Below are 55445 nucleotides of genomic sequence, written 5' to 3'. Positions count from 1 at the left end.
CGGCTGATTTGCCACTTGTCCGCGATCATCTCCGCCGAGAAACCCTGCGGTACAATCTGAAATCGCTTGGTGAGCGCCGTCGAGAACTTGCCGAGATCCGTGCCCATCGGCACCCGGCTCATGCTTTCCACGCCGCACGCAATGACCACGTCCATGTCACCGGCCAAAATGGCCTGCGCCGCGTTATGGATGGCCTGCTGACTCGAACCGCACATGCGGTTGAGCGAAAAGGAGGGAACCTCCACGGGAAGCCCGGCCGCCAGCACGGCCATCCGGCCGATGTTGCCGCCCTGCTCGCCCGTCATCGTCACACAGCCCGTCACCACGTCCTCAATCTCCATCGGATCAAGCTGATTTCGCTCCACCAGCGCCTTCAGCAAAGGCGCCAACAGATCCACCGGATGAACGGAAGACAGGCTCCCGTTCTTCCGGCCAATCGGCGTGCGAATCGCGTCGACAATCACCACCTCGCGCTGCACGAGCACACCTCCTTTAGTTTTGGTCATCTGACCGCTCTCGTCATCTGGTCAGAACGTGAACAGGTCGATCCCGCCGCACACCGGCAGCCCCACGCCCGTGATGTAACGCGCCTTGTCGGAACACAGGAACACAATGGCGTTCGCCACATCTTCGGGCTCGCCAGGGCGACGGAAGGCGGTTCGCTGAATCATGCGCTCGTTCATCTGCTTGTTTCCCATGCGGAACGCCTCGGTGTTGATGATGCCTGGCACGATGGCGTTCACCGTGATGCCGTACCGCGCCCCCTCGAGCGCCATGCTCTTGGTGAAGCTCAGGATGCCGCCCTTGGTCGTTGCGTAGCTCGCCTGCCCGAAGCCGCCCTGGATGCCGACGATGGAGGACATGTTGATGATCCGGCCAAAGCCCTGCTCCTTCATGTAGGGCCACACGGCCTTCGTGCAGTTGTACGTGCCCGTGAGGTTCACGCGCAGGTCGCGCTCCCAAAGGTCGTCTCGCTGATTCTCGATCTGCGAGACGTGATCCAGCGTGCCCGCATTGTTGATGAGGATGTCGATCCGGCCGAGCTCTTCCTTGACGCGGGCAAACACCTCGCGGACCTGATCCCGATCCGTCACGTCCATCTTAATGGCGAACGACCGGCGGCCCATCTGGCGGATCTCCTCGGCGGTTTTCTCCGCGTACACCACCTTCGTGCTCTGCATCACTTGTGCCAGCGGGCCGTACTGCTTGGCCGCCTGCGCGCTCGATTCGTCACTTTCAAGGAGAATATCGGTAATGACCACGTCCGCACCGGCCTCGGCCAGCGCGAGCGCGTCCGCGCGCCCGAGCCCACGCGAGGCACCGGTTACAACAGCGACCTTGCCCTTTAAGAGCTGATCCCACGACGACATGTTCCATCCCCCCGTGTTTCATGCTTTGGCCGCAGCGTCTTTAAGAAACTTCGCCGGGCGCTTCTGCAAGAAGGCCGCGATGCCTTCGAGCGGTTCGCCCGTGGTGAAGGTGCGCTCGAAGTTCTCCGCCTCGACGGCGAGGCCGTGATCGAGCGGAACGGCGGCGTCCATCGCCTGCTTGGCGAGGCCCATCGCAAATACCGCGCGCTCGCTCAGGCTCTCGGCGAACGCGATGACCTCCTCGCGCAGCCGCTCCGGCTCGACGGCCTTCGTGATGAGGCCGACGGCTTCCGCCTCCTCCTTCGACAGCCGCTTGGCGAAGAAGATGAGCTCCGTGGCCTTCGCGCGGCCGAGGAGCAGGGTCATGCGCTGCGTGCCGCCCGCGCCCGGGATGAGCCCGAGCGACACCTCGGTGAGCCCGATGGTCCCGCCGCTCATGAAGCGGAAGTCGCAGGCGAGCGCCAGCTCACAGCCCCCGCCGAGGGCGTGCCCGTGAATGGCCGCAATCACCGGGCGGGGAAACTTCGCGATGCGATCGAAGACGCGCTGCATCCGGCTCGCGGCGTCCCGGATGGCTCCTCCCTGTCCGGCGTACTTGCTCGCGTTTTGCGTCATCATCTTGAGATCCGCGCCTGCCACGAAGTTCTTCGGGTGATTCGAGCCGATGACCAGCACGCGCGCGGATCGGTCCGCCTCGAGCTCCGTGAGGAGCTGGTCGAGATCGTCCACAAGCGCGTCGGAAATGGCGTTGGCCGGCGGATTGTCAATCGAGGCCCAGACCACACCCTTGTCGAGGCGCTCGAGTTGCAGCGTGGCATACGACATGGATCCACCTCCTTACAGCCGCAGGCCGTGCGGCTCGTACAGCCGCCGGGCCACAATGAGGTGTTGAATCTGGTTGGTCCCCTCGAAGATGTCGAACACCTTGACGTCTCGATACAGCTTCTCCACCAGGTGCCCATCGAGGCCAATGGGCCCCATAATCTCCAGGCAATCCGCGCACACTTCCAGCGAGATGCGCCCCGCGTGCGCCTTGCACATGGCTGCTTCCTTGGCGTTCGGCTGGCCGAGATCCGCCTTCCACGCGGCCTCCCAGGTCAAAAGCCTCGCGGCGTGAATCTTCGCGTCCATTTCGCCCAGCTTCGCGAGCACGTCGTGTCGCACGCGCTGCCCGCGGGGGTACTCCTGCTTCACGAATTCGAGCGTGTACTCGTATGCGGCGCGCGCGATGCCCACGGCCATCGCGGCCACGATGGGTCGGGTGCTGTCGAAGGTGGACATGGCGACGCGGAATCCCGACGATCCGGCGCGGTTCTCGTAGTGCGCCTCGCCGCCGAGCAGGTTGTCGATGGGCACGAAGCAATCCTCGAACACGAGCTCCGCCGTTTCCGAGGCGCGCAGGCCCATCTTGTGCGCGACGCGGGTACAGGTGAATCCGGGCGTGCCCTTCTCCACGACAAACGCGCGGTGGCCCGCTCTGCCGAGCGACGGATCGACCGTGGCAAACGCCACCACCCAGGACGCGCGGCCGCCGTTCGTGATGTACACCTTGTGGCCGTTGAGCACGTATCCTCCGTCCACTTTCTTGGCCGACGTCCGGATGCCCGACACGTCCGATCCTGCGCCTGGCTCCGTCAGCGCGTAGGCGCCCCAGCGCGGCTCCTCGCGCGTGAAGATGCCGAGAAACCGCTCCTTCTGCTCGGGCGTTCCCGTCGACATGACCGGCGGTCCGCCCAGGCCCGGCCCCGGCAGCGACAGCGCGATGGCCGGATCGCCCCAGGCAAGCTCTTCCGCCGCGATGACGCCAAGCCGGTTGGCCTGTCGCTCGCGCGGCTCCTTGCGAGGCGCGTCGTCCTTCTTCTTGCCGGCGTCCCCGCCAAAGTTGGACATGCTGAGCGTAATGCCCATGCGGTTCACCTTGCGCAGCCATTCGTCCGGCACGCGCTCTTCCTGGTCCGCGAGAAGCGAAATGGGCCGCATCTCGTGCTCCGCGAACCAGTGCACCATGTCGCGGACCTGCTTTTGCTGGGGACTGAGCTCGAAGTCAATCACACCAGGACACCTTCCTTCTCTGTGAGGCCCAGCGCGCGGCTTCCCGCCCGTTCAAACCACTCCATCTCTTTCCCGTACAGCACGGCCTGGGCCTGGGCGTCTCGCATCCACTTCTCGACCGGATACTCCTGCAGGTAGCCGGCGCCGCCCAGCATCTGCACACCCTGGTTCGTGACGAATCGCGCGCTGCGAAGCGCGTAGGCCAGGGCCCGCGCCGCGTCCTGCATCGCTTCCGCTCCGCGGCTGTCCACGGCGTGTGCGGCCTGCCACACGAGGTTGCGGGCAGCCTCGGTCTCAATCGCCATATCCGCCACCGTGAAGGAAACGCCCTGAAATTTCGGAATCTCCTGGCCGAACGCTTTGCGCTGGCTCGTGTACTCGATGGTGTATTCCAGGGACGCGCGCATGACGCCGACGCACTTCGCGGCCTCGAGCACGGCCACGCGGGCCTTCGCGCCCGCAATCACTTGCTCGGCCTCGTCGCCGCGCAACAACACGTCCTCGGGCCGGACGATGGTCCCCTCGAACCCGATTCTGCCGATGTGCGCGGCGAGCAGCCCGAGCCGCACATCTCCCGCGTCTTCCGACCACTCGGCCGCCGTCCGGTCGAGCCAGGCGACAATCGCCTCGCCCCCCGGCGCCAGGAAGCTCACGAGCAACTGATCCGCCCCGAGTGCCGAGCGCCGCGGAAACGCCACGCCTTCCAGCCGGAAACCGCTTCGCTCGACGATCACGGCGACCTCACCGGGTTCCACATGAATCCATGGCACCCGCTGCGCAGCGCCATCCGCCAGTTCGAGCCGCTCCGGGTGTGGGAGAAGCCGCATCACGGAAGCGCTATCGCAAAGCCCGGGCATGCCTTGAACTATGCCGAGATCGCCAAAAGCGAGTGCCTCCAGGACCTGAACCTGCGAGACGAGGGGAAGTTCTGCGCCCGCGAGGCTCTCCGGAAGTTCAAGGGAGAGCAGGCCGAGATCGTGCGCCGCGGACACCACGTCATCGGAGGGCGTCCTGGCCTTTTCCGCGTCCCGCGCGGACTCGCGCAGGCGATTGCGGGCAAACTCGCCCGCCACCTCGACGAACGCGCGCTCCTCATCTGTCGGGAGAAATGAGATCATGGAATTCCCTCCTAAGGTCAAGCGAACTGAATGGTCTTGGCCATCTCCCGCAGTTTCTTTTTATCCACCTTGCCGATGAGGTTTTTCGGCAAATACGGGACAAACTGAACCACCTTCGGCGTCTTGTACTTCGCGAGGTGCTCTTGACAGTACGCGATGAGCTCTTCCTCGGTCACGTCGGCGCCCTTCTTGCGCACGACGTAGGCCACGACTTCCTCGCCCATGCGCTCGGACGGCGCGCCCACCACCGCGACCTCTGCAACCGCTGGATGCTGACTGAGAAGTTCTTCGAGATCGCTCGGATAGATGTTGAAGCCCCCGCGGATGATCACGTCCTTCTTGCGATCCACGATGTACACGTACCCCTCTTCGTCGAGCCGCGCCATATCCCCCGTGAGCAGCCAGCCATTCCGGAACACCTTCTCCGTCTCCTCGGGCAGATTGTGATAGCCCGGGGAGACGTTCGGACCGCGTACCGCCAATTCGCCGATCTCGCCGGGCGGAAGAGGATTGCCGTCGTCGTCGAGCACGGCCACCTCTACACCGGGAAGCGGAAGGCCGACGGAACCCGGCTTCGCGGGCTTGTCGAAACGGGGCGCCGTCACGACAGGCGCAGCCTCCGACAACCCATATCCCTGGAACACGAGGCAATGGAACTTTTCCTCGAACGCCTTGCGCACCGATTCGGGCAGCGGTGCGGAGCCCGAGATGCAGACCGAGAGCGAAGACAGGTCGTATTTGTCCGCGTCAGGATGGTGGAGGAGCGCGTGAAACATGGCGGGCACCGCCGTGAAGTGCGTCACGCGATAACGCTCAATGGCCTGAAACACCAGGACCGGATCGAAGTAGGGCAGCAGGACGTCCAGTTCGCCCAGGCAGAGCGCGGTGTTCATCATCGTGAAGCCGAAGGCGTGCGAGAGGGGCAGAATGCCGAGCCCAACCCGCTTCTCGACCTTCAACACGTACTGTTCGGCGAGATCGGCGGCGGCGCGCGCATTGGCACACAAGTTGTGATGCGTCAGAATGACGCCTTTCGGCTTGCCTGTAGTGCCACTCGTGTACAGAATCACCGCGGGCTGATGGTCCTCCACCTGAACATTGGGGCGCTCCGCAGGATAGTGAGACAGGACGGTCTCGAAGCCTTCCACGCCGGCGTCGTCCACCGACCGAACCACCGGCGGATCGGCGAGGTCCTGAATGGCCTGCTGGATCTTGGGCTTCAGGACTTCGCAGGTGATCACGAGCTTAGGATTCGAGTCCTGAATGATGTACCGCACCTCGGACGCCTGCAAGAGCGGCATCACAGGCACGGCCACAGCCCCCGCCTTGGCGATGGCGTAAAACGCAATCACCACCTCCGGGCGGTTGGGCATCGTCACCATCACCGCATCTCCGGGTCGAACGCCGAGCGCCTGCATGTGATGAGCCAACTGCGAGGACAGGGCCGCCAATTCCGCGTTGGTGTACACGCGCCCCTCGTACACCAGGGACTCGTACGTTCCGAACCGGCGCTGATTGTCCTCTAATAATTGAACGAGATTCATCTCTCATCTCGCCCTTCCGGAAATTTCTCACGGCGGACGCGCCGAGCCGCCCGCGCATCCTCCGATCCGCGGCCCGGCGCGCATGCCTGATCCAGTCCGTCAGTTGTTCGCGGCCGTGTAGGCGCTGAGCACGGTCTCCAGCTGCATCGCGAGGCCGAGATCGCCCTCGACGCGGAGCTTGCCGCTCATGAACGCGGCCGTGCCGTTCAGATTGCCCTGCAGCATGTCCTTGAAGTCGTTCGAGTCCATCTCGAGCGTGCAGTTCGCGACCTCCTGCTCGCCCTCGACCGCGTACGCCTTGTCGGGTTTCAGAATGAGCTGATAGGTGCCGGGATCGTCACCGGTGATGTTGAATTGATAGACGGCCTCCAAGCCTCCGGTGCGCGAAGGATCTGCCGACAGCGCCTGGTTGATGAGATCGAAAATCTCCTTCGTCGACGGTGTGGTGGTCATGTTCATCGCCTCCTGAATCTTTCGATGGATGCGGGTGCGAAGCGAGTTCGCTTCAAAAACCCGTCCGGTCGTTGATGCCATTGTATCGCCTGGCAAGCGCTTTCCCATCCCGAGGAATCCGGGGAGTTGGGGGATGCCCTCCCCTGAACTCGGGGTCGCGAAACCCGGTTTGGCTACATCTCGGTGTAGAGGGGCTCTTCCTCGAGCTCGAGGGGAGCGTCCACCCGCGCCACGCCGGATCGAACTGCGGCTGCTTGCACGGCGCGGCTCACGGCCGGGACGACGTTCGGGTCGAACGGGCTCGGGATGATGTACTGTTCCGACAACTGCTCTTCCGGCACGCACTCGGCGATGGCAAGGGCCGCCGCCTGTTTCATCTCCTCCGTGATATCCCGCGCGCGGACATCCAGCGCGCCGCGGAACATGCCGGGAAAGCAGAGCACGTTGTTGATTTGGTTCGGGTAGTCGGATCGGCCCGTCGCCATCACGCGCACGTGGCCCGCCGCCACCTCGGGCAGGATTTCCGGGATGGGATTCGCCATGGCAAACACAATGGGATCGCGCGCCATTTGTTTGACGTGATCGACGGTCAGGATGCCCGGGCCGGACACGCCGATGAACACGTCGGCGCCGCGAACGGCCTCTTCGAGGGTCCCACGCCGATTCTCGAAGTTCGTGTTCTCCGCGTACCACTGCTTCACAGGGTTGTCATAGCGGCGGCCGCGCTCGATGATGCCTACGCGATCCACGCCGACGATATGCCCCACGCCGGCCGCAAGCAGGATCTTGGTGCACGCCACGCCCGCCGCGCCGACCCCCGCCACGACGACGGACACGTCCTGCATCCGCTTGTTGACAATCTTCAGGGCATTGATGAGCCCAGCCAGCATGACGACCGCTGTGCCGTGCTGATCGTCGTGAAACACCGGAATGTCCAGCCGCTCCCGCAGGCGCTCCTCGATCTCGAAACACCGCGGCGACGAGATGTCCTCGAGGTTGATGCCGCCGAACGACGGCGCCATTCGCTCGACGGTGTCGACGATCTCGTCCACGTCCTGCGTGGCCAAGCAGATGGGGAAGGCATCCACGTCGGCGAACCGTTTGAACAGCATCGCCTTCCCTTCCATGACCGGCATGGCGGCCTCTGGTCCAATGTTGCCGAGGCCCAGCACGGCCGAACCGTCGCTCACGACCGCGACCGTGTTCTTGCGGATGGTGAATTCGAAGGCGCGATCGCGGCAATCGCGAATGGCCTCGCACACGCGCGCCACCCCGGGCGTGTACACAACGGCCAAGTCGTCGCGATCGACCACGGGCACCTTCAGGTGGGTCGCGATTTTGCCCCCCATGTGAGCCAAAAACGTCCAATCCAGCGTTTCGAGGCGTTTCACACCCGGGACCTCGTCCAGCGCTTGTTCAACAGCGCTTACGTCGGCCTCGGCGTCGACCGCGACCGTGATGTCGCGCACGCTGTCATCCGCATGCAGCGCGCGGGTCTCCATGGCGACGATCTCGCCGCCAGCGCGCACAATAGCGCCATGCACCTCCCCGAGCGCCGCGCCCGCCTCCAAGCGAACGCGAAACAAAACTCGAACATTGCCGGCACGCGTCAGTGTCACGTTCCACTCCCCCTGAGTTTTGGGCTGCGGCTTCGCCACCCGCATCCGCCTGGCGGCTTGAAACACAGAGCCGAAGCACCTATCTGATATATAACAGCTTGGTGCTATTGTAGCGCAGACCGCCGGCCCCGACCTCCCCGAAATATTGCAATATTGTGAACAACAATCCCGAACTTATGGGGTAGCCTTGGGGTTCTTCGCAGACGCGACCGCGGCGGGGGGACACGCTGCGGCCGCACCCCTTGAGGACCTTCAGTGGATGATGCGTTCGCGCATCGCCTTGGCAACTGCTTCTGTGCGGTTTTTCGCCCCTAGTTTCCGCAAAATAGAGCTCACATGCTCCGTCACCGTATAGTCGCTGATGTGCAGGGCGCGCCCAATTTCCTTCGTATCGACGCCGTCCGCGATGAGCTGAAGGATCTCGCGCTCGCGCTTGGTCAAGGTCGTGAGCGGCGTGATGGGAGCCGCACCCGCCTGCCGATACATCTGCATGACGATCATCCGCCCGGCCCTCGCCAACATGGCCTCGACCATGCGAATCGTGGCATTGTCCGGCGTGAACGGCCGCCCGCCGTGATCGAGCAGCATGATCCCGAGCATGCGCCGATGGTCAATCACCGGGCACACCAAGAGCGACGAGAGGTGAAACTTGTTCACGTAGGATTGCGGAAGGATGTTGCCTACGTCCTTCAGGAACACGGGCTTGGCGATTTGCACGAACTGGGTGAGCGAGGGAATATCGCGATCCGTCTGCCGGATTCGCATGATCTCTTCCACGTTCACGTTGTAGCCGTGCACGCCCTCCACCGTCTGAGTGATGGGATTGTACAAGAAGAGCGCGCTGCGCTTGAATCCGCCGCGCCGGCACACGTGTTCCACAACGCAGGTCAGAAGCTCGTTCATGTCGCCGGCCGACGCAAGGACGTCGTCGAACTCCAGCAGGACCTCGAGCAGTTCCGCGCGGCCACTGCCGTGCCCGCCGCGGACGTAGATGGAGAGCTGGAGCGCATTCTGGATCCATTGCGCGGTCTGGCGGAAGCGGCGAATCGTGAGCGGATCGTGCCGCGCCTCTGCGACCGCGTACAGGTTGTCCCCGACGGCGGCCACAAAGGGCGATCCGTCCGCTAGCGCCTTTCGCACCTGTTCCGTCCGCTCGGGATGTGGCGCCTCGGCCGTCCACATGCGAGTCTCCGGCACGTAGAGCGCAGACTCCTCGACGTTCACCTGAGGTCTCGTCCGAGCGAGCGCGAACCACTTCCAGTCGCACTCGGCGCTCAGCACGTTCAGCCAGTTCACGAGCGGCGCGTCACACATGTACTGCGTGCGGGCCGCAAGCTTCGCCGGGAAGTATCCTTCAGAAAGCGCCTCGCGGGCGAGATCGAAGCAGAGCCGATGCGCGAAGCGCACAAATGACTCGATCTGAGCCGGCTCGACCATCCGCCACGCCATGGAGATCATCAACTCTTCCAGGAACCCGACCACGACCAAGACGTCCGAAGCCATGACGCTCGGCTGGGCGCGCATGACCTCGGCCTGAAACGCGCGGACGAGCGCCTGCTCATCGGTGAGAGCGCTTTCAATATTTCTCAGAAGAAACTGAAAAAGGTGCGTCAAAACAGGCTGTGTGACTTCCGGAATCTCGAGCCGCGCCATGCGCAGGCTCCAGTTCATGCGGCACTCCGCTTCCTGCGCCTGCAGCGTTTGCAACACCGACTGCAGTGTTTTTTTTGGAAGCGATTCTCCTGACGGCGGAAGCGGCGACGGACGACTCATCGTACATCCCCCTTCGGGCAGCCAGAGCGACAACCTTGGCAAGTGATATCCTGATGATACGTCGCCCCATCTCAAGTTCAGAACCGAGCCATTCTCTCGAATTTCCTCACATCCGCACGCACCATGGAGTATTAGCGACATTATAGAGGAATTCGCACGGGGAAACAAGAAAAGGATATCGCTTGCCTGTCTGAGCACAACGGCCCCGGGGGAGAGTGGAGGTGCCGTTGCCCGGTGGCGCCTCGAAGACGCGCGCATGACCCCGCAAGCTGGGCAACGGCGAGCGCAGGCGGTCAGGTCATGGAGAGCGTCATGACCGGGATATCCGCATGCGACGTGGTGAGATAACCGTCGATGGTAAACTCGACGCGAGACAACTCGAGATGAGGCAGTGTGCTACCGGCAAGCAGGAGGAGGACGTCCCGCTTATTTCGGAAGCTGCCAATGCTCGCGAGGTTGCGGAGAACGGAGGTTTGGATCTTGGTCTGGCCGACTTTGACCACGCCCCCCGACGCGATGGACATCGTGTGGCCGTCCGCCGTCCGCGCAATATGCATGCCCTCGATGGTGGCGGATTGGAACGACAAGGTGTTCGTGAGCACATTCAGCCTGGCCTGATTCGCTTGGATTCTCGTTGCCTTGAGCAGAAACGGCGCCGGAGAGCTCACGGGATCACCCCTCTTTGCAGGTCATGCGCTTGTTGCCTTAGCTCACGGTCATCTGCATGCTGGGCATTTGAATATTTTGGGTGTTCATAGACGTATCGATGGTCAAGTTGACGTTGGTGAGCACAAGCGTCGGAATGGGCTTCTGAATCAGCGCGTCCGCGAGGACGACTGCGACGCTCGGCGACTGCACGTGAAAGAGCGATCCAATGTCGTCTTTGAGCGTGCTGAACAGCGACGTCTTGATGACCGTCTGCCCCGCCGAAGCCGTTCCGTTGACGGCGATGGTATACGTGTGCCCGCCCGCCGTGTAGGTCAAGCTCATCCCCTGGATGGAAGCACTTGAGAACGACATCGACTCACCCAGAATGCTGATGACCGCGTTCTGCGCGATGATTTCGGACGCCCGAAGCGTGAAGGGAACCCTTCCGGGAAGAAGCGTCCCCGCGCGGGGCACCGAAGCTGGCATGAGCGTCATGGCGCACGCGGCTGCGGCCGCCGCGAGGCCCGCCGCCTTCGCGCGGCGCCTGGACCCGGCTTCCCACACACTCGAAAGCCTCATGCTCATCCCCCCTGCCCCTGGATTGGATTGGGGAGCGGCGGGCGCCCGCTCCCCATGGAACGCGTGAACCAGCGATGCGAATCAGGTGCCGTTTGAAGTGCTTGAGCCAGAGGAGCTCGAAGAACTGCTCGACGCAGGCGTGATCGAGAGCGACATGCCCGGCAGCGTGATGCTCTGGGTGCTGAGGTACGGGACCTGCAGGGTCGCGTTGTTCATCTGGAGCTGGCTGCCGGACAGCGTGCCCGTCGAAGCGTCCATCGAAAGGCCTTGCGGGAAGCTCGTGTCGCCGCCGAGGCTCGACGCGTACACCGTCATGCCCGTCGCCTGCACCGGCGTGCTACCGGTGCCGGCGCTAATGTTAATATTGAACGTGCCAAGTGGCGTGTTAATTTGCTTGGTAATGGTCATGTTCTGCAGCGTGCCGTTCATCACAATCTGAGCCGCGCCTTGCTGCTGATTCGGCACCTGCCCCGGCGCCAGGCTGAACCCTGAGCCGTTGATGCTCGACGCCTGAACCGTGAACGGAATCGGAAGGTTCACGGCAGCGGACACCACCCCGTTCATCACCATGCCAGTCAACGCGCCGATACCTGCCACGCCACCGGCCAACACGCCGGCAAACACCTTCCAATTCGTGCGCCCTTCCATGGGTATCGCCATTTCTGGATACATCGTGAACCCCTCCTTAAGAATTCGCTTACATACCTCTTCATGAGAGATGGTTTATGCGGAAGCGGAAGGCGTGTTAGGAAGATTCGGCGCCTTCGGTTTGGAGCTTTTCTGCTTCTTCGGCTGCACTGGGCGCCACGCCACCGCCATCGCACCACCCACAAGGCTGAGCAACATGCCGACAAACAGGCCGCCAAACGACGCTACGACGAGAGACACCAGCGCGAGCACCACCGTGATACTGCCGGTCAGCATCGCGTAGAAAGGAAACACCCATTCCAACAGGCCCATGATGAAAATCAGGATGCCGACCGCTGCGCCGATGGGCACACTGGACTGCGAAAACGCGACGACATGCAACAGACTCACCGGCCCTGCGGCCACGATGGCGCCCCCGAGCATCGAGAGCAACCCCGCCGTGAACGGCCGCGTTCGCCGCCAATGGCGAAAGCCCTTGCGCGCGGGCTGCACTGGCGTGGTTTCCGTCGCTTCCACGTCGACAATCACGCCAGTCTCTCGCGACTTGGGGCTGGACTCAGGCGCGGGCGTGACCGACACCGTTTCCGGCTCCATGGCAACCATTCCTCCTCTTCGCGGCGTCGCCTGCACTCGCTTTCCCTTGCGGCGCCTATCCTCGTCCGGCAGGCGGAGCGGATCGCCGCGCACAATCTGAGTGGGCGTCAGCGCGCCTGGCGGCACGTCTTCCAAATCGTTGTTGCAAGCGTTTTCGATTGGACCGGCAGAATCCGCGTCATCGCCCCCCTCTTGGGCTTTGGCAGTCTCCTGCGCATGCTCCTTCGCGGCGGCTGGGAGCAAAAGCGCCGGGTCGACCGCCTCATGGCGCCTCCTCCGCGGGCGCGGCGCCTCGGCCGGTGCAGTGGCGGCATCTTCCTCCGGCGGATTCGGCGAACCCAGGACTTCGCCGGCTGCAATTGCGCGTTCGCCTTCCTGCACGCCTGCCGACGCCTGCTGCGGAGCACGGCCCTCTGCCTCATCCGACGGCGGGCGCTTTTCACTGTCGACCGCCGTTGAATGCCGTTCGGAACCCGACCGCCGCGCCTCCGTCGCGGCCGATGAACCATCCGCAGCACGCGTTCCGAGCTGCAAGAATACGTTTTCACGCCACTCCGTCATGGCCGTTGGATCGGGCCCCGGCCAACGGGTGGGCGTGATGGCGTACTGAAGCACGTGCGGCTTCGGCTGCGCCTGGCCATCCCCCGCGGCTTCCGCGCTGCGGGCGCCTTCGCCTTCGTTTGGATTCGCGGTCGCCATTGGTCTCAACCCCCTCGATCGCCTGAATCCCCGAAATCCGGGTGCTCTCGCTCGACGCGCCTGCAACCTCAGCTCGGTGAATCGCGGGGTTTGAGCTTATGCTAATACGCGGCGAGCGCTCCCCCCATCCCTTCGGCGTGGGAACTTTACTCCGAGAAATAAGGGGTTGCCCCGGTTCGACACATCCTGACAATAGTGTTGAGAGGAGGGATTCTTAGTGACACTATCGCTCCAATCTTCTGAATCTGTCAAGACGATCGCGCCGAAGACCTACCCCTTGGTCCTCATCCACGGCCTTCGGAACGCACACCGCTGGACGGAGGCGTTCTTGCGGCGATGTCTGGCCATCTGGGGGTCGGATCGCGTCTTTGTGGTGCATTTGAACCGAAGCGATCGCGTCTGGAGCGAGGAATACCCCGAGGGATACGTGCATTTCGCCGGGACCCTTCACCAAGGGGCCGGCTGCGACACCGTGGAGCGGCAGTTTGAGTACCTGTGCCGCAAGCTCGATCTCCTGGAGGCCCAGTGCGGGCTCACCCGCCCGTTCGACGTGATCGCGCACAGCATGGGAGGGCTCGTGCTGAGAAGGTACGCGAGCGAGTTCCCGAGCGACGTGGCAGCGGCTGTGACGCTTGGAACGCCTTACGGCGGAGCGCCCATGGCGCGGGACTTCCTGTGGTTCGGCTACTGCGTGGGCGCTGGCCGCGCGTTCCGCAATCTGACCCCGCGGTTTGTCCAGGACTTTGTCCGGCGACACCCGTGGCCGAGCGGCGTCCCCCTCTACACCGTGCGCGGCATTCACCGCGGCGTCAGCTGGGGGGTAGGCGGCGAACTGTTCATCGGCACCCTGTACCATTTTTTCATGCGCCGCTCGTCGGATGGACTCGTCCCTGTGGACCACGCGCTCTGCCCGGAAAGCCAACACTTGGCCGATCTCGCCGACCACAATCACCTTCATCTCGTCTCCGACCCCAAGGTGGCCGATCTCTGTGCTTCCGTGCTCCCCTGATCCCTGGCTTCTGGGGTTCAACGCTTCGATTCACCGCGAAGTCAGGGATGGCTGCCTCCAGGCCTGCCCCGTATGGTAGGGGTAGAATTCGATGCACTGGAGGCGACACCCATGGCATTGACGGAAACGCCACGCGTTTTTCAGACGACGAGCGAGAAGCGCTTGAACCACAGCATTCTGCCCATGCGGTTGTATCACAAGGCGAAGAAGCTTGGCACGTGGGATCCGCGGGACATCGATTTCACGAAGGACAAGGAAGACTGGCAGGGGATGAACGAAGCCGAGCGCCGCGTCATCCTCCGCCTGTGCTCGTTGTTTGTCGCCGGAGAGGAAGCGGTTACACTCGACCTGTTGCCGCTCATCATGGCGGTGGCGCGCGAAGGGCGCCTGGAGGAAGAGATGTACCTCACGACGTTCCTCTTCGAAGAGGCCAAACACACGGAAGTGTTTCGTCGTTTCCTCGACGAAGTGGCTGGTGAAACGTCGGATCTGTCCGTTTTTCACAAAGACCATTACCGCAAGATTTTCTATGAATACCTGCCGCAGGCCATGGGCCGCTTAGTGCATGATCCATCCCCCGAGGCGCAGGCGGAAGCCTCTGTCACCTACAACATGGTGGTGGAGGGTGTACTCGCGGAGACTGGCTACTACGCGTTCTACACCGCGCTGCAAAAGGAAAACAAGTTGCCCGGACTCATCCAAGCCATCCGTCTGCTTCAGCGCGACGAGTCCCGGCACATCGGCTACGGCACATACCTGCTGTCGCGGCTCATCAGCGAGAACGCCCATATCTGGGACGTCGTCAACCGGCGGATCAACCTGCTGTTGCCGCACGCCATCGGGGTGGTCCAGGATCTGAACGCCGAACTCGACACGGAGGAAGCCCAGAAACTCGCCGAAGAACTCGGCATCACCGATGTACCCTTCGGACTGAACCCAGACGAATTTGTCGCCTACGCGCAGAAGCAGTTTGCCACTCGCCTCGGCGTCCTGCAGCGCGCCCGCGGCAAATCTGTCGATGAAATCTATTACTACACCGAGGAGACCGTCGGCGTCGAGCAGTGATCGCCTGGCCGCGTCGGCGAAGTCTGGCGCGGCCCCCTAACCTGCGTGGCCGTGCCTCTCACGGCCTCTGGCTCTCCATCCCCAAGTCCGGAGCTGAACGCCTGCCGTTCAGCTCTTCTTTTGTACCGCGATGAAACCTACCGCGCATCGCGGCCGCCCGTGTCCACGCCATCTCGGCCGAACCTCTGCCGTGAAGCGCCCCCGAGCGCTTCCCCTCTACTTTTCCATCTCGTCCGCGAGCCGCACGAAGTCCGCGAGCGACAGTTGCTCGGCGCGCGCTCCAGGGTCAATCCCGGCCGCGACCACCTTCTGGCGCACCCACTCCTTCGGCATGCCGAGTCCTGCGGCCAAGGCGTTCTCTAGCGTCTTGCGCCGCGTCCCGAACGCCGCTCGCACGACGCGAAACAGCGCCTCCTCGTCCGCCGCGCGCACGGCGGGGCGCTTGTCGCAGTCGATCTCGACCACAGCCGAGTCCACCCCGGGCTGCGGCAAAAAGGCGCTCGGCGGGACATTGAACAGCCGCCGCACCTCCCCGCGATACTGCACGCCGACCGACAGCACGCCGTAGTCCTTGCTGCCAGGCCTGGCCACCATGCGGTCTGCCACTTCCCTCTGCACCATCACCACGGCGCGCGACACCGGCAGCCCCGATTCGAGCACCTGAAACAGGATGGGCGTGGTCACGTAATACGGCAGGTTCGCCGCAAAGACCAGCCGATCCCCTTCATCGAGCCGCGGCGCAACGAGCGCTCGGAGATTCACCCTCAGGCAATCCTCGTACACCACCTCGGCGTTCTCATGCGGAGCGAGCACCTCGTCCAGCACCGGGCGCAGGCTCTCGTCCTTTTCAATCGCCACCACGCGCTTCGCCCATGCGGCGAGCGCCGCCGTCAGCGCGCCAAGTCCCGGCCCCACCTCGAGCACCACCGTGCGCGCATCCGGTTCCACCGCGCGCACAATGCCGTCCAGCACGCGCGCGTCCACGAGAAAGTTTTGCCCATAGCCCTTCTTCGCGATCACGCCATGCCGGCGCAGCAGTTCCTTTACCTCGCGCGCGGACACTGCGGTCATCCATCCAACCTCCTGACGGCCTCTTCAAACGCTTCGCGCGTGACGCCGTACGCGTTCAGCTTGTGCAAAAACGCCTTCGCGTTGCCGTAGCCGATGCCAAGCCACTCCCCGAGCCTCTCGCGCCGGCTGGCCGCATCCGGATGATGGACGAGCCGGTGGCGGACGAGATCGTCCAAGGTGAATTCGGGCGTCTCACCAGAACTTTGCTCAGCCGGGGGCGTGTCGCGACCGCGCGCCTCGATGAGCGCCTGGCGAACGTCCTCGGCGCTCGCGTGCTCAATCCCGATGCCGCGACTCGACGCGGCGCTCGCTCTGCCAACATGGGCGTGCAGGAGGCCCGGCACCAGCTGGTCCAACCGGCGCCGGAGGCGCTCCCCCGCGCCGTCCGGGTCCGTCAGCACAATGGCGCCGCGCACCTCGACCGCGCGCCGGAGCAGATCCACCGTGCGGCGGCTGACGCGATCGCCGCCCAGAATGAGCACCTCGGCGTCGACCGCCTCATCCACCCGCTGTTTGTCGTGCAGCCCCTCCACCACCACGACCTCGCGCAGCTTCGGGCGCGAATCGGTCATGCTTCCACCTTCCCGAACAGGCGATGCGCGTTCCGCCACGTGATTTCGGCGATCTCGTCCACCGGCACGCCGCGGCTCGCGGCGAGCGCCTCGGCGACGAGCGCCACGCGCGCAGGTTCGTTGCGCTTGCCGCGAAACGGGTGCGGTGAAAGATACGGGCTGTCGGTCTCAATGAGCAGCCTGTCCTCCGGCACGATGGCCGCTACCGCCCGGAGATCGTCCGACTTTTTGTAGGTGACGGGGCCGGCGAACGAGATGTACATGCCGAGCTGGACGGCCCGGCGCATGACTTCCTCGCGCTCGTTGAAGCAGTGCATCACGCCGCCCGCCGCGTCCCCGGGCCGGGTGCGAGCCAACAGAGCCAACACGTCTTCGGTCGACTCGCGGTTGTGCACGATGATGGGCAGCCCCACGCGCTTGGCCAGCTCGATTTGTTTCTCCATGACCTCCTGCTGCACGGGGCGCGGCGCGGAGTCCCAGTAATAGTCGAGGCCTATCTCGCCGATGGCCACCACCTTCGGATGCTGCGCCATACGCTCAATCTCGTCGTACGCGCCTTCCGGCACGTCGCCCGCCGACTCGGGGTGGATGCCGACGGCCGCGTACACGCCGTCGTGCGCTTCCGCGATGCGGATGACCTCGCGGCAGGTGGCGAGATCGACCGCCGGCACCACGATGCGCTCGACGCCCGCCTCGCGCGCGCGCGACAGGACATCGTCGAGATCGTCCGCGAAGCGGCCGTCCATCAGGTGGCAGTGGGTGTCAAACAGCCTCACTTCACAATCGCTCCGTTCGGCATGCTGTCCGGCACCGTCACAATGGAGAGCGTATCTCCCTCGGACGCGCAGAGGATCATGCCGAGCGAGTCCTGACCGCGCAGTTTGACGGGCTTCAGGTTGGCCACGACGACCACCTTTTTGCCCACGAGCTCCTCGGGCTTGTAGTACTTCGCAATGCCGGACACGATTTGGCGCGTTTCACCGCCGAGATCGACCTGAAGCACGAGCAGTTTGTCGGCGTTCGGGTGCTTCTCGCAGGCGAGCACCTGGCCGACGCGCAGCTCCACTTTGTCGAAGACGTCGATGGTGATCTCGTCCTTGTGCACCACGTTGCTGGTCTCCTCGAGCTTCGATTCCGCGCTGGCCTGCTGGGCTGAACCTGTCATCTCCGTCAAGATCTCAATCTCCTTTTCCACATCGAGTCTCGGGAACAGGGGCTCCCGCTCGGCCACCCTTTGCCCGCTCGGGCCGACGCCCATTTCGGCGCTGTCCCACGCAAACGCCTCTTCTCCCCAGCCGAATTGCTCGCGGATGGCCTTCGGCGCATCCGTCATGAAGGGCTGCACGAGGATGGCGGAGACGCGAATGGCCTCGACCATATGGTACAACACGGTCGCGAGCCGCTCCCGTTCGCCCTCCTTGTTCAGCTTCCACGGCTGGCAGTCGTCGATGTACTTGTTGGCCGCGCGCACGAGGTTCCAAAGCTCCGCGAGCGCCACCGAGAACTGGAGCTGGTCCATGTTCTCCTCGACCTTCGCCTTGACCTCGGCGGCGAGATCGCGAAGGGCGCGATCGACGTCCGTGAGCGATCCCGGCGCGGGCACCACGCCGTCGTTGAACCGGTTCAGCATGGCGGCGGTGCGGTGGACGAGATTGCCGAAGTCGTTGGCGAGATCGTAATTCAGCCGCTCGACCATGCCCTCGGGCGTGAACGTCCCGTCCTGCCCGAACGGGATCTCGCGCAGCAGGAAGTAGCGGAACGCGTCTCGGCCGTACCGGTCCACGAGCGAGAGCGGGTCGATCACGTTCCCCTTCGACTTCGACATCTTGCCGCCCTTGACGAGGAAGAATCCGTGGCCGAACACTTTCTTCGGCAGGGGCAGGCCAAGGGCCATGAGGATGATGGGCCAGTACACCGCGTGGAAGCGGACGATGTCCTTGCCGACGACGTGGACGTCCGCAGGCCAGTAGCGCTCGAACTTCGCGCGCTCATCCGCGTCGTCCGAGAGATAGCCGATGGCCGAGATGTAGTTGACGAGCGCGTCGAGCCACACGTACACCACGTGCTTCGGATTGGAGGGCACGTGCACGCCCCAGTCGAACGAGGTGCGTGAGACGCAGAGATCCTGCAACCCAGGCTCGATGAAGTTCTTGATCATCTCCGTCTTGCGCGAGATGGGCTCGATGAAGCCCGGGTTTTCCTCATAGTATTGCAGCAGGCGATCCACGTATTTGCTCATGCGGAAGAAATACGACTCTTCGCGGACGAACTGGACCTCGCGCCCGCACTGCGGACACCTGCCGTCCACGAGTTCCCGCTCCGCCCAGTACGACTCGCAAGGCGTGCAGTACCACCCCTGATACTCGGAGAGGTAGATGTCGCCCTGCTGAAGCAGGCGCTCGAAGATCTGCTCGACCACGCGCTCGTGACGCGCCTCCGTGGTTCGAATGAAATCGTCGTAGGAGATGTCGAGCTTCTTCCACAGGTCCTGAATCCAGGCGATGATGGGGTCCAGAAACGCCTTCGGCTCGAGCCCGGCCTGCTCCGCGCGCTGCTGGATCTTGAGGCCATGTTCATCGGTGCCGGTGAGGAAGAAGACGTCGTAGCCCCGCAGGCGCTTGTAACGCGCGATGGCGTCGGCGGCCACGGTGGTGTACGCGTGGCCGATGTGAAGCTTGTCGTTCGGGTAATAAATGGGCGTTGTGACGTAGAAGGTCGGTTTCACGCACATCCCCGCCTTTCAATCGTGTACTCGCGCGGACGGCGCCGCGCGGCTCATAAAAAAACCCCGTCCCGCATTGGGACGAGGATTGCTCGTGGTACCACCCAACTTCGCGCGAACAGCTCGCGCCTCGTTGCGGCCGAGCGCGACATAGCCCGGCCTGTTCGATAACGGGAACTCCCGCGCTCGCCTCACCGGACGCCTGCCCAGGCTCGACGAGCGGCGCTCCAGAATCATACTCCCCAGCCGCTCTGTTGCCGGCTCCCACCCTCCCGGCTCGCTGCAAACCGCGCCACTGGGTACCCTTCCTTCACCGCGCCGGATGCACTTGTCACGGAACGAACATGATGTTTGATCTTACGCAATGGAGCCGCAAAACGCAAATGTGGAACAGCGCGCACAAAAAAATTTTTTGTTCGCCAAAAACCGCATCATCTCGCGGTTTTTTAGAAATCGGAATCGTGGAACAGCCAGGATCAGAACTGTAAGGTCTTGCAAAACTCCGCGCATCCATTATAGTAAGAGTATAGAAGTATTTGCATGGCGTGATAGCGACGAAGCGGCGTGCATGACGCAGGCGTCTCGCTGGTTGGCCGTGCGGATATTTCTATGAGACATACAGAAAAATTTTAAAGAAACGGGGATGGTACAGTGAAGTCTACAGGTATTGTCCGCAAGGTGGACGAACTCGGTCGGGTGGTCATTCCCATCGAGTTGCGCCGCACGCTCGGCATCGGCGAGAAGGATGCGCTCGAAATCTACGTCGATGGAGATCGCATCATTCTCAAGAAGTACGAGCCGGCCTGCATCTTCTGCGGTCAGGCGGATGAGATCATCCACTTCAAGGGCAAGAACATCTGCCCGTCCTGCATCGCCGAGATGCAGCACGCGTAAATCGTCGATAACGTGAGGCCGCAGCGGCAAAGAAATTTGCGCTGCGGCTTGTTTCGTTTCTTGCGGGCTCACTCGCCGAGCGTGCGATTGTACAGCTCCCGCCGCTTGACGCCGTGCGCTTCGCTCGCCCGTTTGACCGCCTCTTTATGCGAGCACCCTTCTTCCATCAGCCGTTCCACCTCGCGCACGGCCGCAGCCCAGCGCGCCTCCTCGCTCTCATGCCCCTCATGCTCCGCCTGCGCGCCCCGGTTGTCGATCACGACCACGTACTCTCCGCGCGCCCCCTCCGCTGCCAACCGGCTCTCGAGCTCCTGAAGCGTTCCGCGCCAGAACGACTCGTGCAGCTTCGTAATCTCCTTCGCCAGCACCGCCGGCCGATCCCCGAGTTCCTCGACGAGCCAGTGAAGCAGATTCGCCACGCGGTGCGGCGCCTCGTACATCACGAGGGTGGCCGGAAGCTGCCGATACGGCGCCAGGAAGCGCGCGAAGTCCGAGCGCGATCGCGGCGGAAAGCCCAGGTACATAAACGGCGTGGCGGGCAGCCCGCTCGCCATCAGCGCGGCGAGGAAGGCGCTCGGGCCAGGCACCGGCACAACGGGCACGCCGACCTCGAGCGCGGCGGCGATGGCCGCATCGCCGGGATCCGAGATGAGCGGCGTCCCGGCGTCGCTGACGAGCGCCACACGCTTCCCCTCGCGCAGCCGGTCCGCGAGCCACTGGATGCGCGCCGCCTCGTTGTGTTCGTGAAAGCTCACAAGCCTGTCGCCAGCCGGAATCTCGTAGCGGCTCAGGAGCTTGCGGGTCTGCCGCGTGTCCTCGCACAGGATGATGTCCGCCTCGCGGAGCACGTCCAACAGCCGCAGCGAGACGTCGCGCAAATTGCCGATGGGCGTGCTGCAGACGTACAGGCATCCGCCTTCGGGTGTCATCTGGTCTCCCAACGCCTTTTCTCCCCCATGCTGCATCCTGCGAAAAAAGCCCGCTCGATCGCGCCCGCAGGCGCGCCGAACGGGCCCTTGCCGTCAAGCGCGTTCGATGAACGCCAGACAAAACAGACATTCCCCGTCTGTGCGCAGGCTCCCATATTTGACGTTGCAGATGTGAAATCCTTCTCGATAAATGCGGCGCAGGTTCTCCTGCGCCGAGCCCGACTCCGCAAGGCCCTTTCCCATCGTCAGCGCCTGATAATGCTCGTTTTCTCGCCGCAGTCGCTGATTCTCCTCGATGAGCTCCTGAATCTGGTGTTTCAGCGATCCGAGCTCTTCGTACAGCTCGCCGATGCGCGCCTCCAAATTCGCAACCTGCACAAACAGCGATTGTTTGTCCATGCCTGGACACCAACCTCTTTACGCCATCGCGTCCTGGTCGTGGTATGCGTCGTTCTCGAACTTCAAGCAACACATCAGGCGGCCGCACAGGCCCGAGATTTTGGACGGATTGAGCGACAGGCTCTGATCTTTCGCCATCCGGATGGAGACGGGATCGAACTCACCCATCCAGGTCGAACAACACAGCAGGCGCCCGCACGGGCCAATCCCACCGAGGATCTTCGCCTCGTCCCGTACGCCAATTTGCCGGAGCTCGATTCGCACGCGGAACACGCTGGCCAAATCTTTCACCAGTTCGCGAAAATCCACGCGCCCGTCGGCGGTGAAATAGAAGATGAGCTTGTTCCGGTCGAACGTGTACTCCGCGTCCACGAGCTTCATCTCCAGGCCGTGCTTCGCCACCTTCTCGCGAAACACCCCCATCGCCTGCTTGGCGCGCCGGCGATTCTCCTCCACCACCGCTCGGTCCGCGTCCGTGGCGATCCGCATGACCTCTTTCAGGGGCAGGACGACGTCGTCCTCCGCCACCTGTTTCGGCCCCACCACCACGCGCCCGCACTCGATGCCGCGCGTGGTCTCGACGATCACGTCCGCGCCCTTTTCTATCGGAAGATCGCCGGGATCGAAATAATAAATCTTCCCGGCCGGTTTGAAGCGCACGCCGACTATCGTCACCATGAGGTTGTAACCTCCCGCAAACGGACGCACATCTGCTCAAGGTTGAGCAGCCAAGCGACGTGCGACTGAAGGCGCAGTCTCGCTTCCATCACCGCCTGAACACACGCCGCATACTGCTCCACCTCGAGAATGGGAGCGATGCGCCTCGCGACCTCTTGCCACTCCGCAAACCGCTCCACCTGGCCACCTGCGCGAACCCGCATGAGCTCGCGGAGCCACTCGGCGAGGAGCAAGAGGCCGTCTTCCGCGGGGACATCCTTTGTCATCGACTGCCAAGACGCGGCCATCTCCCAGGGCGACGCGCCACCGGTGAGCCACGTCTCCGTCCATTCTATCACCCGTTCCATCAGCCCGGCAAACGAAGGATCTTCCGCGCTTGCGGCGCGCGCCACGACCGAGATGGACGTCGGATCCGTGGAGAGAAAAGGAGGCGAGGCAGAAAGGAGGCAGGTGAACGAGCGGGATCGAAGCGTGGACAGCACTCTTTGACGGCTCTTCGCGGTCAGAATCGCGTACGTCTCCGGCGCAGGCTCCTCGAGGGTCTTGAGCATGCGGTTGGCCGCGACAGGCGTCATTTCATCGGCGCCGTGGAGAACGTACACCTTGCGCGTCCCATGGCCTTTCGTCGCAAGCCACGCTTGCAGCGCCTCCACGTCGCCCGCCTTGAGCCCTTCCTCTCTCGAAGCCCAAAAGTCGGGGTGCGATCCGGCCGAAAACTGCGCGCAACTTCGGCACCGCCCGCACGGCGCATCCGCCCGCGGCGCTTCGCAGAGCAGCGCTTGAGCGAGCCACCTCGACGCCCTCTCGGCCTGGCTCGGCTCGCCCACCAAGAGCACCGCGTGCCAGAGCTGACCTGAGCGAAGCCGCCTCACGAGGACCTCCGGCAGCCCGACCGCCTCATCCAGGCAGCCATTCGCTTTGAACGCTTCCAAGCCGTCGACCGCCTTTCCAAACTTTAGAACTGCTCGAACCGCTCGATGTCGAGCACGAACACCGTCGCGCCGCCCACCTGGACATTGACCGGATAGGGAATGTACGACTCCATGCTCGCCCCCATCGGCGACATGGGAGCCACCACCTGCTCGCGCGCCTTGCAGGACCGCTGAATGATCTGCATCACGCGGTCCACCAGATGGTCTTCCACGCCGATGAGAAACGTCGTGTTGCCCGCGTGCAAAAAGCCGCCGGTGGACGCCAGCTTCGTCGCGCGGATATCCTCCTTGACGAGGTTCTGCGCCAGCTTGTTGCTGTCTTTATCCTGAACCACGGCGATCACGAGCTTCATGTGGGCTCACCCACCTCTACAAGTGTTGTTGGATGAGATTCCATACCAGCGCCCGGATCTCCTGCTCGATGTCGTCCGGCGATCTCGACGCGTCGATCCGCTTACGCACCTCCGGCGCCGCACGCCACAGCCGCTCGAACGCGTCCGCCACGCGCTCGAAAAACGCCTCGTCCCGGCGCTCGATCCGGTCGAGTCCAGCACCCTCCGCGCGGGCCCGAAGGCGCGATCGCGCCGTTGCCCAATCGAGATGGAACCAGAGCGTCAAATCCGGGCGCAGGCCGCCGAGGGCGTACTCGTTCAGCGCCTCGACCCAAGCCTCTCCGAGGCCGAGCCCTGCGCCCTGGTAGGCGATGGACGCGTCCACGAACCGGTCGCACAGGACGATTTCGCCCCGCGCCAGGGCGGGCCTGATAAGCTCCTCGACGTGCTGCGCCCGGGAAGCGGCGTACAGGAGCGCTTCCGTCCGCGGCGCCATCTCCTGATGGCGCGGATCGAGCAAAATGGCGCGGACCGCGTCGCCAATGCGCGTGCCACCCGGCTCCCGGGTGACGACCACGGGGAGCCCTTGCGCCTCCAGCCAGGATGCGAGCCGGAGAAGTTGGGTCGTCTTTCCTGCGCCGTCGATGCCTTCAAACGTGATGAGGAGCCCCTTACGCATCGCACACCTCAATCGTTCCGTCTGCCCCCACGCCCACCACGTCGTGGCCGTCCTCCCACAGCCGCGCCAGAAGCTCGGCGTGTCGTTCGGAGACGACCTGTCCGGGCCAGAGGGCCGGCACGCCCGGAGGGTACGGCGCGACGGGCCGCTTGGCGATGTGCCCCACGGCCTCGCGCAGCGGCACGCGCCGCCCTGGCGCGTGGTGAATCACACCCGGGCGCACAGCGAGTTCCGCGGGCGCCTCGTACAGGTCGGCGCCCGCCCACCCGCCGTCACTTGCCACTTCCCCCGCCTCCTCGCGCCAGATCCGATACGCCTCAAAGAAGCGGGCCACTTCTCGCTCCGTCTGTCCAAAGCCAAACAGCGCCAGTGCGCCCGAAGCGTCCCAGTATTCGAGGAACATGCCCGCGTCTTCGAGCCGCTTAGCGAGTTGGGCGCTCCGCGCCTTGGAACCCGTCGGAATCCAGAGCCGCATCGGATCGGTACCGGCGTCAAACGCGCGGTACGCCTGCAGCCGATCCAGCGTCTCCTTGACCAGGTCTTGGCCGGATCGCAGAAAAGCTTGCGCGGCATCGAGAGCGGCCAAGAGCAAGTAGGACGGACTGGTGGTGTGGAGAAAGAGGAGCGCCTCGTGAATCGCGTCCGCGAGTTCCGGGCGCATCACGTGCACCCACGCGGCCTGGGTCAGGCAAGGCAGCGTCTTGTGCGGACTCTGGATGACCACGTCCGCTCCCTCCGCTACGCTGTGAGGAGGTAGGCGCGGATCGAGGCCGAAATGCGCGCCATGCGCCTCGTCCACGAGAAGGAGTGCGCCGTGGCGATGCGCGGCTTCGGCAAGCCCGCGTACATCCGCCACCAAACCCTGATACGTGGGACTCGTCACGTAGACGGCCTGCACGTCTGCACACCTGCGGAGCGCCGCCTCGAGCAAAGCGGGCGAGGGCGGATCGAACGCCTGCCGCTCCGCAAGCCAACGAGTTGGCACAAAGACGGGGCATGCGTCGGCATACACCAGCCCCCGCCAGACACTCATGTGGCACGGGCCTGCGATGAGGACGCGCTGGCCGGGCACCGGACACGCGCCCTTGAGCGCCGCCATGACACACGCTGTAGCGCCGTTGACAGAGTAATAGGTTCGGTAAGCACCGTAATGGCGCGCGCAAAGTTCCTCAGATGCCGCAATGCACTCACTCGCACTGTGGAAGTTGTCGAGCCCCGGGAGCTCCGTCAGATCGAGCTTGATGGCCTGTCCCAACCACGCCGATAGCGGCTGGGGCAGATATCTGCCGTGATGTCCCGGCACGTGAAAGGACGCCCGCTCTCGCGCCGCATGGCGCATCAGGCAATCCAGGATGGGCGTCTCGACAGAGCCAAGTTCCCTGCTCCTCTTCACTCGCCCGAACCTCCGCGGCGAAACAGGTCGGCCCGCCTGCGAACCTCGTGCCGAACGAGCCAACCGAGCGCGCCTGCGCTCGCGATGGCGTACAGCAGGCCGAAAAGTGGCCAGATGACCTTGTTCAAGCCGTTTCAACGCTCCTTTTCGTGCCTCCGAAGGATGTTCTCATTGTACCATGGCTCGCCGGCCGACCGCGAAGCGCTCCAGCCCAGGCCATCCGCCGCATCGAAATCTGCAGACGCGAAAGGCGCACCGCAGCTGCGATGCGCCCGCGGCCCCCGCAGGAGCCGAAAACTCACGTTCACAGCGACAAAGCCGATAGCCAAATCAGCTTCATCTGCTCCACATAGCGGCGATAGGCCTCGTCCTCGACATCTGTCTGGACGATCTCGCGCTCACACGCGTGGCAAATCAGTTGCCCGCACACCCGCATGCCCTCTTGTCCAGTACGGCCGCAGATGATGCAGTTGTCCGAGGGAAGAGCCGTACCCCAAAGCTCCTCGAGATCCGCCATTTCTCTCATCGCACCATCACCTTCTCAGAGAGGCCATTTTGTCGCCCGCACATGTCCATTGTTGCACGAAATCCGCCTCCGCATACGCCAGTCCGCGACGTTCGTTTCCATGGCCACACTCCCACCGTATGTCGTGTCACGCGCGTGGGTCCGAAGCTAGCCACAGATTCGGGCTTCGGGTAAGGCTCCGTGCTATAATCTCTTCGAAATGGGGGTGGAGAGGTGAACTCGCCCGGATCGGGTACGGCCAAACTGGCTCGCGGAACCTCTCTGTACGTCATCTGTGTGGCCCTGGCGAAGGTGTTGGGGCTCGTCTGGGTCATTCCGGTGACCGCGATCATCGGACCGACAGGTAACGGCATCTACGGAAACGCCTACGCCGTTTACAATATTCTTCAGCAACTTGCGACCTCGGGCTTTCCGCTCGCCATGGGAAAACTCATTGCCGAACGCAGAGCGCGTGGGGAACGCGCGGTGGTGGAACACATTTACCGCGTCACAATGCGCTCCCTCATGATCTTCAGTGTCTGCGCTTTCGCGGTGATGTGGTTCGGAGCGCCGATCTTCGCGCACATGGTGTCGCTCAAGGACAGCGCGGCGTCCGTGGAGCAAAACGTGCCAAGTCTGCGCGCGGTGTCGCTCATGTTGCTTGTCATCCCCGCGATGAGCGGTCTGCGCGGTTATCTCCAGGGCTTTCAGCGCCTCGAAGGGCCCGCGTATTCGCAGACGTTCGAACAATTGTTCCGCGTCATCGCGATGGTGGTAGGCGCCTATCTCGTGGTGGATGTGTGGCACCGGGATCGCGCGGTGTACGGTGCAGCGGCGGCGACGTTCGGAGGGTTTGTGGGCGGACTAGCGGGCCTCATTCTGCTCGTGGCGTTTGCCCTTCCGATTCGGAGGCGCGAGCGACCGCTAGGCTACGACGACAGCCCATTTCGCAGCAGGCAGATCCTGCGCATGGTGTACCGCATTGCGCTTCCCGTCAGCCTGGGCGGCTTAGTCGTTCCCATCGCCAACTTAGTCGACTCGTGGACAGTGACCAATCTTCTCCAAGTGAGCGGCGAGAGCTACGCCCAGGCAGTCGCCAACTACGGCATCCTGACACGTCAGGCGATGTACCTCGTCATGTTACCGATGTCCTTCGCCTACGCCATCGGCGTATCGGTGCTACCTAGCGTTTCGGCAGCGAAAGCGAAACGAAGCCAGGCGGACCTGCAGATGAACATCACGTTCACACTGAGAACGATGTTTCTCATGAGCTTTCCCACGTCGGCGGCACTGCTTGTCCTGAGTCGCCCGATCAACCTGGCTCTGTTCGGGACAACGGCCGGATCGGACATCATCTCGACGGTTTCGTTCATGAGCATCTTCGCCAGCATGGAGCTCATCTCCACCTACGTGCTGCAAGGCCTCGGCAAGATGTACCGCCCCGTGCGGAACATGTTCCTCGGCCTGGGCATCAAAACTGCGCTCAACTTCGCGCTGATTTTGGGCTTGCACAACGCGCTCGGCGCGGCCCTTGCCACGACATGCGGATACATCGTCTCGTCTCTTCTCAACGTGGCCGCGGTGCGCAAGTATGGTCAAGTGCGCTTCTCGCTGCGCCGCCTCATGCGTCCCTTCTTCCGGTCGGCGCTCGTCGCGGCCATCGCGATGTTTGGCGCAGACTACGGACTTGGGCGGTTGCTGCATGCGGGGCACGGCGTGGAGGGGCGGTTGGCGGCCGTGATCGAGCTCTTGGTCGCGGGAGGGGTGGGCGCGCTCGTCTACCTGCTGCTCGTGGCGCGATCCGGCGCGATGACGGAAGAAGAGTTTCGCAGCGTGCCGGGTGTCGGCAAGTATCTCGGCAAAATGGCCCGCAGATTGCGCAAGCCGCCCCGGCGGCCTGGCACAGAGCGGCTACGCAAGTACCCATAAGTGAAGCACGACAAGCGCGGCGAGCCCCGGCAGTCCGAGAAAGCCAGCCGCAAGCACGGTGATGGGGTTGAGAGGAAAGTGGAAGCCGAGGTAACTGCCTATGGCGTCGACCACTGCCATGAGCAGACATCCGATTAGGAGCCCGCGTAGCATCCACAGGAGCGCGCGACTGGGCTTTTGGAAAAATTGGCTCGCCATGAAGGCGCCGAGTACCACGGCGCCGCACCAAAGCCAAACGGATGAGACATGCATGGGCGATCCTCCTCGCGTCACTCGACGCGCCACTCGTCGGAGGTCCAGTCGAACTCGGGGCCGTCGAACGAGATCCCGTATTCCCGCGCGAGCCGAAATAGGTAATTGAGCTGGCGTTCCGCGGCGCTCATGCGAAACACGACGTGGTCGATGAGCAGTGGATCCGAGACGCTTTCGAACTGCCGCCTCGCGATCTCGAGCTCGCGCCAGCTCTTCAGAACCTCGCGGAGAAAACGCTGCCGATCCATGGAATCCGGCTGGTCCGGTCGCACGCAGCGTTCGGTCTCCGACAGGGTGGAAGTGCCGGATCGCCTTCGCGCCCACGGCAGAACCGTGTGCGCAGCAGAAGCTTGTGGAGACGGCTTGGGGTCCGATGGCATCACGCTCCGGTCCCTCCCTTGTCCAAGTTAGTACATCATAGACGAGAGGGACGCGGAATATGACTGTAAGAAACAAGCAGGGGCGCGGGATAAGTCCGCGCCCTCAACCATGCTCACGATTGACGATAGATCCACTGTTGATTCTGCGCGAGGTTCGATTTCGTGATCACAACGTTAGGCAACTGCACGAATTTCGGGACAGGTTTGTGCTCCAACGCTTGCACAGCGTACTCGACAGCGAGTTCTCCTTCAATCATCGGCTTTTGTGCAATTAGGGCCGAGATCATGCCTTCCTTCAGATCCTGGACTTCAGCCGGCTCTGCGTCATATCCCACAATGTTTACGTGGGTCGCCGAGCCTGACGATCTTACACCCTGCGCGGCGCCAGAAGCCGACGTGTCGTCAGTCCCAAAGATTCCAACCAAGTTCTTCCCATAATGCAACATTAAGTCTTGTGCCAACTGTTCAGCTTGTGTGGTTTGCTCATTATCGTACTCGATCACGACCTTAATCTTGGGATACTTCTTCTTCATCTCAGCGATAAAACCATCCACGCGCGCCTTATCCGTTGAGATGCCAGGCGATGGATCAAGAATACCTACGACACCTTGACCATGAGCCATAGAACCTAGGAAATCCGCTGCTGCTGCGCCGCCTTGCTCGTTGTCAGACGTAATGCGCGACGTGAGAAGGGAGGCATCACTGATGGTAGAGTCCGCAGTTAGGACTTTGATCCCGGCATTCACGGCCTGCTTGATAGGAGGAATCATGGCCGTTAAATCGGTGGGACAAACGATAAGCGCGTTCACGTGCCTGGATACCATCGCGTTCACGTATGGCGTCTGCGCCGACGGGCTATAGGTGGATGCTCCTTCGTAAATTAGTTTCACGCCCAGCTTTTTTGCTTCCTGCTGTGCACCATACGCCATGCTGATGAAGAACGGATCCGTCGTTTCACCTGGGACGAACCCAATTACGAACTGCTTCGATGACGCAGCCGATTGCTGACTCGAAGCGAGAGACGTGCTGTGACTCCCTGCCGTATTGGCTGCCGTTCCGCACCCAGCGACCAGCCCCATAGCGACGACTGTAGAGCCTATCAAACCCACTGCCTTACGAACTCGCTTGTTCGTCTTCATATGCACACCCCAATCACAGAATTCGGTTTTCAATGTGGCATCAGGCATCCTAAGCGAAAAATCCCGGATTACCTTAAGACGCGGTTTCGATAACGTCGCTGATCCACGAATACGGCCAAGATGATGATGATACCAATCGTAACTGTTTGCCAATATGGTTGGACGCCCATGATCACCAACCCAGAAATCAACACTGAAATAATCAAGGCCCCGATTGTCGAGCCGATCACGCTGCCTCTCCCGCCGAATAAGCTGGCACCACCGATGACAACCGCCGCGATGGCATTAAGCTCATCATTTGCCCCCTCGAGCGGACTCCCCGTAGCGAGTCGAGCCACAATGAGCATACCCGCCAACCCGGAAAGAAACCCTGACAACGTATACACCTTGAACAAGTGAGCCCGTGTGTTGATGCCTGAGCGACGAGCGCCCTCCATGTTGGATCCGACCGCATACGTGTACTTACCGAACCGTGTCTTGCGAAGAAAATACCAAGCCACCAGCAGAACCACGAGTGCGACCAGAGCCGGAAACCCAAGTACGCCACCGATGACCCAATCCCCAATTTTAGATATTTCCTGAGGAAGATTCACAATATCGGTGCCATTGGTGATGAGATATGTTGCTCCCGTCGCAATCCCCAGCATGCCCAGTGTTGCGATAAAGGGCGTGATATCCATCACGGATACCACAAAGCCATTGATGAGCCCACACACTGCCCCCGTGAATACACCCGCCAAAATGCCTAGTACCAATGACAGAGCATCTCCCTTAGGTAAAAGAAGTTGCATCACCTCCGCTCCCACCATTCCTGACAAACCGAGAATCGCTCCTACGGAGAGGTCAATGCCACCAGTAAGAATGACGAACGTTTCTGCGACCGCCAGGATGATGGTATTTGAAGCCGCAACCGTTGTGCTCACCCAGTTCTGAACAGAGAAGAACCCCGGTGCGGCTAGAGAAAACACAATCACCAGAAGAATTAAAATTCCTAGAGTCCAAAGTTCACCTAGATCCTGTAGCGTTAGCCTCTTATGCTGTGTATCGGGGGATTCGATGACTCGCACGGTATCCATGGCCATAAGTTCATCCCTTCTTCGCCTGCGGAATATTCGATACACGTGAACCAGTGATGTATGACACCACTTCATCCAGATGAGTGTCTGATGTCTTCAGAGATGCCACTTTCCTGCCAAGAAACATCACATCTATGCGGTCTGTGACTTCAAGAACATGCGGGAGTGTGTGGCTAATGAAGATCACGGGCAGACCGCGCTCGCGCAAGCGTCGGATGAGATTGAGTACCATTTCGACCTCTTCAACCCCGAGATGGTTGGTCGGCTCATCAAGGATAATTAGACTTTCTCCCCATGCGGCGGCTCTTGCGACCGCAACCGCCTGACGTTGTCCACCGGACAGTTCAGCCACAGGAACCTTCATCGAACGGACGCGAACATGGAGTTGTTCGAGAATCTCTCTTGAGCGCTCGACCATCGCCTTTTTATCCAAGTGTCCCGTTATCCTCTTTAAGCCCCGTCCGATGATCTCACGGCCAAGAAATATGTTCTCTTCTATAGTTAAATGTGGTGCCAGAGCTAGATCTTGATATACCGTCTCAATCCCCTTCGCTCTTGCCTCTGCTGGAGAATGAAAGGACACCCTCTCTCCGCGCAACCAGATCTCACCCGAATCAGGGGTCAACGCCCCCGATAAAATCTTAATAAGCGTGGACTTCCCTGCTCCGTTGTCCCCGACAAGCCCTACCACTTCTCCAGGTCGAATCTCAAAATCAACATCAACAAGAGCCTGAATACGGCCGAAGTTTTTGGAGATGCCTTTGGCAACTAGCACAGGTTCGCTTTCAACTGCGGTGACCGACATCCGCATGACCTCCTTATGACAAGTTCAGTCGGCAGCCTTTCGATAACTCCTACCCCACTATCGCCTTGGAGTAGCCATTCTACACAACGCTTTCCCATGAGCTCTGCCTGTTGTTTGACCATCGTGAGGGGCGGAGACATTGCATCGCACCAAAAGTGATGGTCAAATCCAGCCACTGCAATGTCCTCGCCTATCCGCAATCCAACAGACTGAAATACGGACAGGGCTCCGGTCAACATGAGGTTGTTGGTGACTAGCAGAGCTTCAATTGAAACACCTTGTTGCTTGCATTCCATTACCTTATGAGCTGCGCGCCGACCTCCGTCTTCATTCGACTCCGTTTCGAAGACGTAAACGTTTAAACCCAACTCTCTGGCTCTCTGTACAAAGCCTGCACGGCGATGTTGCATTGAAGAAATGTGCTCGCCGCTGGCAATGATACCGACGTTCTGGTATCCATGATCCGCAAAGTGATCGACGATCTGCCGAGCTGCCGACAAATTATCAGACGTGACGACCGGGAAGAGAGGAGGTTGAACCTCTCGGTCGTACAAGACCACCCGCGTGTCCGGAGGTACCAACTGAGCAACGCGTTCTGCGTCAAAACCGTCTACAGGAGCCAAAATGAGACCTCTCATGCGACGAGCAATCATCGCATTAAGCAATTCCAGCTGTCGCGACCAGCTCTCACCAGTGCTCGCAACGACAAAGCGTATGCCCTCCCCCTCCAATGCGCGTTCAATGCCTCGAAGCACATCCGTATAAAAGGGGTTGTAGTCCACGATGTGCACACCGACTAGATCGGATGCGCCTGTTTTCAACTCCCTTGCAATTTCATTGCGAGAGTAACCTGTAGAACGAATCGCCTCTTCGACGCGTCTCCGTGTTACGTCGGACACGTTTCGAGTCCCGTTCAACACATGCGACACGGTGGCAACGGAAACCCCCGCTGCCCGAGCTACGTCCTTCATAGTTACAGAGAGACGCGGCTGGCTGAGCATGCAAGAGCGTCCACGTGCGCTCCCGTTATCTTGGATTGAATTCGTGGTTAGCCTTTGTTTTGCGCCTTCTGGGGTGCGCTGGGACAAGTCCGATACCTCCAAAACTCATTCGTACGCGCCGAACCCCAAACGTAAACGTTTACCTGATGTTTTTAGTGTAAGCACTTACATAACCGTTGTCAAGCTTCTCCTGCTGCTCTGGCCACTGCGATATGCGCGTTCATAGAAATAGCCCCTGCGCACACACTACACCTCTTCGACCTCACCCTCCACAAACGAGGTGCAATACGCGCAGCGTACAGCCTCGAGCGGAATCTCGGATCGGCAAAAACGGCAGATCTTCGTGTTCGGAGCCTTCACAGGTTCCGGCTTCTTCAGCCGGCTGAGTTGCCGAATGGCGATAAAGATGACCAGCGAGACAATCAGAAAATTGACGACCGTGTTGAGGAACAACCCGTACTGGATGATAGGGGCGCCAGCAGCTTTTGCAGCGGCGAGAGAGGGATAATGCTTCTTGGACAGATTGATGTACAGATTGCTGAAATCGACTTTGCCGAGTAAAAGCCCGATGGGCGGCATGATGACGTCATTGACGAGCGCGGTGACCATCTGTCCAAACGCCCCGCCCATGATGACAGCGACGGCCAGATCCATCACGTTCCCGCGCCGGATAAACGCTCGAAAGTCCTTGAAAAACTCCCGAAGCACGGTCGCACCTCCTGAACAGCCTCGTTCGAAGCGCGGCGAGGCCGCCCTCGTCCAAGCGCCGCGCTACAGCGCTCGCCTGCCCTCCAGGGCCTTCGCGAGCGTGACCTCATCCGCGTACTCGAGATCGCCGCCCACCGGCAAACCGTGCGCGATGCGCGTCAGCTTGATCTGGAACGGCTTCAGCAGGCGCGAGATATACATGGCCGTCGCCTCGCCTTCGACGTTCGGGTTGGTGGCGAGGATGACTTCCTCAATCTCGTTCTCGCCCACTCGGGTGACCAGTTCCCGAATCCGAATGTCCTGCGGGCCCACGCCCTCCATCGGCGAGATGGCGCCGTGCAGCACGTGATACAGCCCATGATACTCGCGCGTGCGCTCCATGGCGATCACGTCTCGCGGTTCCTGCACGACGCAGATGACGCGCCGGTCTCGGCGCGGGTCTCGGCAGATGGCGCACGGAGACGCTTCCGTGATGTTACAGCAGACGGCACACTCGGTGAGCCCCGTCTTGAGATCGATCAGCGCCTTGGCAAAGGTTTTGACGTCGGCCTCGCTCATTTCCAGAACGTGAAATGCCAGGCGCGCGGCCGTCTTCGGCCCCACGCCGGGAAGCTTCATGAAATGTTCGATGGCCCGCGCCACCGGCTCCGGGTACCCGTACATCGTCAGAACATCCCCGGCAAGTTGAGGCCGCGCGTGTACTTGCCCATGACTTCTTCGGCGAGATCGTTCGCCTTCTGAGAAGCGTCCTGAATAGCCACAAGGATCAAATCCTGGAGCATGTCCACGTCCTCCGGCGACACGACGCTCTTGTCGATCTCGACCGCCACCACGTCCTTGTGGCCATTCATCCGGACCTTGACAGCGCCGCCGCCCGCCGTCCCCTCGACCACTTTTTCCGCGAGCGACGCCTGGGCCTTCAGGATTTCTTCCTGCATCTTTTTCGCCTGGCGCATCAACTGGTTCATGTTTTTCATCGGTCGTCTCCCTCGTCTTCCACCGTCACTTTGTCAGCTCCAAACAGGTCGATGGCCAACTGCACCACATCCACCGGCGGCGCCTCTCCCGCTTCGCGCGATCCGGCTTGCTCGGCGAGGGCCGGAGCCAGCGACGCCGCAAACTCCTCCCAGTCGGCCTGCAGGATGGCAAAGAGTTGCACAGGTTGTCCGAGCACCTCTGCGAGCGCGGCTTCGACGGCGGCGCGATCCGCCGGTTTCATGACGGCCTCTCGGTGGATGCGGCTCTTGAACGAAAGCACCACGGCGCGCGGCGTGGCGAGCGCCACCTCCCCGTGCAAAAGCCAAGCGTGCGTCTGCACGCGTTTCACCTTCACGGACGCGAGCACGTCCTGCCACATCTCCCGCAGTCGCGCCTCGAGCGCCTCATCCCTCTCGCGATACAGCCGCGCCAGCGTCTCGCGCTTGCGGTGCGCGGCCGCGCGGGCGGGCGCGGGGCGACTGCCTATCGGGGGCGCGTCCGGCGTGCTCTGCGCCCCTTCAGGCGCCGGAGGCGCCGGAGCAGATGCCTGAACGGGCACATCGGGGGCTTGAGCCGGCTGCTCGGGTGGGCGTCCCTCCGGCCGGGCGGCGACACCCGTGCGCGCCGGATCGACGGATTCGAGCGCATTCACGCTGTCTTTGGATTGTACCTCGGCCGCGAGCCCCATCAGCACCGCTTCAAGCGCCAGGCGAGGCTCTTCCACGTACCGAAGTTGCGTGTACAGTTCGCCCAGCCTGCGCATGGCGGCAAGCAGCCAGTCCACCGTGACGTCGTCGCGGGACGCCACCGGCAAATAGGGGGCCACCGGCTTGCCGGCAAGCGCGTCCGGGCTTTGCGACAGCTTGACGATAAACAAATCCCGCACCACTTGCAACAAGTCGTGCACGATGCGGCTCGCGTCCTTACCCGACGCGTACCAGCACCCGAGCCTGTCCAGGGCCGAGAGAAACGAGCGCTCGGCGAGATCGCCCACGAGCGCCACGAGCGAACTCATGTCGACGCTGCCCACGACATCGGCAACGGTGGTGTCGTCGATCCGGCCGTTCCCAAACGCCGCCGCCTGTTCAAACAGCGCGAGCGCGTCGCGCAATCCCCCGTCGGCCGCTTCGGCAAGCCGCCACAGCGCGGAATCGGCCGCTTCAATCCCCTGGCTCTGCGCCACGAGGCGCAGGCGCTCCACAATGGCTTCCGGCGCGATGCGGCGGAAATCGAATCGCTGGCACCTCGAGACGATGGTCGCGGGAAGGCGGTGGGGCTCGGTGGTGGCGAGCACAAACAAGACGTGCGCCGGCGGCTCTTCCAGCGTCTTGAGGAGCGCGTTGAACGCCTCCGGCGTCAGCATGTGGACCTCGTCCACGATGTAGACCTTCTTCTTCGCCATCGTGGGGAGGTAATGGACGTGATCGCGCAAATCCCGAATTTCATCCACGCCGCGGTTGGACGCGGCGTCAATTTCCTGCACGTCCACGTTGGATCCGCGCTGGATGCTCGTGCAGGCCTCGCAGGCGTTACAGGGCTCGAAGCCGTCCTTGGGCTTCAGACAGTTGACTGCCTTGGCCAAGAGCTTCGCGGTGCTCGTCTTTCCCGTACCGCGTGGCCCGCAAAACAGGTAGGCATGTGCCAGTTGGCCGCTTTTCAGCGCGTTGGTCAAGGTCTGGCGCACGTGAGGCTGCCCGACCAAGTCCTCGAACGTCTGCGGGCGATACGCGCGGTAGAGTGCCTGGTACGCCATGCTCGGCCTCCTTCCACCGATACTCTACCATAGGCGGAGACCCGTTTCACGGGACGCTGTCGCATGAGCCGGATCTGGCAGAAGCCCGGACAGGAAATCCGCGCGATCCACCGAATACACCAACTATTCATACGATATGCTGTGCTGGGACGCTTGCTGGGAGGCGATGTTGTGGCGCCTGTTTTCGTCCTGCTCGCGCCCATCGTCGGCGCGCTTTGTTCGAACCTGGTTCCCGGGACAGCCGTGCCGCTTGGGTTCTGGCGCGGGCTCGTCGTGCAGTGCGCCCTCATCGCCGCGCCGCTCGCCGCCACCTGGTGGGGCCCGGTGCGCTGGAGAAACCTCCTGTTCCAGCGCGCCGGCGCACGCGCCTCCCTTGGGCTGGGCATCGCCTACAGCGCGGTGTACCTGCTTCTTCTGTTCGCAGCCCAGCGGGCGGGCCTCCACGTCTCGCATTTCGATTTGGCCCGCCGCACCCTCGGCCTCCCTGTCGTCCTTGCGCTCTACGTACCGCTGTGGGGGTTCCTCGAGGCCCTGTGGATGGCTTACGTGTACGCCTATCTCGACCTCGGCGCGCTTCGCCGCCCCCATCCGTCTTGGCTGGGGCTTGCGCTTGGCGGCGCGTGGTTCGGTGCGCTTCACGCGGCCGTCCAGGTGGTGGCCTACCACGTGCCCTGGGGTCGCGCCTGGCCGGATGTCGCGATTGGCATCCTGTTCTGCATCACGCAGTCCATCACGAAGTGGTCGCGCAACGCATGGGGCGCCGCGCTATTTTGGACTGTGAGCAACTTCTGACTCAGGAGGATTGGCGTTGCTGGATGACCCGAACGGACGACGATCTCGTCTTGGGCAGCGACACCGTGAACGTCGTGCCGAACCCTTTCGAGCTCACGCGGATTTGGCCGCCGTGATCGGCCACAATGCGTTGACAAATGGCGAGCCCGAGGCCGGTGCCCTTCTCCTTCGTGGTGTAGAACACATCGAAAATGCGGTCGAAGAGGTAGTACGGAATCCCCGGACCGGTGTCGGAAAACTCAAGCTCCACGCGCCCTTCTTCCGCGCGAGCGCGAATGGTCAGCCGCCCGCCCGCCTCCATCGCCTCCATGGCGTTCCGCGCGAGGTGCACGAAGAGCTGTTCCATCATGCCGCGGTCCGCCTGCAGTTGAAGATCCGCTGGAACGTCGTACACCGTCTCCACGCCGCGCTTACAGGCCTCCTCGTCTAGCCAGGGGCGCAAGCCGGCCAGCAATTCGGCGACAGAGACGTCCGTCCACGCCATGTCCTGCGGCTTTGACAGCAGCAGCAGCTCCGTCACGAGTGCGTTCACCCGCTCAATTTCCTGCATCATCACGCGGATGTACGCAATCTCGTCAAGCATGTCCGCGCGCTGGAGGCGCTGTTCCAGCAGTTGCAGGAATCCCTTAATGGTCGTGAGTGGATTGCGAATCTCGTGCGCCACGCCGGCCGCCAGCCGTCCGATGGTCGCAATCCGCTCCACCCGCTCCGTGTGCTGGTTGAGCAGCGCGAAGTTGCCCATATCCCGCAACACAATGTACACACCCGCCTCGTCCGTCTCCGCGTGGCGGGCGACGAACGAATCCAAAAGTACGTGGCGTACCGCGCCGCCCACTTCCCATTTGACGACTGCATCGCGATACTCGCAGTCCTCCGCGACGATGCGGCACAGCAACTGATACTCCTCTGAGTCGGTGGACAGGACCTCGCCAAGAGGCGCCATGCATCGATCTTCTGTCCAGCCGAACAAGTCCTTGGCGAGCCGGTTCTCCAGCCGGATCTGCAGGTCTTTTGAGAGAAACACCACACCCGCGTGGATGAGGTTCACTTGCCCAGCGTGCGATTCGCGAACCGCGCTCGACTTGCGTGCGCCGCGCACTAGCATCACCCACTCTGTGTCGCAGTCGTTGTCTTGGGTGTATTCGTAGCGCCAAGAGCAAATCCTGCACCATCGACGAAAGATCCTGAGATTCGACGATCTTCGACACGGGCGGATGGCAGGCCCGCGGAGGACATAGCAAAACGCGACCTTGAACCAAACCCCGATCAGGCACCCCCGCGTCGCCCGAAAGGTCTCCCTTAGTGCTGCTTCCGTCAGGACCTGACACGGTTCGGGAGTTTTCGCCGCGCGGGACCCAATCAGGATTTGGTCCAAAGCCGCGTTTTTTACCCATTTTGGCACAATCGGTGTCCGGCTCGCCGGACACCGACACGTCGTGGCGGAGAGAGTGGGATTCGAACCCACGAGGCCCTTGCGGACCTACCCGCTTTCGAGGCGGGCTCTTTCGACCACTCAGACATCTCTCCGCGATGGTCTCAAGACACTTCTCCCTCGCGCCGCTTCAGCCGACGCTTCCGGAAGAAGTCCGTTAATAGTTTAGCACAATCGTCCGCCAGAATGCCAGAGGTAATTTGCGGCGTGTGGTTCCAGAGCCCGGGCTCCAGAAGCCGGACCTTGGAGGCCACAGCCCCTCCCTTCGCATCCGTCGCGCCGTACACGAGGCGCTGCAACCGAGAGAGGACGATGGCTCCGGCACACATCGGACAAGGCTCAAGTGTGACATATAAAACGCAATTTGTCAAGCGCCAGCCGCCCAAACGGCGGTTCGCCTCCTCGATGGCCAGCATCTCCGCGTGCGCCGTCCCATCCCGCCACGTCTCTCGGCGATTGAAGCCCTCGCCGACGATGCGCCCGTCCTCCACCATCACGGCGCCCACGGGTACTTCGCCCCAGCGAGCCGCCTCTTTCGCCAGTTCCAGCGCCCGGCGCATGAACCGCTCGTCGGCCGCCTGGTCGTTCATGGCTGTGATCCGTCCTCCCTTTCCATCGGCGCGGAATCGCCATCCGCAGCATCGGACTCGGCGCTCGCATGGCGCGGGTGGCTCGACACCCAGAGCGCTGCCTGGGCCAGTTCGCGGAGAATGTCAGACCGAAGCTGAGGCCGCAGATACTCCACCTGGACGTAGAGCTGCCCCTCATCCGTCGTGGCGTAGCGCGGAGGCAAGTGATTCAGCGCCATCGCGAGAACGTCATCGAGGCATTGATGGCAATGGCACGGAAGCAGTTTCTGAAGCTCCGGATCCTTCAAGATCTGCCTCGCCAGCACCTCGGTCATATTGACGATGGGCATCCGCATCTCCTCCTCGCGCAACGCCTTCTCGCCCCAGTATATCAAAACCGCGACGAGGCCGCGCCGAACTCCTGGGCACCTATCCCGCCCCGCCCGCATAAGGTATGGCGATTTCGTGATCTACGCCGAGTGGCGTCATGCGAGGAGGAACTGCCCATGTGCGGAATTGCTGGCTGGGTCGATTGGACGCGCGATCTGCGGCCGGACATCGACATCGTGAAACAAATGGGGCAGGCGCTCGCGTCGCGCGGCCCCGACGCAAGCGGCTGGTTTGCGGCGGCGCACGCGCTCTTCGCCCACCGCCGGCTGATTGTGGTCGATCCGGAAGGCGGCAAGCAACCGATGACCCGCACGGTGAACGGACGCAGCTACACCATCGTGTACAACGGCGAGCTGTACAACACAGAAGACCTGAGGCGCGATCTCGCCGCGCGCGGCTACGGTTTCGATGGCTATTCGGACACCGAGGTGCTGCTCGTCTCGTACATCGCTTGGGGCGAGGCGTGCGTGGAACGGCTGAACGGCATTTTTGCGTTTGCCATCTGGGATCAGGCCGAGGAGAAGCTCGTGCTCGGGCGAGATCGTCTGGGCGTGAAACCCCTGTTTTTCACGCGCATCGGGGATGGATTGGCATTTGGATCCGAGATCAAGGCGCTCCTCGCGCACCCGAGCGTGGAGCCCGCCATTGACGAGATGGGGCTTGCCGAGATCTTCGCCATCGGCCCCGCGCGCACTCCCGGGTTCGGCGTGTTCAAGGGCATCGAGGAATTGAAACCGGGGCATCTCCTCATCGCGCGGCCCGAGGGGATCTCCGTCCGGCGCTACTGGAAGCTCGAGAGCTGCGAACACACCGATTCGCTGGAGAAGACCGTAGAGACGGTGCGCCACCTCTTCATCGACACCGTCGAGCGCCAGTTGGTCTCCGACGTGCCGCTCGGGACGTTTCTGTCGGGCGGCCTCGACTCGAGCGCGGTCTCGGCCGTTGCAGCGCGCTACTATCAGCGGATGGGGCGCGATCCCCTGCACACGTACGCCATCGAGTTCGTCGACATGGAGAAGTACTTTCAGGCGAACGCGTTTCAAACGAGCCTCGACGGCCCGTGGGCCAAGATGATCGCCGAGCACATCGGGAGCATCCATCACCCCATCGCCTTTGACACGCCGGATTTGGAGCGCCACCTCGCCGATCCGCTGTTCGCGCGCGATCTCCCCGGCATGGCCGACATCGACACGTCGCTTTATTTGTTCTGCAAACGCGTGAAGGAAGACGTCACCGTGGCCCTGTCCGGCGAGGCGGCGGACGAAGTGTTCGGCGGTTATCCGTGGTTTCACCGCGAGGACGCGCTCGCCGCGGACACGTTCCCATGGTCGCTCAGGCTGTACGAGCGCATGGCCATCCTGTCGGATGAACTCAAGCACCGCATCCGCCCCGCGTCGTACGTCAGGGAGCGCTACCACGAGGCACTCGACGAGGTTCCACGCCTGCCGGGCGAGACGGGCCGCGCCGCGCGCGTACGTGAGATTGGCTATTTGTCCATCACGCGCTTCATGCCCACGCTGCTCGACCGCAAGGACCGCATGAGCATGGCGTCCGGCCTCGAGGTGCGCGTGCCGTTCTGCGATCACCGGCTGGTGGAATACGTGTTCAACATTCCGTGGGAGCTGAAGACGGCGGGCGGCGAGGTGAAGGGCATCCTGCGGCTGGCCATGGAGGACTTCCTGCCGCGCGAAGCCCTGTACCGCAAGAAGAGCCCGTACCCCTCCACGCCCCACCCGGCGTATCTGGCCCTTGTGCGCCAGCGGGCCCTCGATATGCTGGACGATCCGTCCTCGCCCATCCTGCCGTTTGTCGATTCGAACGCCATTCGCGCCTTGGCGGAGATGAGCAAGCATCCCATGGAGCACCGGCCGTGGTTCGGCCAGATCATGGGCACAGCTCAGATGTTCCACTACCTGTGGGAAGTGAACGAGTGGATGAAGGCGTACCGCGTGCGGGTCGTGTGAGACAGCTGCGCCCAACCTAAGGCCGGGCCGAGGCGCCGACGGACGGCTCGCGCGCCGCGCATAGGGCCTCCGCCTTTCGCACACGCTAGCGGGAGACCGAAGGAGGCTGGTCACCATGGTACCTGACTGGCTGTGGGGACTCGCGTTTGTCGTGGGCATCGCCGCGGCGTGGGCCGTGGTGGACATCCGCGTGCGGCGGCACGACGCGAAGACGGGCCGAGGGCGTTAGCTCGGCCCGCTCGCGTTGCGAACAAAGCGGCCCCGTCAAGCGCTCGGCGAGAAGGTGTACGTGTTGTGCATCGTGTTGACGATGCCGACGCCGTTCGAGAAGACAATGCCCACGGGCTTCACACTCGACGGAAAGCGGAGCCGCTCTCCCGTGAGCACGTTTTCTCCCCCGTACCCGTCCGAATTGATGGCGTGCCACCACACCTCGTGCCCGCCCACCGCCACGTAGGACGGCGTAGAGGAGATGTGCAGCGTCTGGCCGGTCGCCGACACGTAGGCCATGACGCCCGCCGCGTTGGACGACCACGCGTAAATGCCGTTTGCCGCGCACAGGGTGGTGGGATTCTCGTTCTCCCCGTGCGCCACGGTGACCGCGCGGTGGTGGGCGAGATCGTCGAGCTCAAGCGTGAACGGGATTTTCATCGGGACGCGCAAGACGTCCTGCGCGCGTTCTTCGATCACGGCGACGGTCGAGCCATCGACGGCGAAGTCCGTCGCGACCTCCCCTAGGCCCTGCGCCGCGCTTATCAGGACGACGCGATCCGCTCCCGTTTCGAGATTTCGGTCGTGGAGCTCGGTTTCGACGGTCTCGGACTTGACCGAACTCTGCACGGTCTCTGTGAGATACCAAAGGTGATTGCTGACCAGTTGCATTTTCAAGAGCACGCCGTTCGCGGGCGACGCGCGCCACACTTCAGACGCCCGTTGGGTCTTCACATGATACGCGTCCACGCGCGTCAAGCCGTCCGACATGTCCATCGTGACGTACTGCCAGACAATCCAATCGCCGCTCGCCTGCTCGTCGTACGTCTCGCGATAGCGTTCGGCGCTTGGCTGAGGCAAATACGCGTGCAGATGGCTCGCCCAGATGCGCCCGTACGCATACGATCCCGGCTTGGGACCGCCCGGCACCTGCACGCCTGGCGTCGGACAGAGGAAGCCTGCCGTCGGGCTGTAGGCGTCGGCTGGGAAAGGAAACGCAACGGGTGCGGCCGACAGGCGCACGGTATGAACCGCTGAGGACGGCTGCACCGCCCGAATGTCCGCCGCAAACTTCCCCAGGCAGCTCCCCGCAGCGAGGAAAAGGACGGTCACAGAGACCAGCGCAGACTTGGTCATGAACGACATAAGGCCCCCCAAGCGCACTTGCGCCGAAGAGATTTCACCCATTCCCCGCCGTGCGAATCTGAAAATCTATCTGATTTTTTCGCTTCGATCACAGAATACCTGAATTGGTATGAGGCATCAAGATTGTGGTGCTCCCGGCTTTGGAGATGGAAAAGCGGCCCCGACGGCCTCCATAGGCCTCAGCGCCGCTCTCCAGGAGAATCAAGCGGGTGCACGGGTTCGTCGTGTTGGCGCATCACGTGATCCCAATACAGCAGTCCACCGCCGACGAGCATGAGCATGACCGAAAGGATGATCATCCACATGATGGTTTCGGAATCAAGGCCTTGAAACCATGACGCAAATTCAGGGCCCACGGCGCTCCACCCCGCTTTCCGCGGCTAGTGTGCGCCGAACGCCTTACGGTTATACGGCGCCGCGCCCCCAGGCGAGATGGAGCTTGTACACGTATTCGCACAAAAACTCGACGGCTTCCAGGTGCCGGCGCGCATCGTCCGGTGTGTCCCCCCACGCGTACACGCCGTGCGCGCGCACTAAGACGGCGGGAACGTCGGCCTGCGCTGCCTCGGCCACCGCTGAGCCAAGCCGATGAAGGTCCGCCCAGTTGGGCACAATCGGGATGCGGACGGCGGCACCTTCCTCCCAGTGGCCGAGCGCCTTGACGAGCTCGTGGCCGCGGATTTCCACGAAACCTTGCTCTGCATACAGCTCGCTCACCAGGTTGTTGTAGACCGTGTGGACGTGGAGAATGCTGCCGCACTCGAACTTCTGGTACAGCGCCACGTGCACCGTGGTCTCCGCAGAAGGCTTGTACGGCGTATCGCCTTGCGCGCGCATGTCCGCGTCAAGCAGCAGCACGTCCTCGGGCCGGAGGCGGGACTTGTCCGCGCCGCTTCGCGTGATGGCAAACGTGAGCGGCTGATCCGACACCCGCACCGAGAGATTGCCGCTCGTCGCGGGCAACCAGCCACGGCTCGCCGCGAACTGGGCAAGCTCCATCACGCTCGTCTGCGCCTCATGAAAGGTGGGCATACAGTTCGCTCCCCTTGTCCAGAATCGCCGCTGTGATGTCGTCAAACGTCTCAAACGGAAGGTGGGGCAGGCCCAACTCCCGCGCCAGGCGCAGGAGATCACTTCTCGCAAAGACGAAATCGGCCATCTTCGCAGCTTTGACATCCGTGACCCCATCGCCGATGGCGATGACGCGATCGCCCGGCTGCGCGATTTCGCGGATGACGCGCGGCTTGCACAGGCCGCAGCCGCCGTCGCACGCCTCGTCGCAGGGCTTTGACCACATCACGCGCAGGTGAGCGCCGCTTGCGTCGATGCGGTTGCAATAGATATCCACAGACGCTGTGGATAAGTTGTGGATAACCGGCTCCACGAAAAAGTCGAATCCGCCGCTGACGATCGCGACTTTCCACCCGAGTTGTTCACAGGTGTGGATGAATTGTGGAAAACCCCGGCGCACGGCGGTCGCCGCCTGGGCGTACGCCACCACGGCGCCATACTGGTTGGACGGGATCAGGGCGAACATCGCCTCGACGCCGTCTTTGACGGATCGCTCGCCGGCGCGCACGGCCTGGATGATGGGCTCGCTTGCCTCGGGCGCAAAGTGGCGCATGATGCTCACAATCATGTCCCGCTCGGAGATGGTGCCGTCAAAGTCGCAGATCACGCGCACCGTCACGAGGGCATCCCCCACTTCTCCAGCGCCTGGCGCAGGGCCGGGCGATCCTTTGCGGCCTCCTCAAGCGGCACGCCGTGTTCGACGGCCCAGATGGCGTCGAAGAACGCGCGACCGCCCATGCGCGCGCCGCCCGGGTGGCCGTGAATGCCGCCGCCGGCGTTCAGGACGAGATCGACGCCGAAGTCCTGATACAGCCGCGGCACGAGACCGGGGTAGATGCCGGCGGACGGCGCGGGAAGGACGGGTTTGTGCGCCCCTTCCGCCCGCAGGTGCTGAAGCAGCCGGTCCGTGGCCTCGCGGCCGAGCGTCACGCTGCCGTACATGGACGGGAAGATGCCGATATCCGCGCCCGCGAGCCGCATGAGCTGCCCGAGCACGATGTCCGCCGCGATGCCGTAGTTGGGCGATCCGTACAGCGCCCCCGACACGGCCGGGTGCGCGAGGATGGGCACGTGGACCTCGGGGTCTCGGGCGAGATCGGCCACCACGTCGTAGCCGTACGCCACCACGTTGACGAGCAGCGCACCGGCGCCGAGCTCCGCGAGCCGGCGGGCCCTCTCACGCAGGCTGTGCACCGGCCCGGTCAGGTTGACGGCGTAGGCGGTCTTTCGCCCCGTCCGTTGGGCGATCTCGTCCGCCTTCGCCGCGTAGGCGCGGACGCGATCCTCCGGCGTGGCGTACGCCTCCGTGAAGAAGATCTCGTCGTCCTTGACGAGATCGACGCCGCCCTCGGCCTGTTCGCCGAACGCCTCCACGAGTTCGTCCAGCGTGAGCCCCGCGCACGCCTTGAAGATGCTCATGACGAGCGGGCGATGGTACGCGCCGAGGCGCTGCCTGACGCCCTCGACGCCAAACTTCGGCCCAGGGAACTGGCGCACGAGCGAGTCCGGCATCTGGAGCCGCTCGAGCCGGATCTCGCCGTCCATCGACAGCTTGCCAAACACCGTCACGAGGAGCGACGCAAAGGTGCCGTTCAGGTTCGCCACGGGATACGCGATGTCGATCTCGGCGACGACGTCTCCCTCCAGCCGCTCCTCGAGCACGCGAATGCCCTCCACGCGGCCGCAGTGCTTCGCCACTTCCGACTTGCGCGCGGCGGGAAGATCCGTCCAGGTCCCGATGGTCAGGCCGACGGCAATGCCCTCGGCTCTGGCCTCAAGCTTGTCCTTGCGATCCCGCAGGCGATAGGTGGCGACCACCGCATCGCGAGGGGAAGAATCCTGGTTCACCATCTCAAAGGCCACCTCGTTTCCTGTCAGCGTGGAACTCGGGCCGAGTCATCCACATCCCTGTGGGTAATCCAACCGCCATTATACACAAGCGGGATTGCACGCCACACGCGGTTTTCCACAGTGGCCTGTGGATATTGGGGATGAAATTGTGGATAAGCATGTGGACAGGAGGCCAGCGGCGATGAGAGGTAGGGTGCGGCAGCGGTTTGTCACAACGTGCGCGGCGGGATCGTCTCATGATCAGCAGTTCATTCGCTGCACAAGGGGGCGTGCCATGTGAGACACAGGGCAGAAGAAAGAAGGGGCGAGCGGCCGCGCTGGGCGCCCCGACTCGGGCTTGGCGCCGCGGTGGTCGTGTCGCTGGGATTGGCGGGGTGTGGCGCCGAGCGCCCGGCCCATGGAGTCGGTTTGCCAGAAGCGGGAACGGCTCAACCCGCCGCCAATGTGGCCAGGAGCGCGACCAATGCAGAGCCGCAGGGAGCGGGGACTGCCGCGGGCTCTGCGGACGTCGCACAGCCGGAGCGGGCCGACGCGGGCCGCACCCCGAATCCGGGCGAGATGGTGCGCAGCGTGATGCAGGCAGCACTGCGCGGCTCACTTCCCGGCGTGCCGTTTGCGGACGGGGAGAACATCGATCAGGTGATGAAGGCATGGGGATCGCCGTCCTCACAGGCGTATGCGGGCGCCGGCGTCTACTTCACGTACCGCGCGAAGGACGTGGCGTTTGGCCTCAACAAAGGGGAACAGATTTTCGACGTGCGATCCTACGCGCAGGCGCTGCGCACGCTCACGTACCATGAAATCGCCGGCGTCCTCGGCACGCCCGGCAGCGTCCGCTATACGCAGGACTCCTACATCTACCTCTATCCAGCGGGGCCTGACTACCAGCTTTTATGGGTGTTCCCGAGGCTACCGAATGGCAGCCGTGGGCCCACGGTCGATCACGTCTCGGTCTTTTGGCCCCAGGGCACGGTGGACCTGATGGCGGCGACTCAGCCGGCTCCTGGCGTCGTGATCGACCGCCCGCCGAGTGAGCGCGAACACACCGTGAGCTTTCATCTTGCGAATGCGCCGAAGGGATACCGGTTGGAAGAAATCGAGTGGATCCCGAAGCAGGGCGACGCCGTGTTTGACACGTGGACGCAGGCCGTCGCTCGCGACGAAGCGCACGCCACGGCACCCGGGTTTCTCGCGTATCCGAATCAGGCGTCCATGACCTTCGTGTATGCGCCGTGGATGAAGGGCGAGGTGGGCCAAATCCGGGTCATCTACCAAGCCACGTCAGGCGCCGCGATGTTGGGCACAAGCGCCTGGCTCAGCCTGAGCTGAGATGACGCCCTGCTGCCGAGTCGCCTGCCTGTGGACAAATGCCGGGCGGAATTCTACGATATACGCAAGCGGCGGATGTCCGCGGACATGGAGAAGCATACAAGGAGGTCGGCGTGGTGGCATACGTACGGATTCGCAACACGGGCGAAGAGATCCACGGCGAGGACCAGGTGCGCGAATTTCTGAACCGCAATGAGGTCTATTACGATCACTGGGATGTGGATCGGAGGCTCCCGGACGCGCTCAAGGGCAAGTTCGATCTCTCGGATGCGGAGAAGGATGAGATTCTTCAGGCGCTGCAGGAGGAGATCCAGGACCTCTCCCGCAAGCGCGGCTACGTGAAGTGGGACGTCATTTCGCTGTCGGAGTCGACGCCGAATCTGGACGAACTCTTGAAGAAGTTCGAGCAGGTGCACACGCACACCGAGGACGAGGTCCGCGCCATCGTGTCGGGGAGCGGTATCTTCATCATCAAGGGCAAGGATGGGGGCTATTTCGACGTGGTGCTTAGCGCCGGTGACGTCATCTCGGTGCCGGAGGGCAACCCGCACTTCTTCACGCTCACAGACGAGCGCAAAGTGGTGGCTGTCCGCCTGTTCATCGATCCGGCGGGATGGGTCGCGCACCCGTACGAAGATCCCGCATTTCAACAGGCGTGATCGCGCGCATGCATGGGCGGCCGGCATGGCCGCCTTCTTTCATGTCCACGCAGCCGTGACGGACCTCGGTCCGCAACCCGGTCGTCCGCGCGGCGGGCGGCGGCCCGGCCAAGCCGCCGCCCCGACGGCTCCGCCTTTCAGCAGGACGCCGTCGCAACCGGCGCAGCCGGGACAAACAGGAAGAACAGCACGAAGATGATCAGGAACACGACCGCCCAACGGGTGTACCCACCAAACACACCGTACATGAACATCCTCCTCCTTCTCGCGAGCGTTCGCTATACGGTATGTGGCGGAGCGCCCGTCAGCCTAGACGTTCGCCCGGTTTTGGCAAGATGGGCGCGCGTCACGCCCGCGCTTCACCGCGGTTCGATGCCGCGCCAGAGCAGATCCACGATGTCTGCCGCAATCTCGTCGATGGCGGCTTGTCCCCCGCCGCGGCGCCGCAATTCCGCCTGTCCTATGCCGAGCAGCGCAAGGTACGATCTCGCCACGAATACGGCGTCCACCGGCCGCAAGCGCCGCTCTGCCATCTCCGCGTGCAATGCTTGGGCGATGACTTCCACCAGTTGCTCTTCCGCCCGGTGCATCTCGTCCAGTTGATCCTGGCGAAGCGCGCGTTGACTGCCTCGAAGGATGTGGTTCATGTCGAGCGTCGCTGGAATGGCAAGGCGGGTCCGCGTGAGCTTCTGCAGCCGCTCGCGCAGGGGTCCGTCCTCGCGCAGAACGGCCTGCGTGCGCTCGCGGGAAGCGCGCATGACCTCCATCATCGCGCGCTGAAACAGCTCCGTCTTGGAACCATAGTAGTAATACACGACAGCCTTCGTGACGCCAGCTCGTTCGGCGACGTCGTCCATCGAAACCGCCGCGAATCCCTGATCCATGAAGCACTCAGCAGCCGCGCGGAGAATTTTTTCAGCCGTCGGCTCGTCCATCTCCACCTGGGGCGGGCGCCCAGGTCGCCGGCTCCTCGCGTTCCGCATGGTCTCACCTTCTCATCGACATCGCCTTCGATGGTATCGGATTTTGCACGTCGAGCAAAGCGCATTTACAAATTAACTATCCAGTATATATAATTATGACATCGCTGAAAGGAGGTCGACGATGTTGCATCGATTCGAACCGAAAGTCCGAACGTGGAGCCGGACCTGACGCGCGGCGGCTATCCTCCCATGGCTCCTCGCCGCGACCTTGCTCGCCGCGGTCTTCCCCGCGGCGTCCAAAGAGGAGATCAACCGCTCCACGCTTCTGCCCGCCTCGGCTCCCAGCCAGGTGGCAGCCGTCCGAGTGCGGGATGCGTTCCCCGCATCGTCCGGCACGCCCGCCATCCTCGTCTTCTACAATTCGACCGGCATCTCCTCCGCGAATTGGGCTGCCATTCTCCGGACTGTCCGCGAACTTCGCACGCATCCCGTGACGGCTCAAACGCAGATGCCCCCGCTCGATGCGCTCCCGCCCGAAGCTGCCTCATACAAGGCAAAAGGACCGCTCATTTGAGCGGTCCTTGTTGGCGGAGCCGACGGGATTCGAACCCGCGATCTCCTGCGTGACAGGCAGGCATGTTAGGCCTCTACACCACGGCTCCATCTGGTTGCGGGGGCAGGACTCGAACCTGCGACCTTCGGGTTATGAGCCCGACGAGCTGCCAACTGCTCCACCCCGCGAGGTTGCTTTGCCGTTCGTCTAACGCGGCGAACGCTTTAGACTATAACACAGCATGCCCTTCTCGTCAAGCGCCATTCGGCGCCTCCATTTCGATTTCCAACAGCGGCTCCGGCTCAAACGGGCGATTCTCCGCCTGCCGCTCCGCGAGAAAGCGCCGGATCTGCTGCTTCACGTCCTGTACCGCGTGCCCCTTGTTTTGCCGCAGTGCCCGGCACATAGGGATCTCTGCGCATGTCGCCAGGTACATGCCGTCCGGCATCTGAAACGTCGAGATGTGAAGTTTCACCACACTCACTCCCCATCCCGATTGTACTCCAGCCCGCCCCTCCGCGCCAGTTTGGCTGGCTACGCCAGGTGCACGCGCACAATGTCGTCACCGCGGATGTCGCAGAGCGCCAGCGTGTGATTCACGTCTTCCACGAGCGCCCGCAGGATCTCGCCGCGCTCGTCTTCGGCCAAAGCCGGGTCCACTTCAATCACCTGATTCACGAGTAGATGGATGGAATCCACATTCGCTGGCCGAATGTGAACCGAGCGATCTCGCCGCCGCTGAAGATGGTGCACGCAGATGCGCTGAACCAGACAGACGACGAGCTGTCGCTCGCGCTCGGTGAGCCCTTGTTCCGGGTATCGGATTTGCAACTGCAGTCGGTCGGCCATGCGTCAAGCCCCTTGTCGGCAAGCCAATCTCCATTCTCTATCGATTTTACAAAGATCTGAACCGATTGTCTGCTGGTGATTGTTCCCTCTCGGGATCGCATGGCCGCGAACTGCCATCCACTTTCCGGCCAAGACCCTCAGTGATGGTAAATCGCCGCGCCGATGATGAACAGCACCGTGGCGACCACCCACCCGGTCAACCGGCGAGACCTCGGCGCTGACGGCGACGTCATCACGTGCAGGATGATGACCGCCACAATCATGATGATGGGGTGAAACACGAACGACCAGTTCGGCCTACGCACAATCCACGTGATGATGCCGAGCAACACCTGCAGGTCAAAGAGTCCGATGACGACACCGCGCAGCGCTCGAGGCAGCCCGCGTTGCGTCGCAATTTCCCACGCCGTCGCCAGGATGGCCAGAATGATGAGGATGACGCCGAAGATCATGTGCACGTGTCCCACTTGGGTGACACCTCCTTCCAAGGAAATACCCCGCCCGCATATTTTCGAGCCGCCCTCAAACACTATGCCGTGAACGAACGCCCAAGGAGGGATGCTTCATGAAAGCCGTGGCTGTGGAACCTGGTCTGACGCCGGTCAAAGAGTACCTTCAACGCCAAGGCTGTCAGGTGGTCGACATGTCCTCCCACATGGAGCCGTCGGTCGGCGCCGTCGTGATCACGGGGCTCGACAAGAACCTCATGGGCATGCAGAGCGCCATCCAGCAGGTCCCCGTCATCTCCGCGGACGGCCTTTCGCCTGAAGCCGTGTACGATCGCGTCAAGGATTACCTCCGCTGACTTCGCGCGACGTTGGCCCAAACGTGAGGCAGGGGAAACCGCCTGCCTCACAGGCTTTCGATATCCTGCAACACGAGCCGGGCGGCGCCCAGGACGCCCGCCTGATCCCCGAGTTTCGCCGGAACCAATCTGCACGCGCGCGCAACGCGGGCCAGCGCCTCACGTTGAAATGCCTCGCGGAGCGGCGCCATCAGCTGATCTCCCGCGTTCACGAGCCCGCCCGCGACGACGATGACGTCCGGGTTCAGGATGTTGGCAACAATCGCCAGCCCGACCGCAAGCCAATGAATCATGTCGTCCACCACCGCGCGCGCGGCCGGATGGCCCTCTGCTGCCAGCGCAAAGACGTCTTTCGCGGTGAGCTCTCCGCCGTCCGGGCTCTTGATGCCCGCCGCCACAGCGTGGCGCACGAGCGCGGTGGCCGAGGCGAGGGTCTCCAGGCAGCCGCGGTGGCCGCAGTTGCACAGTTCCCCGTCGTTTTTCACCATGATGTGACCGATTTCACCCGCCATGGTCGATGCACCGCGGTGAATGCGCCCGCCAATGACGATGCCGCCGCCGACACCGGTGCCGAGCGTCACGCAGAGGGCGGTGTGCGCGTTCTGCCCCGCGCCGAGCCACACTTCGCCGAGCGCCGCGACGTTTGCGTCGTTGTCCACGCGGACAGGTTTGTCTAGCGACGCCTGGAGCAGATCCGCTAGGGGGACGTCTCGCCAATGCAGGTTGACCGCTTCCTCCACCCATCCGCGCTCCACGTCCAGGAAGCCCGCCATGCCCACGCCCGCGCCCACGACGGAGTCCCACGCCACGGACGCCTCGTCCGCCATGGCACGAGCCTCTGCGCCGACCGTGCGGGAGAAGGCCTCCGGCCCCCGCTCGGGGGCCGTGGGGATGGACTTGTCCGCCAACACGCGGCCATCGCTTCGCACGATGGCCAATTTCACGTTTGTGCCGCCAATATCGATGCCAAGCGCAAGCTTCTGTTCCATCCGTTGCCCCTTCTCCTCTAGTCCCTTACGCCTTCAGGCGCGATCGCATCTCGTTCTTGTATGCCTCGACGCCCGGCTGATCGAACGGGTTGGTGCCCATGAGGTATCCCCCGACCGCGCAGGCGACTTCAAAGAAGTACACGAGTTCGCCGTAGAGCGACTCCGGATCGCCCTTCGCCCGAATCAGGATGTTGGGGACGCCGGCCTCGCTGTGGGCCACCATCACGGACTCCACGGCCACCTCCTGCAGCCGCGAGAACGAGACGCCGTTGAGATACGCGTTCTTCTCGTCGAGGCCGTCCGGCACCACGAGCTCCGGCTCGTCCGAGAAATGGACGTCGAGCACCGTCTCCACGAGGATCTTGCGCGCGTCTTGGACGTATTGCCCCATAGAGTGAAGATCCGTCGTGTACCGCAGCATCGTGGGAAAAAGGCCCGTGCCGTCCTTGCCCTGGCTCTCGCCGAACAACTGCTGCCACCAGCCGGCGAAATCTGCGGCGCGCGGCTCGTACGTGACAAGCGCTTCCGCCACGAAGCCCTGCTGATACAGCACGTGGCGCGCAAGCGCGTACTTCACCGCCGGGTGATCCGCCACCTTGAGCTTCGAGAGCTCCTCGCGCATGCGCGCCGCGCCCTGCATCACGCGCTTGTAGTCGATCCCGGCCAGCGCCATCGGCAATAGCCCGACCGCGGTGAGCACCGAGTACCGCCCGCCGATGTCATCCGGAATGGGCAGGGTCACGTACTTCCGCTCGTCCGCGAACTGGCGCAGACTGCCCTTCTCGGCGTCCGTGATGGCGCAGATGCGCCGATTGGCCTCCTCGGCGCCGTACCGCTTCTCCAGGTATTCGCGAAACGTGTGGAAGACCGCGGAAGGCTCGAGCGTCGTGCCCGACTTCGACACCACGACCAGCGTGACCTCCCGCTTGTCGAGGTACTGGAGCAGGTGCGCGTGATACGTCGGGCTGAGCTGTTGGCCCGCGAAGATCACCTCGTGCTCGCCCTCGCCCGTGAACGCGGGCTTCGCCATGGACAGGGCCGACTGCGCGCCCAGGTACGACCCGCCAATGCCAATGACCACCGTCGCATTCGACTTTGCGCAAAAGTCCGCCGCAATGGCGTCCACATCGCGGTACAGCGCGCTATGATCCGCCGCCGGCCAGTCGATCCACCCTTTCCCGAAGGCGTCGCGATTCGGGTTATTCAACTCTCCGAGCGCGAACTCCGCCAAAGGCGCAAGCCGCGCCTCGTGTTCCTCCGTGAACCATCTTCTCGCTTTCTCCAGGGATAGTTCGATCACGTCTTCCCCTCCTAGCGTCGCGAATCTCCGAAAGTATCTTACCACAACGCGCGGACAAACCATTCCGCGCCGCCTATTCGTCCCGCTCCGGCACTCGGTTGAGCGCGTGCAGCCGCACGCCCTCCTCCTCGCGATACTCCAGGATGTTGAGGCAGGCGTTCTCCTGGACAATGCGCCGATAGTGGCGCGCGTCGAGCCCCAAAAGGCCGAGGATGAGCAGCCGGTTGAGCGTGTTGTGGGCGACGATGACGAGATCGCCCTCGCGATAGCGCGCCACGACGTCCAAAAAGGCGTCGACGGCCTCCTGTTGGCGCTCGTACAAGTTGTCCCCGCCGGGAATGCGCGCCTCCTCCGGGTGTGCGAGCCACTCGGCGTACAGTTCCGGGTACAGCCGATGCACCTCGGCCCGCGTCAACCCCTCCCAGGCGCCAAACCCGACCTCGCGAAAGCCCTCGTGGGCAACAAGCGGGCAGTCCTCGGCCCCCTCCAGCGACTCGCGGATGGCCGTTGCGGTCTCGAGCGATCGGCGCAGGCCGGAGTGGATGATAGCGGCCGGGCGGACGCCGCGGATGAGCCGCGCGGCGCGGCGGGCCTGCTGCCATCCGAGCGCGGTCAGTCCCACGTCGGAAGTACCGCAGAACCGCTCGCCGTCCGCGTTATACACGGTCTGCCCGTGGCGGAACAAGTAGATCTTCACGTGGCGTTCACCTCTGCTGCGTCCACGCGCTCATAGGTTTCTGCGGGCTGCGAGAGGATCCACGGGCTCGCCTCGCCCACGGACACCATGCGCAGATCATGCATCGCGCGCGTGCAGGCCGTATACAAAAGCTGCCGGTCGAACGCCGTTTGGTACTGTTCCCGCGACGCGTTGGCGACGATGACGCCGTCGAACTCGACGCCCTTCGCCAGATACACCGGCGCCACCACGACGCCTGGCTCGAGGCTCACTGCGCGCTTGTCGAGGCGCCGAAGCTTCACGCCGAGCCGCTCCAGCGCTTTCGCCAGCCGCTCCGCCTCGGCCTGCGTCTTGGTCAGCACCGCCGTCGTCTGATACCCCGCATCCGCAAACTCGCCGAGCCACCGCGCGATCACGCCCGCCTGCTGCGCCTCGCCGGACACCTCCGCCAGCTGCGGCAGCGCGCCGTCGCGATCGAACGGCTGAATCTCCGCGCCCTTTTGCGCCATGCCGCGCGTAAAGAGCACAATCTGCTTCGTCGAGCGATAGCTCTGCCCAAACGCCACCCGGACAAGCCCGGGGAAGAGCCGCGCCATCTCGTCCTCCTCGAGGATACCGGGAAGATGAGGCGACACGAGCTGCTCGGGATCGCCAAGCATGGTGATGCGGCTGTAGGGGAAGAGGCTGCGGATGAGGCGCAACTGAAGCACGGAGTAGTCCTGCACCTCGTCCACCAACACGTGCCGGATGGGCGCGCTCACCGCGCGGCCGAGGATCTGCTCCTTCATATACAGGTACGGCGTCGCGTCCTCGTACCAGAGCGTGCCCTCGTCCATCTCGCGCACGGTCTGGCGGCAGATCTGAGCCCAATCGTCCGGATGAAAGCCCTCGGGCGGTTTCGACGCCGCCTGTTCGAACCAGGCGCGGTACATCCCCGCCGTGTCCACGAAGCGAAGCGTCTCCACGAAGCGGCGCACGGGCCGAAGCATCCGGCGAAGCACCTCGCGTCCGAGCAGCCGGCGCGCCTCCTCCTGCTCGTCCAGTTCCGGGCGCTCGCGCTTGCGCTTGGCTGCCGTGCGCTCCGCGCGCCGGTACGCCTCGTCCGGCAGCCCGTCCACGGCTTTCTGCACCCAGTCGGAAAGCGCCTCGTCGCGCTCGAACTGGCGCAGGCGATGCAAGAGCTCCTCCTTGACGAGATCGACGCGAAGCGGGAGGCGAAGCCTTGGATCCGTCCTGTCGAACGCCGCCTTGACGTCGGTCGCCGTCGCGATGACGCGTCCCTCCACCAGAATGGGGTGGAAGCGCATCTGCGGCGCGAGGCCGGCGACGTAGCGGTCCATCTCGTCCGCAAAGGCCTTCGACGCCTTGTACCGCACGGCCCTCGCCATGCGGCTGTCCTCGCCCGCCTCGAGCAGGCGCTCCATTTGATCGAAGGGATCTTCGACGACGAACTCGTCCTGAAGCCTGGCGCAGAGATAGTCGTAGAATGTCGCCTGTTCGATGTTGTCCTCGCCGAGCTCGGGCAGCACGTTCGAGATGTACGACATAAAAAGCGGATTCGGCGAGAAAAAGAGCATCTGGCGCGCGTCGAGATCGCCCCGGTGCTTGTACAAAAGGTACGCTGCGCGCTGGAGAGCGG

General features: G+C 63.0%; 61 protein-coding genes, 3 tRNA genes, 1 other RNA gene and 1 pseudogene (2 of these 66 running past the window's edge). 10 read left to right on the top strand and 56 right to left on the bottom strand.

Annotation, left to right across the window (positions count from 1 at the left end; translation table 11 throughout):
* From AC27E8_RS06415 to AC27E8_RS06355, 13 genes are all read right to left on the bottom strand, one after another.
* A protein-coding gene (locus AC27E8_RS06415; RefSeq protein ID WP_487097220.1) for a thiolase family protein crosses the window boundary here: on the bottom strand, positions 1-506 show its 5' end (the start). Its footprint begins 661 nt before the window's first position; the window shows 506 of its 1167 coding nt (coding positions 1-506); it begins with the start codon at positions 504-506; the stop codon falls past the left edge of the window.
* Between the two features lie 21 nt (positions 507-527).
* Positions 528-1370 carry an SDR family NAD(P)-dependent oxidoreductase gene (locus AC27E8_RS06410; RefSeq protein WP_487097222.1) on the bottom strand — a complete coding sequence of 281 codons (843 nt, stop codon included), beginning with the start codon at positions 1368-1370 and terminating at the stop codon, positions 528-530.
* A gap of 18 nt (positions 1371-1388) precedes the next feature.
* The gene (locus tag AC27E8_RS06405) at positions 1389-2195 is read right to left on the bottom strand and encodes an enoyl-CoA hydratase/isomerase family protein (RefSeq protein ID WP_487097224.1); all 807 of its coding nucleotides are present in this window, start codon (positions 2193-2195) and stop codon (positions 1389-1391) included.
* 12 nt (positions 2196-2207) lie between these two features.
* Positions 2208-3422 carry an acyl-CoA dehydrogenase family protein gene (locus tag AC27E8_RS06400; RefSeq protein ID WP_487097225.1) on the bottom strand — a complete coding sequence of 405 codons (1215 nt, stop codon included), beginning with the start codon at positions 3420-3422 and terminating at the stop codon, positions 2208-2210.
* Positions 3419-4540: an acyl-CoA dehydrogenase family protein gene (locus AC27E8_RS06395; protein WP_487097227.1), complete on the bottom strand. Its 1122-nt coding sequence runs from the start codon at positions 4538-4540 to the stop codon at positions 3419-3421. Before AC27E8_RS06395 ends, AC27E8_RS06400 begins: the two co-directional genes overlap by 4 nt.
* Before the next feature lie 17 nt (positions 4541-4557).
* A complete protein-coding gene (locus tag AC27E8_RS06390) occupies positions 4558-6084 on the bottom strand; it encodes a long-chain-fatty-acid--CoA ligase (protein WP_014463074.1) in 1527 nt (508 codons plus the stop codon).
* 99 nt (positions 6085-6183) lie between these two features.
* Positions 6184-6537 (bottom strand): SCP2 sterol-binding domain-containing protein, encoded by a 354-nt coding sequence (locus AC27E8_RS06385; RefSeq protein WP_008341152.1) that lies wholly within the window; start codon positions 6535-6537, stop codon positions 6184-6186.
* Positions 6538-6710: 173 nt separating this feature from the next.
* Positions 6711-8156, bottom strand: coding sequence for an NAD-dependent malic enzyme (locus tag AC27E8_RS06380; RefSeq protein ID WP_487097228.1), 1446 nt, complete (start codon positions 8154-8156; stop codon positions 6711-6713).
* A gap of 252 nt (positions 8157-8408) precedes the next feature.
* On the bottom strand, positions 8409-9929 hold the full coding sequence (locus AC27E8_RS06375) for a LuxR C-terminal-related transcriptional regulator (protein ID WP_487097229.1): 1521 nt from the start codon (positions 9927-9929) through the stop codon (positions 8409-8411).
* Positions 9930-10222: 293 nt separating this feature from the next.
* Positions 10223-10597, bottom strand: a complete 375-nt coding sequence (locus AC27E8_RS06370; RefSeq protein ID WP_487097230.1) for a hypothetical protein — start codon at positions 10595-10597, stop codon at positions 10223-10225.
* 37 nt (positions 10598-10634) lie between these two features.
* Positions 10635-11156, bottom strand: coding sequence for a hypothetical protein (locus tag AC27E8_RS06365; RefSeq protein ID WP_487097232.1), 522 nt, complete (start codon positions 11154-11156; stop codon positions 10635-10637).
* 81 nt (positions 11157-11237) lie between these two features.
* Positions 11238-11828: a DUF6230 family protein gene (locus AC27E8_RS06360; protein WP_487097233.1), complete on the bottom strand. Its 591-nt coding sequence runs from the start codon at positions 11826-11828 to the stop codon at positions 11238-11240.
* Positions 11829-11879: 51 nt separating this feature from the next.
* A complete protein-coding gene (locus AC27E8_RS06355; RefSeq protein ID WP_487097234.1) occupies positions 11880-13097 on the bottom strand; it encodes a DUF6114 domain-containing protein in 1218 nt (405 codons plus the stop codon).
* Positions 13098-13314: 217 nt separating this feature from the next.
* Between AC27E8_RS06355 and AC27E8_RS06350 the strand changes: the two genes are divergently transcribed.
* A complete protein-coding gene (locus tag AC27E8_RS06350) occupies positions 13315-14106 on the top strand; it encodes an esterase/lipase family protein (RefSeq protein WP_014463066.1) in 792 nt (263 codons plus the stop codon).
* A 111-nt stretch (positions 14107-14217) separates the two neighbouring features.
* Positions 14218-15171 carry a R2-like ligand-binding oxidase gene (locus AC27E8_RS06345; RefSeq protein ID WP_014463065.1) on the top strand — a complete coding sequence of 318 codons (954 nt, stop codon included), beginning with the start codon at positions 14218-14220 and terminating at the stop codon, positions 15169-15171.
* 216 nt (positions 15172-15387) lie between these two features.
* On the opposite strand, the gene rsmA is transcribed toward AC27E8_RS06345, so the two are convergent.
* The 4 genes from rsmA to metG are packed head-to-tail and all read right to left on the bottom strand — an operon-like array spanning position 15388 to position 19545.
* Positions 15388-16242 carry a 16S rRNA (adenine(1518)-N(6)/adenine(1519)-N(6))-dimethyltransferase RsmA gene (rsmA, locus tag AC27E8_RS06340; protein WP_487097236.1) on the bottom strand — a complete coding sequence of 285 codons (855 nt, stop codon included), beginning with the start codon at positions 16240-16242 and terminating at the stop codon, positions 15388-15390.
* Entirely contained in the window at positions 16239-16814 is a 576-nt protein-coding gene (gene rnmV / locus AC27E8_RS06335; protein ID WP_487097238.1) for a ribonuclease M5, read from the bottom strand. Before rnmV ends, rsmA begins: the two co-directional genes overlap by 4 nt.
* On the bottom strand, positions 16811-17590 hold the full coding sequence (locus tag AC27E8_RS06330; protein WP_487097240.1) for a TatD family hydrolase: 780 nt from the start codon (positions 17588-17590) through the stop codon (positions 16811-16813). The genes rnmV and AC27E8_RS06330 overlap by 4 nt, the downstream gene beginning before the upstream one ends.
* On the bottom strand, positions 17587-19545 hold the full coding sequence (gene metG, locus AC27E8_RS06325) for a methionine--tRNA ligase (protein ID WP_487097242.1): 1959 nt from the start codon (positions 19543-19545) through the stop codon (positions 17587-17589). The genes AC27E8_RS06330 and metG overlap by 4 nt, the downstream gene beginning before the upstream one ends.
* Positions 19546-20187: 642 nt before the next feature.
* Between metG and AC27E8_RS06320 the strand changes: the two genes are divergently transcribed.
* Positions 20188-20430 carry an AbrB/MazE/SpoVT family DNA-binding domain-containing protein gene (locus tag AC27E8_RS06320; protein WP_012809578.1) on the top strand — a complete coding sequence of 81 codons (243 nt, stop codon included), beginning with the start codon at positions 20188-20190 and terminating at the stop codon, positions 20428-20430.
* 68 nt (positions 20431-20498) lie between these two features.
* On the opposite strand, the gene rsmI is transcribed toward AC27E8_RS06320, so the two are convergent.
* The 9 genes and pseudogenes from rsmI to AC27E8_RS06275 all read right to left on the bottom strand — a co-directional run bounded on the left by rsmI (position 20499) and on the right by AC27E8_RS06275 (position 26298).
* On the bottom strand, positions 20499-21371 hold the full coding sequence (rsmI, locus tag AC27E8_RS06315) for a 16S rRNA (cytidine(1402)-2'-O)-methyltransferase (RefSeq protein ID WP_487097245.1): 873 nt from the start codon (positions 21369-21371) through the stop codon (positions 20499-20501).
* A gap of 81 nt (positions 21372-21452) precedes the next feature.
* Complete coding sequence (locus AC27E8_RS06310) at positions 21453-21758, bottom strand: initiation-control protein YabA (RefSeq protein WP_008338013.1); 306 nt, start codon at positions 21756-21758, stop codon at positions 21453-21455.
* A 42-nt stretch (positions 21759-21800) separates the two neighbouring features.
* Positions 21801-22436, bottom strand: a pseudogene (locus AC27E8_RS06305) (PSP1 domain-containing protein); the annotation flags it as partial.
* On the bottom strand, positions 22430-23368 hold the full coding sequence (locus tag AC27E8_RS06300; RefSeq protein ID WP_487097247.1) for a DNA polymerase III subunit: 939 nt from the start codon (positions 23366-23368) through the stop codon (positions 22430-22432). The pseudogene AC27E8_RS06305 and the gene AC27E8_RS06300, both read right to left, overlap by 7 nt.
* Before the next feature lie 23 nt (positions 23369-23391).
* A complete protein-coding gene (locus AC27E8_RS06295; protein WP_008337998.1) occupies positions 23392-23721 on the bottom strand; it encodes a cyclic-di-AMP receptor in 330 nt (109 codons plus the stop codon).
* Between the two features lie 16 nt (positions 23722-23737).
* Complete coding sequence (tmk, locus tag AC27E8_RS06290; protein ID WP_487097248.1) at positions 23738-24379, bottom strand: dTMP kinase; 642 nt, start codon at positions 24377-24379, stop codon at positions 23738-23740.
* Positions 24372-25772: an aminotransferase class I/II-fold pyridoxal phosphate-dependent enzyme gene (locus AC27E8_RS06285; RefSeq protein WP_487097250.1), complete on the bottom strand. Its 1401-nt coding sequence runs from the start codon at positions 25770-25772 to the stop codon at positions 24372-24374. The genes tmk and AC27E8_RS06285 overlap by 8 nt, the downstream gene beginning before the upstream one ends.
* A complete protein-coding gene (locus tag AC27E8_RS06280) occupies positions 25769-25900 on the bottom strand; it encodes a hypothetical protein (protein WP_014463053.1) in 132 nt (43 codons plus the stop codon). Before AC27E8_RS06280 ends, AC27E8_RS06285 begins: the two co-directional genes overlap by 4 nt.
* Positions 25901-26076: 176 nt before the next feature.
* Entirely contained in the window at positions 26077-26298 is a 222-nt protein-coding gene (locus AC27E8_RS06275) for a sigma factor G inhibitor Gin (RefSeq protein ID WP_014463052.1), read from the bottom strand.
* A gap of 213 nt (positions 26299-26511) precedes the next feature.
* On the opposite strand from AC27E8_RS06275, the gene AC27E8_RS06270 reads away from it, so the two are divergent.
* Entirely contained in the window at positions 26512-28206 is a 1695-nt protein-coding gene (locus AC27E8_RS06270; protein ID WP_487097253.1) for a putative polysaccharide biosynthesis protein, read from the top strand.
* Here AC27E8_RS06270 and AC27E8_RS06265 read toward each other — a convergent pair.
* The 10 genes from AC27E8_RS06265 to dnaX form a co-directional block, all read right to left on the bottom strand.
* Positions 28189-28458, bottom strand: a complete 270-nt coding sequence (locus tag AC27E8_RS06265) for a pro-sigmaK processing inhibitor BofA family protein (RefSeq protein ID WP_487097255.1) — start codon at positions 28456-28458, stop codon at positions 28189-28191. The genes AC27E8_RS06270 and AC27E8_RS06265 overlap by 18 nt on opposite strands.
* Before the next feature lie 17 nt (positions 28459-28475).
* Complete coding sequence (locus AC27E8_RS06260; RefSeq protein ID WP_237700067.1) at positions 28476-28838, bottom strand: DUF2508 family protein; 363 nt, start codon at positions 28836-28838, stop codon at positions 28476-28478.
* Positions 28839-28951: 113 nt separating this feature from the next.
* Positions 28952-29977, bottom strand: a complete 1026-nt coding sequence (locus AC27E8_RS06255) for an ABC transporter substrate-binding protein (protein ID WP_487097257.1) — start codon at positions 29975-29977, stop codon at positions 28952-28954.
* A gap of 68 nt (positions 29978-30045) precedes the next feature.
* Positions 30046-31059 carry an ABC transporter permease gene (locus tag AC27E8_RS06250; RefSeq protein ID WP_487097258.1) on the bottom strand — a complete coding sequence of 338 codons (1014 nt, stop codon included), beginning with the start codon at positions 31057-31059 and terminating at the stop codon, positions 30046-30048.
* 4 nt (positions 31060-31063) lie between these two features.
* Entirely contained in the window at positions 31064-31858 is a 795-nt protein-coding gene (locus AC27E8_RS06245) for an ATP-binding cassette domain-containing protein (RefSeq protein WP_487097260.1), read from the bottom strand.
* Complete coding sequence (locus AC27E8_RS06240; RefSeq protein ID WP_487111372.1) at positions 31822-32829, bottom strand: LacI family DNA-binding transcriptional regulator; 1008 nt, start codon at positions 32827-32829, stop codon at positions 31822-31824. Before AC27E8_RS06240 ends, AC27E8_RS06245 begins: the two co-directional genes overlap by 37 nt.
* A gap of 276 nt (positions 32830-33105) precedes the next feature.
* Positions 33106-33567, bottom strand: a complete 462-nt coding sequence (gene mscL / locus AC27E8_RS06235; RefSeq protein ID WP_487097264.1) for a large conductance mechanosensitive channel protein MscL — start codon at positions 33565-33567, stop codon at positions 33106-33108.
* 63 nt (positions 33568-33630) lie between these two features.
* Positions 33631-34230 carry a recombination mediator RecR gene (gene recR, locus AC27E8_RS06230; protein WP_487097265.1) on the bottom strand — a complete coding sequence of 200 codons (600 nt, stop codon included), beginning with the start codon at positions 34228-34230 and terminating at the stop codon, positions 33631-33633.
* Between the two features lie 2 nt (positions 34231-34232).
* Positions 34233-34544, bottom strand: coding sequence for a YbaB/EbfC family nucleoid-associated protein (locus AC27E8_RS06225; protein ID WP_014463026.1), 312 nt, complete (start codon positions 34542-34544; stop codon positions 34233-34235).
* Positions 34541-36298: a DNA polymerase III subunit gamma/tau gene (gene dnaX, locus AC27E8_RS06220; RefSeq protein WP_487097267.1), complete on the bottom strand. Its 1758-nt coding sequence runs from the start codon at positions 36296-36298 to the stop codon at positions 34541-34543. Before dnaX ends, AC27E8_RS06225 begins: the two co-directional genes overlap by 4 nt.
* A gap of 171 nt (positions 36299-36469) precedes the next feature.
* Here dnaX and AC27E8_RS06215 point away from each other — a divergent pair, with 171 nt between their 5' ends.
* A complete protein-coding gene (locus AC27E8_RS06215; RefSeq protein WP_487097269.1) occupies positions 36470-37090 on the top strand; it encodes a hypothetical protein in 621 nt (206 codons plus the stop codon).
* A 1-nt stretch (position 37091) separates the two neighbouring features.
* Here AC27E8_RS06215 and AC27E8_RS06210 read toward each other — a convergent pair whose 3' ends face one another.
* The 5 genes from AC27E8_RS06210 to AC27E8_RS06190 all read right to left on the bottom strand — a co-directional run bounded on the left by AC27E8_RS06210 (position 37092) and on the right by AC27E8_RS06190 (position 39441).
* Entirely contained in the window at positions 37092-38195 is a 1104-nt protein-coding gene (locus AC27E8_RS06210; RefSeq protein ID WP_487097443.1) for a two-component system sensor histidine kinase NtrB, read from the bottom strand.
* Between the two features lie 127 nt (positions 38196-38322).
* An RNA gene (ffs, locus tag AC27E8_RS06205) (signal recognition particle sRNA large type) lies at positions 38323-38525 on the bottom strand.
* 2 nt (positions 38526-38527) lie between these two features.
* Positions 38528-38617: transfer RNA gene (locus AC27E8_RS06200), tRNA-Ser, on the bottom strand.
* A 9-nt stretch (positions 38618-38626) separates the two neighbouring features.
* On the bottom strand, positions 38627-39112 hold the full coding sequence (tadA, locus tag AC27E8_RS06195; protein WP_487097271.1) for a tRNA adenosine(34) deaminase TadA: 486 nt from the start codon (positions 39110-39112) through the stop codon (positions 38627-38629).
* On the bottom strand, positions 39109-39441 hold the full coding sequence (locus tag AC27E8_RS06190; RefSeq protein ID WP_487097272.1) for a late competence development ComFB family protein: 333 nt from the start codon (positions 39439-39441) through the stop codon (positions 39109-39111). The genes tadA and AC27E8_RS06190 overlap by 4 nt, the downstream gene beginning before the upstream one ends.
* Positions 39442-39597: 156 nt before the next feature.
* Between AC27E8_RS06190 and asnB the strand changes: the two genes are divergently transcribed.
* Positions 39598-41445 carry an asparagine synthase (glutamine-hydrolyzing) gene (asnB, locus tag AC27E8_RS06185; RefSeq protein WP_487097273.1) on the top strand — a complete coding sequence of 616 codons (1848 nt, stop codon included), beginning with the start codon at positions 39598-39600 and terminating at the stop codon, positions 41443-41445.
* 264 nt (positions 41446-41709) lie between these two features.
* Here asnB and AC27E8_RS06180 read toward each other — a convergent pair whose 3' ends face one another.
* From AC27E8_RS06180 to AC27E8_RS06160, 5 genes are all read right to left on the bottom strand, one after another.
* On the bottom strand, positions 41710-42801 hold the full coding sequence (locus tag AC27E8_RS06180) for a hypothetical protein (protein ID WP_487097274.1): 1092 nt from the start codon (positions 42799-42801) through the stop codon (positions 41710-41712).
* 179 nt (positions 42802-42980) lie between these two features.
* Entirely contained in the window at positions 42981-43157 is a 177-nt protein-coding gene (locus AC27E8_RS06175) for a hypothetical protein (RefSeq protein WP_197459978.1), read from the bottom strand.
* 49 nt (positions 43158-43206) lie between these two features.
* Complete coding sequence (gene mtnB / locus AC27E8_RS06170) at positions 43207-43833, bottom strand: methylthioribulose 1-phosphate dehydratase (RefSeq protein WP_487097276.1); 627 nt, start codon at positions 43831-43833, stop codon at positions 43207-43209.
* Positions 43817-44491 (bottom strand): MtnX-like HAD-IB family phosphatase, encoded by a 675-nt coding sequence (locus AC27E8_RS06165; protein ID WP_487097277.1) that lies wholly within the window; start codon positions 44489-44491, stop codon positions 43817-43819. Before AC27E8_RS06165 ends, mtnB begins: the two co-directional genes overlap by 17 nt.
* Positions 44488-45723 (bottom strand): 2,3-diketo-5-methylthiopentyl-1-phosphate enolase, encoded by a 1236-nt coding sequence (locus tag AC27E8_RS06160; RefSeq protein ID WP_487097278.1) that lies wholly within the window; start codon positions 45721-45723, stop codon positions 44488-44490. Before AC27E8_RS06160 ends, AC27E8_RS06165 begins: the two co-directional genes overlap by 4 nt.
* Positions 45724-45999: 276 nt before the next feature.
* Between AC27E8_RS06160 and AC27E8_RS06155 the strand changes: the two genes are divergently transcribed.
* Positions 46000-47052, top strand: a complete 1053-nt coding sequence (locus AC27E8_RS06155) for a YjgB family protein (protein ID WP_487097280.1) — start codon at positions 46000-46002, stop codon at positions 47050-47052.
* Positions 47053-47168: 116 nt separating this feature from the next.
* Positions 47169-47711, top strand: coding sequence for a 1,2-dihydroxy-3-keto-5-methylthiopentene dioxygenase (locus AC27E8_RS06150; RefSeq protein WP_041695585.1), 543 nt, complete (start codon positions 47169-47171; stop codon positions 47709-47711).
* Between the two features lie 359 nt (positions 47712-48070).
* Here the strand turns inward: AC27E8_RS06150 and AC27E8_RS06145 are convergent, their stop codons facing one another.
* Positions 48071-48694 carry a TetR/AcrR family transcriptional regulator gene (locus AC27E8_RS06145; RefSeq protein WP_487097282.1) on the bottom strand — a complete coding sequence of 208 codons (624 nt, stop codon included), beginning with the start codon at positions 48692-48694 and terminating at the stop codon, positions 48071-48073.
* A gap of 304 nt (positions 48695-48998) precedes the next feature.
* Between AC27E8_RS06145 and AC27E8_RS06140 the strand changes: the two genes are divergently transcribed.
* Positions 48999-49208, top strand: a complete 210-nt coding sequence (locus AC27E8_RS06140; protein WP_487097284.1) for a hypothetical protein — start codon at positions 48999-49001, stop codon at positions 49206-49208.
* 11 nt (positions 49209-49219) lie between these two features.
* On the opposite strand, the gene AC27E8_RS06135 is transcribed toward AC27E8_RS06140, so the two are convergent.
* From AC27E8_RS06135 to AC27E8_RS06115, 5 genes are all read right to left on the bottom strand, one after another.
* Positions 49220-49296 (bottom strand) — tRNA-Asp (locus AC27E8_RS06135).
* Positions 49297-49299: 3 nt separating this feature from the next.
* A tRNA-Met gene (locus AC27E8_RS06130) sits at positions 49300-49375 on the bottom strand.
* 65 nt (positions 49376-49440) lie between these two features.
* Positions 49441-49662, bottom strand: coding sequence for a hypothetical protein (locus tag AC27E8_RS06125; protein WP_148260080.1), 222 nt, complete (start codon positions 49660-49662; stop codon positions 49441-49443).
* A gap of 59 nt (positions 49663-49721) precedes the next feature.
* Positions 49722-50036: a hypothetical protein gene (locus tag AC27E8_RS06120; RefSeq protein ID WP_487097286.1), complete on the bottom strand. Its 315-nt coding sequence runs from the start codon at positions 50034-50036 to the stop codon at positions 49722-49724.
* Positions 50037-50173: 137 nt separating this feature from the next.
* A complete protein-coding gene (locus tag AC27E8_RS06115; protein WP_487097288.1) occupies positions 50174-50503 on the bottom strand; it encodes a hypothetical protein in 330 nt (109 codons plus the stop codon).
* 98 nt (positions 50504-50601) lie between these two features.
* On the opposite strand from AC27E8_RS06115, the gene AC27E8_RS06110 reads away from it, so the two are divergent.
* Complete coding sequence (locus AC27E8_RS06110) at positions 50602-50841, top strand: YkuS family protein (RefSeq protein ID WP_014463003.1); 240 nt, start codon at positions 50602-50604, stop codon at positions 50839-50841.
* A gap of 47 nt (positions 50842-50888) precedes the next feature.
* On the opposite strand, the gene AC27E8_RS06105 is transcribed toward AC27E8_RS06110, so the two are convergent.
* The 4 genes from AC27E8_RS06105 to helD form a co-directional block, all read right to left on the bottom strand.
* On the bottom strand, positions 50889-51830 hold the full coding sequence (locus tag AC27E8_RS06105; RefSeq protein ID WP_487097289.1) for an ROK family protein: 942 nt from the start codon (positions 51828-51830) through the stop codon (positions 50889-50891).
* A 25-nt stretch (positions 51831-51855) separates the two neighbouring features.
* Entirely contained in the window at positions 51856-53130 is a 1275-nt protein-coding gene (locus AC27E8_RS06100; protein ID WP_487097291.1) for a glucose-6-phosphate isomerase, read from the bottom strand.
* 73 nt (positions 53131-53203) lie between these two features.
* Positions 53204-53827: a histidine phosphatase family protein gene (locus AC27E8_RS06095; RefSeq protein WP_487097292.1), complete on the bottom strand. Its 624-nt coding sequence runs from the start codon at positions 53825-53827 to the stop codon at positions 53204-53206.
* Positions 53824-55445: the 3' portion of an RNA polymerase recycling motor HelD gene (gene helD, locus AC27E8_RS06090; RefSeq protein WP_487097294.1), read on the bottom strand. 736 nt of this gene lie beyond the right edge of the window; the window shows 1622 of its 2358 coding nt (coding positions 737-2358); the start codon falls outside the window, past its right edge; the stop codon is at positions 53824-53826. The genes AC27E8_RS06095 and helD overlap by 4 nt, the downstream gene beginning before the upstream one ends.

This window comes from Alicyclobacillus sp. CIJ1 (assembly GCF_057538885.1).
The sequence above is the reverse complement of the archived record's forward strand: the minus strand, read 5'-3'. Positions and strand labels throughout refer to the sequence as shown.

What these genes read in the sequence shown, in the direction of transcription:
- AC27E8_RS06410 (WP_487097222.1), bottom strand. Translation starts at nt 1,370, where the DNA reads ATGTCGTCGTGGGATCAGCTCTTAAAGGGCAAGGTCGCTGTTGTAACC.
- AC27E8_RS06405 (WP_487097224.1), bottom strand. Translation starts at nt 2,195, where the DNA reads ATGTCGTATGCCACGCTGCAACTCGAGCGCCTCGACAAGGGTGTGGTC.
- AC27E8_RS06395 (WP_487097227.1), bottom strand. Translation starts at nt 4,540, where the DNA reads ATGATCTCATTTCTCCCGACAGATGAGGAGCGCGCGTTCGTCGAGGTG.
- AC27E8_RS06390 (WP_014463074.1), bottom strand. Translation starts at nt 6,084, where the DNA reads ATGAATCTCGTTCAATTATTAGAGGACAATCAGCGCCGGTTCGGAACG.
- AC27E8_RS06385 (WP_008341152.1), bottom strand. Translation starts at nt 6,537, where the DNA reads ATGACCACCACACCGTCGACGAAGGAGATTTTCGATCTCATCAACCAG.
- AC27E8_RS06375 (WP_487097229.1), bottom strand. Translation starts at nt 9,929, where the DNA reads ATGAGTCGTCCGTCGCCGCTTCCGCCGTCAGGAGAATCGCTTCCAAAA.
- AC27E8_RS06365 (WP_487097232.1), bottom strand. Translation starts at nt 11,156, where the DNA reads ATGAGGCTTTCGAGTGTGTGGGAAGCCGGGTCCAGGCGCCGCGCGAAG.
- AC27E8_RS06360 (WP_487097233.1), bottom strand. Translation starts at nt 11,828, where the DNA reads ATGTATCCAGAAATGGCGATACCCATGGAAGGGCGCACGAATTGGAAG.
- AC27E8_RS06355 (WP_487097234.1), bottom strand. Translation starts at nt 13,097, where the DNA reads ATGGCGACCGCGAATCCAAACGAAGGCGAAGGCGCCCGCAGCGCGGAA.
- AC27E8_RS06345 (WP_014463065.1), top strand. Translation starts at nt 14,218, where the DNA reads ATGGCATTGACGGAAACGCCACGCGTTTTTCAGACGACGAGCGAGAAG.
- rsmA (WP_487097236.1), bottom strand. Translation starts at nt 16,242, where the DNA reads ATGACCGCAGTGTCCGCGCGCGAGGTAAAGGAACTGCTGCGCCGGCAT.
- rnmV (WP_487097238.1), bottom strand. Translation starts at nt 16,814, where the DNA reads ATGACCGATTCGCGCCCGAAGCTGCGCGAGGTCGTGGTGGTGGAGGGG.
- metG (WP_487097242.1), bottom strand. Translation starts at nt 19,545, where the DNA reads ATGTGCGTGAAACCGACCTTCTACGTCACAACGCCCATTTATTACCCG.
- AC27E8_RS06310 (WP_008338013.1), bottom strand. Translation starts at nt 21,758, where the DNA reads ATGGACAAACAATCGCTGTTTGTGCAGGTTGCGAATTTGGAGGCGCGC.
- AC27E8_RS06295 (WP_008337998.1), bottom strand. Translation starts at nt 23,721, where the DNA reads ATGAAGCTCGTGATCGCCGTGGTTCAGGATAAAGACAGCAACAAGCTG.
- tmk (WP_487097248.1), bottom strand. Translation starts at nt 24,379, where the DNA reads ATGCGTAAGGGGCTCCTCATCACGTTTGAAGGCATCGACGGCGCAGGA.
- AC27E8_RS06275 (WP_014463052.1), bottom strand. Translation starts at nt 26,298, where the DNA reads ATGAGAGAAATGGCGGATCTCGAGGAGCTTTGGGGTACGGCTCTTCCC.
- AC27E8_RS06265 (WP_487097255.1), bottom strand. Translation starts at nt 28,458, where the DNA reads ATGCATGTCTCATCCGTTTGGCTTTGGTGCGGCGCCGTGGTACTCGGC.
- AC27E8_RS06260 (WP_237700067.1), bottom strand. Translation starts at nt 28,838, where the DNA reads ATGCCATCGGACCCCAAGCCGTCTCCACAAGCTTCTGCTGCGCACACG.
- AC27E8_RS06255 (WP_487097257.1), bottom strand. Translation starts at nt 29,977, where the DNA reads ATGAAGACGAACAAGCGAGTTCGTAAGGCAGTGGGTTTGATAGGCTCT.
- AC27E8_RS06250 (WP_487097258.1), bottom strand. Translation starts at nt 31,059, where the DNA reads ATGGCCATGGATACCGTGCGAGTCATCGAATCCCCCGATACACAGCAT.
- AC27E8_RS06245 (WP_487097260.1), bottom strand. Translation starts at nt 31,858, where the DNA reads ATGTCGGTCACCGCAGTTGAAAGCGAACCTGTGCTAGTTGCCAAAGGC.
- AC27E8_RS06240 (WP_487111372.1), bottom strand. Translation starts at nt 32,829, where the DNA reads ATGAAGGACGTAGCTCGGGCAGCGGGGGTTTCCGTTGCCACCGTGTCG.
- recR (WP_487097265.1), bottom strand. Translation starts at nt 34,230, where the DNA reads ATGTACGGGTACCCGGAGCCGGTGGCGCGGGCCATCGAACATTTCATG.
- AC27E8_RS06225 (WP_014463026.1), bottom strand. Translation starts at nt 34,544, where the DNA reads ATGAAAAACATGAACCAGTTGATGCGCCAGGCGAAAAAGATGCAGGAA.
- dnaX (WP_487097267.1), bottom strand. Translation starts at nt 36,298, where the DNA reads ATGGCGTACCAGGCACTCTACCGCGCGTATCGCCCGCAGACGTTCGAG.
- AC27E8_RS06210 (WP_487097443.1), bottom strand. Translation starts at nt 38,195, where the DNA reads ATGCTAGTGCGCGGCGCACGCAAGTCGAGCGCGGTTCGCGAATCGCAC.
- tadA (WP_487097271.1), bottom strand. Translation starts at nt 39,112, where the DNA reads ATGAACGACCAGGCGGCCGACGAGCGGTTCATGCGCCGGGCGCTGGAA.
- AC27E8_RS06190 (WP_487097272.1), bottom strand. Translation starts at nt 39,441, where the DNA reads ATGCCCATCGTCAATATGACCGAGGTGCTGGCGAGGCAGATCTTGAAG.
- asnB (WP_487097273.1), top strand. Translation starts at nt 39,598, where the DNA reads ATGTGCGGAATTGCTGGCTGGGTCGATTGGACGCGCGATCTGCGGCCG.
- AC27E8_RS06180 (WP_487097274.1), bottom strand. Translation starts at nt 42,801, where the DNA reads ATGTCGTTCATGACCAAGTCTGCGCTGGTCTCTGTGACCGTCCTTTTC.
- mtnB (WP_487097276.1), bottom strand. Translation starts at nt 43,833, where the DNA reads ATGCCCACCTTTCATGAGGCGCAGACGAGCGTGATGGAGCTTGCCCAG.
- AC27E8_RS06160 (WP_487097278.1), bottom strand. Translation starts at nt 45,723, where the DNA reads ATGGTGAACCAGGATTCTTCCCCTCGCGATGCGGTGGTCGCCACCTAT.
- AC27E8_RS06145 (WP_487097282.1), bottom strand. Translation starts at nt 48,694, where the DNA reads ATGCGGAACGCGAGGAGCCGGCGACCTGGGCGCCCGCCCCAGGTGGAG.
- AC27E8_RS06120 (WP_487097286.1), bottom strand. Translation starts at nt 50,036, where the DNA reads ATGGCCGACCGACTGCAGTTGCAAATCCGATACCCGGAACAAGGGCTC.
- AC27E8_RS06110 (WP_014463003.1), top strand. Translation starts at nt 50,602, where the DNA reads ATGAAAGCCGTGGCTGTGGAACCTGGTCTGACGCCGGTCAAAGAGTAC.
- AC27E8_RS06105 (WP_487097289.1), bottom strand. Translation starts at nt 51,830, where the DNA reads ATGGAACAGAAGCTTGCGCTTGGCATCGATATTGGCGGCACAAACGTG.